This is a genomic window from Parasutterella muris (assembly GCF_943193095.1).
Taxonomy (GTDB): domain Bacteria; phylum Pseudomonadota; class Gammaproteobacteria; order Burkholderiales; family Burkholderiaceae_F; genus Parasutterella; species Parasutterella muris.
This window is the reverse complement of sequence record NZ_CALPCV010000002.1, coordinates 1-57,671: the sequence shown is the minus strand read 5'-3', so window position 1 is coordinate 57,671 and position 57,671 is coordinate 1. Positions and strand designations below refer to the sequence as shown.

Annotated in this window: 42 protein-coding genes, 2 tRNA genes, 1 other RNA gene and 1 pseudogene (1 of these 46 running past the window's edge); 19 read left to right on the top strand and 27 right to left on the bottom strand. The window is 50.0% G+C overall.

Annotation, left to right across the window (positions count from 1 at the left end):
- The 4 genes from rho to NFR90_RS01205 form a co-directional block, all read left to right on the top strand.
- Positions 1 to 468: the end of a transcription termination factor Rho gene (rho, locus tag NFR90_RS01220; protein ID WP_160334441.1), read on the top strand. The gene continues 789 nt to the left of window position 1, outside the view; 468 of the gene's 1,257 nt are visible here — the last part of the coding sequence; its start codon lies off the left edge, out of view; its stop codon occupies positions 466 to 468.
- Positions 469 to 662: 194 nt separating this feature from the next.
- On the top strand, positions 663 to 956 hold the full coding sequence (locus NFR90_RS01215) for a type B 50S ribosomal protein L31 (protein WP_160334442.1): 294 nt from the start codon (positions 663 to 665) through the stop codon (positions 954 to 956).
- A gap of 132 nt (positions 957 to 1,088) precedes the next feature.
- Entirely contained in the window at positions 1,089 to 2,822 is a 1,734-nt protein-coding gene (locus NFR90_RS01210) for an ArnT family glycosyltransferase (protein ID WP_160334443.1), read from the top strand.
- An 11-nt stretch (positions 2,823 to 2,833) separates the two neighbouring features.
- Positions 2,834 to 4,225 carry an MATE family efflux transporter gene (locus NFR90_RS01205; RefSeq protein ID WP_160334444.1) on the top strand — a complete coding sequence of 464 codons (1,392 nt, stop codon included), beginning with the start codon at positions 2,834 to 2,836 and terminating at the stop codon, positions 4,223 to 4,225.
- Between the two features lie 34 nt (positions 4,226 to 4,259).
- Here NFR90_RS01205 and NFR90_RS01200 read toward each other — a convergent pair whose 3' ends face one another.
- Positions 4,260 to 4,583, bottom strand: a complete 324-nt coding sequence (locus NFR90_RS01200) for an FMN-binding protein (RefSeq protein WP_160334445.1) — start codon at positions 4,581 to 4,583, stop codon at positions 4,260 to 4,262.
- Between the two features lie 150 nt (positions 4,584 to 4,733).
- Here NFR90_RS01200 and NFR90_RS01195 point away from each other — a divergent pair, with 150 nt between their 5' ends.
- Complete coding sequence (locus NFR90_RS01195; protein WP_251449937.1) at positions 4,734 to 7,277, top strand: molybdopterin-dependent oxidoreductase; 2,544 nt, start codon at positions 4,734 to 4,736, stop codon at positions 7,275 to 7,277.
- A gap of 67 nt (positions 7,278 to 7,344) precedes the next feature.
- Here NFR90_RS01195 and htpX read toward each other — a convergent pair whose 3' ends face one another.
- From htpX to gyrA, 11 genes and pseudogenes are all read right to left on the bottom strand, one after another.
- Positions 7,345 to 8,235 carry a protease HtpX gene (gene htpX / locus NFR90_RS01190; RefSeq protein WP_160334446.1) on the bottom strand — a complete coding sequence of 297 codons (891 nt, stop codon included), beginning with the start codon at positions 8,233 to 8,235 and terminating at the stop codon, positions 7,345 to 7,347.
- A gap of 138 nt (positions 8,236 to 8,373) precedes the next feature.
- Positions 8,374 to 9,366, bottom strand: coding sequence for a tetratricopeptide repeat protein (locus tag NFR90_RS01185; protein ID WP_251449935.1), 993 nt, complete (start codon positions 9,364 to 9,366; stop codon positions 8,374 to 8,376).
- Between the two features lie 165 nt (positions 9,367 to 9,531).
- Positions 9,532 to 9,831: pseudogene (locus NFR90_RS01180) on the bottom strand (integration host factor subunit beta); the annotation flags it as partial.
- Positions 9,832 to 9,851: 20 nt separating this feature from the next.
- On the bottom strand, positions 9,852 to 11,549 hold the full coding sequence (gene rpsA / locus NFR90_RS01175) for a 30S ribosomal protein S1 (protein WP_160334448.1): 1,698 nt from the start codon (positions 11,547 to 11,549) through the stop codon (positions 9,852 to 9,854).
- Between the two features lie 91 nt (positions 11,550 to 11,640).
- Positions 11,641 to 12,297 carry a (d)CMP kinase gene (gene cmk / locus NFR90_RS01170; RefSeq protein WP_251449933.1) on the bottom strand — a complete coding sequence of 219 codons (657 nt, stop codon included), beginning with the start codon at positions 12,295 to 12,297 and terminating at the stop codon, positions 11,641 to 11,643.
- 2 nt (positions 12,298 to 12,299) lie between these two features.
- Complete coding sequence (aroA, locus tag NFR90_RS01165; RefSeq protein WP_251449931.1) at positions 12,300 to 13,595, bottom strand: 3-phosphoshikimate 1-carboxyvinyltransferase; 1,296 nt, start codon at positions 13,593 to 13,595, stop codon at positions 12,300 to 12,302.
- A gap of 20 nt (positions 13,596 to 13,615) precedes the next feature.
- Positions 13,616 to 14,479: a prephenate dehydrogenase gene (locus NFR90_RS01160; RefSeq protein ID WP_371873822.1), complete on the bottom strand. Its 864-nt coding sequence runs from the start codon at positions 14,477 to 14,479 to the stop codon at positions 13,616 to 13,618.
- A gap of 2 nt (positions 14,480 to 14,481) precedes the next feature.
- Positions 14,482 to 15,603 carry a histidinol-phosphate transaminase gene (gene hisC / locus NFR90_RS01155; protein ID WP_160334452.1) on the bottom strand — a complete coding sequence of 374 codons (1,122 nt, stop codon included), beginning with the start codon at positions 15,601 to 15,603 and terminating at the stop codon, positions 14,482 to 14,484.
- On the bottom strand, positions 15,600 to 16,721 hold the full coding sequence (gene pheA, locus NFR90_RS01150) for a prephenate dehydratase (RefSeq protein ID WP_160334453.1): 1,122 nt from the start codon (positions 16,719 to 16,721) through the stop codon (positions 15,600 to 15,602). The genes hisC and pheA overlap by 4 nt, the downstream gene beginning before the upstream one ends.
- Before the next feature lie 14 nt (positions 16,722 to 16,735).
- Entirely contained in the window at positions 16,736 to 17,803 is a 1,068-nt protein-coding gene (gene serC, locus NFR90_RS01145) for a 3-phosphoserine/phosphohydroxythreonine transaminase (RefSeq protein ID WP_160334454.1), read from the bottom strand.
- Positions 17,787 to 20,579 carry a DNA gyrase subunit A gene (gene gyrA / locus NFR90_RS01140; protein ID WP_160334455.1) on the bottom strand — a complete coding sequence of 931 codons (2,793 nt, stop codon included), beginning with the start codon at positions 20,577 to 20,579 and terminating at the stop codon, positions 17,787 to 17,789. The genes serC and gyrA overlap by 17 nt, the downstream gene beginning before the upstream one ends.
- Positions 20,580 to 20,722: 143 nt before the next feature.
- On the opposite strand from gyrA, the gene NFR90_RS01135 reads away from it, so the two are divergent.
- The 6 genes from NFR90_RS01135 (at position 20,723) to ssrA (ending at position 28,303) form a co-directional block, all read left to right on the top strand.
- The gene (locus NFR90_RS01135; protein ID WP_160334456.1) at positions 20,723 to 21,037 is read left to right on the top strand and encodes a HigA family addiction module antitoxin; all 315 of its coding nucleotides are present in this window, start codon (positions 20,723 to 20,725) and stop codon (positions 21,035 to 21,037) included.
- Complete coding sequence (locus tag NFR90_RS01130) at positions 21,027 to 22,367, top strand: amidohydrolase family protein (RefSeq protein ID WP_251449922.1); 1,341 nt, start codon at positions 21,027 to 21,029, stop codon at positions 22,365 to 22,367. Before NFR90_RS01135 ends, NFR90_RS01130 begins: the two co-directional genes overlap by 11 nt.
- Positions 22,368 to 22,462: 95 nt before the next feature.
- Positions 22,463 to 23,098 carry an OmpA family protein gene (locus NFR90_RS01125; protein ID WP_237178686.1) on the top strand — a complete coding sequence of 212 codons (636 nt, stop codon included), beginning with the start codon at positions 22,463 to 22,465 and terminating at the stop codon, positions 23,096 to 23,098.
- 14 nt (positions 23,099 to 23,112) lie between these two features.
- Positions 23,113 to 23,796: an HAD family hydrolase gene (locus NFR90_RS01120; protein WP_308645409.1), complete on the top strand. Its 684-nt coding sequence runs from the start codon at positions 23,113 to 23,115 to the stop codon at positions 23,794 to 23,796.
- 65 nt (positions 23,797 to 23,861) lie between these two features.
- The gene (locus tag NFR90_RS01115) at positions 23,862 to 27,899 is read left to right on the top strand and encodes a DUF748 domain-containing protein (protein ID WP_251449920.1); all 4,038 of its coding nucleotides are present in this window, start codon (positions 23,862 to 23,864) and stop codon (positions 27,897 to 27,899) included.
- 38 nt (positions 27,900 to 27,937) lie between these two features.
- Positions 27,938 to 28,303: a transfer-messenger RNA gene (gene ssrA / locus NFR90_RS01110) on the top strand.
- A 1,801-nt stretch (positions 28,304 to 30,104) separates the two neighbouring features.
- On the opposite strand, the gene fic is transcribed toward ssrA, so the two are convergent.
- From fic to cysK, 3 genes are all read right to left on the bottom strand, one after another.
- Complete coding sequence (fic, locus tag NFR90_RS01105) at positions 30,105 to 30,641, bottom strand: protein adenylyltransferase Fic (protein ID WP_160336276.1); 537 nt, start codon at positions 30,639 to 30,641, stop codon at positions 30,105 to 30,107.
- Positions 30,638 to 30,805: a hypothetical protein gene (locus NFR90_RS01100; RefSeq protein ID WP_160336277.1), complete on the bottom strand. Its 168-nt coding sequence runs from the start codon at positions 30,803 to 30,805 to the stop codon at positions 30,638 to 30,640. The genes fic and NFR90_RS01100 overlap by 4 nt, the downstream gene beginning before the upstream one ends.
- Positions 30,806 to 31,192: 387 nt before the next feature.
- Entirely contained in the window at positions 31,193 to 32,116 is a 924-nt protein-coding gene (gene cysK, locus NFR90_RS01095) for a cysteine synthase A (protein ID WP_251449918.1), read from the bottom strand.
- A gap of 449 nt (positions 32,117 to 32,565) precedes the next feature.
- Here cysK and NFR90_RS01090 point away from each other — a divergent pair, with 449 nt between their 5' ends.
- A complete protein-coding gene (locus tag NFR90_RS01090; protein WP_160336279.1) occupies positions 32,566 to 33,135 on the top strand; it encodes a DUF3251 domain-containing protein in 570 nt (189 codons plus the stop codon).
- Between the two features lie 183 nt (positions 33,136 to 33,318).
- Complete coding sequence (locus NFR90_RS01085; RefSeq protein WP_251449916.1) at positions 33,319 to 34,275, top strand: AEC family transporter; 957 nt, start codon at positions 33,319 to 33,321, stop codon at positions 34,273 to 34,275.
- On the opposite strand, the gene NFR90_RS01080 is transcribed toward NFR90_RS01085, so the two are convergent.
- The 3 genes from NFR90_RS01080 to NFR90_RS01070 all read right to left on the bottom strand — a co-directional run bounded on the left by NFR90_RS01080 (position 34,272) and on the right by NFR90_RS01070 (position 39,287).
- Positions 34,272 to 35,558, bottom strand: a complete 1,287-nt coding sequence (locus tag NFR90_RS01080) for an MFS transporter (RefSeq protein ID WP_251449914.1) — start codon at positions 35,556 to 35,558, stop codon at positions 34,272 to 34,274. The two genes, NFR90_RS01085 and NFR90_RS01080, sit on opposite strands and share 4 nt — an antisense overlap.
- Positions 35,559 to 35,580: 22 nt before the next feature.
- Positions 35,581 to 36,780 carry a M20 metallopeptidase family protein gene (locus tag NFR90_RS01075; RefSeq protein WP_251449912.1) on the bottom strand — a complete coding sequence of 400 codons (1,200 nt, stop codon included), beginning with the start codon at positions 36,778 to 36,780 and terminating at the stop codon, positions 35,581 to 35,583.
- A 356-nt stretch (positions 36,781 to 37,136) separates the two neighbouring features.
- Positions 37,137 to 39,287 (bottom strand): Dam family site-specific DNA-(adenine-N6)-methyltransferase, encoded by a 2,151-nt coding sequence (locus tag NFR90_RS01070; RefSeq protein ID WP_251449910.1) that lies wholly within the window; start codon positions 39,285 to 39,287, stop codon positions 37,137 to 37,139.
- Positions 39,288 to 39,361: 74 nt separating this feature from the next.
- On the opposite strand from NFR90_RS01070, the gene NFR90_RS01065 reads away from it, so the two are divergent.
- Positions 39,362 to 41,095, top strand: a complete 1,734-nt coding sequence (locus NFR90_RS01065) for an AlwI family type II restriction endonuclease (protein WP_251449908.1) — start codon at positions 39,362 to 39,364, stop codon at positions 41,093 to 41,095.
- 78 nt (positions 41,096 to 41,173) lie between these two features.
- Here NFR90_RS01065 and NFR90_RS01060 read toward each other — a convergent pair whose 3' ends face one another.
- Positions 41,174 to 42,334, bottom strand: a complete 1,161-nt coding sequence (locus NFR90_RS01060) for a M20 metallopeptidase family protein (protein WP_371873837.1) — start codon at positions 42,332 to 42,334, stop codon at positions 41,174 to 41,176.
- An 86-nt stretch (positions 42,335 to 42,420) separates the two neighbouring features.
- Positions 42,421 to 43,491, bottom strand: a complete 1,071-nt coding sequence (locus tag NFR90_RS01055) for a substrate-binding domain-containing protein (RefSeq protein WP_160336388.1) — start codon at positions 43,489 to 43,491, stop codon at positions 42,421 to 42,423.
- Between the two features lie 205 nt (positions 43,492 to 43,696).
- Here NFR90_RS01055 and NFR90_RS01050 point away from each other — a divergent pair, with 205 nt between their 5' ends.
- On the top strand, positions 43,697 to 44,872 hold the full coding sequence (locus NFR90_RS01050) for an alpha-hydroxy-acid oxidizing protein (protein WP_251449906.1): 1,176 nt from the start codon (positions 43,697 to 43,699) through the stop codon (positions 44,870 to 44,872).
- 158 nt (positions 44,873 to 45,030) lie between these two features.
- On the top strand, positions 45,031 to 46,707 hold the full coding sequence (locus tag NFR90_RS01045; RefSeq protein ID WP_251449904.1) for an IS1634 family transposase: 1,677 nt from the start codon (positions 45,031 to 45,033) through the stop codon (positions 46,705 to 46,707).
- A gap of 144 nt (positions 46,708 to 46,851) precedes the next feature.
- Here the strand turns inward: NFR90_RS01045 and NFR90_RS01040 are convergent, their stop codons facing one another.
- The 3 genes from NFR90_RS01040 to msbA all read right to left on the bottom strand — a co-directional run bounded on the left by NFR90_RS01040 (position 46,852) and on the right by msbA (position 51,571).
- A complete protein-coding gene (locus tag NFR90_RS01040; RefSeq protein WP_160335642.1) occupies positions 46,852 to 47,898 on the bottom strand; it encodes an alpha/beta hydrolase in 1,047 nt (348 codons plus the stop codon).
- A gap of 209 nt (positions 47,899 to 48,107) precedes the next feature.
- Positions 48,108 to 49,631, bottom strand: coding sequence for an SLC13 family permease (locus tag NFR90_RS01035; RefSeq protein ID WP_202074592.1), 1,524 nt, complete (start codon positions 49,629 to 49,631; stop codon positions 48,108 to 48,110).
- A gap of 167 nt (positions 49,632 to 49,798) precedes the next feature.
- Positions 49,799 to 51,571, bottom strand: coding sequence for a lipid A export permease/ATP-binding protein MsbA (gene msbA, locus NFR90_RS01030; RefSeq protein WP_160335641.1), 1,773 nt, complete (start codon positions 51,569 to 51,571; stop codon positions 49,799 to 49,801).
- 91 nt (positions 51,572 to 51,662) lie between these two features.
- On the opposite strand from msbA, the gene NFR90_RS01025 reads away from it, so the two are divergent.
- From NFR90_RS01025 to dcuC, 3 genes are all read left to right on the top strand, one after another.
- Positions 51,663 to 52,604 carry a glycosyltransferase family 9 protein gene (locus NFR90_RS01025; protein WP_160335640.1) on the top strand — a complete coding sequence of 314 codons (942 nt, stop codon included), beginning with the start codon at positions 51,663 to 51,665 and terminating at the stop codon, positions 52,602 to 52,604.
- A 45-nt stretch (positions 52,605 to 52,649) separates the two neighbouring features.
- Positions 52,650 to 53,582 carry a DMT family transporter gene (locus tag NFR90_RS01020; RefSeq protein WP_251449902.1) on the top strand — a complete coding sequence of 311 codons (933 nt, stop codon included), beginning with the start codon at positions 52,650 to 52,652 and terminating at the stop codon, positions 53,580 to 53,582.
- A gap of 142 nt (positions 53,583 to 53,724) precedes the next feature.
- Positions 53,725 to 55,104 (top strand): C4-dicarboxylate transporter DcuC, encoded by a 1,380-nt coding sequence (gene dcuC / locus NFR90_RS01015; RefSeq protein WP_251449900.1) that lies wholly within the window; start codon positions 53,725 to 53,727, stop codon positions 55,102 to 55,104.
- Between the two features lie 166 nt (positions 55,105 to 55,270).
- On the opposite strand, the gene NFR90_RS01010 is transcribed toward dcuC, so the two are convergent.
- The 4 genes from NFR90_RS01010 to NFR90_RS00995 all read right to left on the bottom strand — a co-directional run bounded on the left by NFR90_RS01010 (position 55,271) and on the right by NFR90_RS00995 (position 57,671).
- Positions 55,271 to 56,047 carry a dienelactone hydrolase family protein gene (locus NFR90_RS01010; RefSeq protein WP_251449898.1) on the bottom strand — a complete coding sequence of 259 codons (777 nt, stop codon included), beginning with the start codon at positions 56,045 to 56,047 and terminating at the stop codon, positions 55,271 to 55,273.
- Positions 56,048 to 56,184: 137 nt separating this feature from the next.
- Positions 56,185 to 57,093, bottom strand: a complete 909-nt coding sequence (locus NFR90_RS01005; protein WP_251449896.1) for an AraC family transcriptional regulator — start codon at positions 57,091 to 57,093, stop codon at positions 56,185 to 56,187.
- A 390-nt stretch (positions 57,094 to 57,483) separates the two neighbouring features.
- Positions 57,484 to 57,559: transfer RNA gene (locus NFR90_RS01000), tRNA-Glu, on the bottom strand.
- A gap of 36 nt (positions 57,560 to 57,595) precedes the next feature.
- Positions 57,596 to 57,671, bottom strand: a tRNA-Ala gene (locus NFR90_RS00995).

Here is a 57,671-nt window from a genome sequence, read left to right as displayed (position 1 = left end):
CTTGACTCCATTACACGTTTGGCCCGCGCCTACAACACCGTTGTTCCTGCCTCCGGCAAAGTCCTGACAGGCGGTGTGGACTCCAATGCGCTTCAGCGCCCGAAACGCATCCTCGGCGCCGCGCGTAATCTTGAAGAAGGCGGCTCACTCACCATTATCGGTACAGCTCTCGTCGAAACGGGCAGCCGTATGGACGACGTCATCTATGAAGAATTCAAAGGCACCGGCAACATGGAAATCCATCTTGACCGCCGTCTTGCTGAAAAACGTGTCTACCCGGCCATCAACGTGGCCAAGAGCGGCACACGACGCGAAGATCTGCTGCTTGATCCGAAGACACTTCAGATGATTTGGGTCCTGAGAAAATTCCTCTACGACATGGACGAAATCCAGGCGATGGAATTCCTCCTCGACAAGATGAAACCCACGAAGAACAACGCAGAATTCTTCGAAATGATGAGACGCTAACCGTCCCTGGACATCAGCCGGCTTCAGAAGAAGCCGGTTTCTTCTTAATCTATCCGTTTGCTTTCAAACGATTTTTAGGGCATAATGTCGCCCTTGTTTTAACTTAGGCACGTTCCGACATGCCTGACATAAGACCTGCACCGGCAGGCAGTCACGCAAGGTTGGTGGCGACCGACAATTTTTTTGGAACTTTCATGAAACAGAATATTCATCCGCAGTATCGTGAAGTCGCCTTCACCGATATGTCCATCGGTAAGACCTTCATCATCCGCTCTACCGCAGAAGCTCGTGACACCATCGAAATCGACGGCGTTACCTATCCGCAGGTTAAGCTTGATACATCCAGCGAATCCCATCCTTTCTACACTGGCGCCCAGACACGTATCGTCGAAGCCGGCCGTGTTGAAAAATTCCGTCAGAAGTTTGCTGCCAAGTCTGCTGCCCTCAAGGCAAGCGCAGAAGCCGCTAAAGCAGCTAAGGCTAAGTAATAGCAAATATTCGACAGCAGCGCTTGCGAATTCAAACGTAAGCGCTTGTAATGAGTGGGCAGCGATAAGCTGCCCTTCTTTTTATCGTTAGAATTTAGTCGTTATTTATCCATTCTCATACAAAGGTTTGATGTGATTACAACAAATTCATCTCCGGCCTCCGTCAATGAGTCGGAGGCACGCAAACTCCCCCGCTGGCTTCTTTTCGCGGTTCTTATCGCCTTTGTATTGCCGCTGTTCTTCTCCTCAGACGTTTGGAGCGGCCGCTCACTTTCCTCGTTCGGTGTCGCCTGGAACATGGCGAACGGCTCTTTCTCCGACTGGCTGATGCCGAATATTAATGACGTTCCGGTAGCTGACGCCGGCCCTCTTTCCTATTGGCTTGAAGCGATCAGCATCCTCTTATTCGGCCGCATCTTCGGCGATGTCGCCGCTTATCACATCGCGGCCGGTCTGTGGTTTGCGATTACCACCGCTTCCATCTGGTACACAGCCTATTCTCTGGCGAGCCGAGACGAAGCACTTCCGCTTAAATTTGTATTTGCCTCTGAAGTTCACCAAAGGGACTACGCAAGAGCGTTAGCCGATATCGCGGTACTGATGACAGTCGGAACCTACGGTCTGATCGCGGCCTTCCACGAGTTATCCGTGGTCACAGCGGTTCTCGCGTTTTCCTCTTTCGTACTTTTCTGCGTCGTTATTTCGCTGCGTTATCTTTGGACGGGTTCCATTCTCGCAGGACTTTCGCTCGGCGCTATCGCGCTTTGCAGCAGCCCCGGCGTCGGTCTGTGGTGTGCGCTTGCAGCATGGGTCGCAATTATCTGCACTCCGGATTACACCAGCCGCACCAAGCGTACGATCGTTACGCTCGCGTCCGCCTTTTCGACCGCCATGATATGGCCGGCTCTGGTATTCCTCGCCTATCCCGCCGAGGGCTATCACTGGTTCGGGTCCTGGCTTGGTCTCAGCACCAGTGCGTTTGCTCCGCTTGCGCTCACGGATTATCCCTGGCTGATCAAAAACCTGATCTGGCTGACGTTCCCGCTTTGGCCCTTGGCGATTTGGGGTGTGTACTCCTGGCGCAATCAGATTCATCAGGCTCCTGTAGCCATTCCGCTTTCCTTCTTCCTGGTCGCGCTCTGCTCGGTCCTCTTTACAGGAACGGAAGCCAACAGCACGATCCTCTGCATTGTGCCTTCGCTCGCTATTTTGGCTGCTTTCGGCATTGTGAGCCTCAAACATTCGGAAGAAAACGTACTGGATACCTATGCCATCGTCGTCTACACACTGGCGATCGGCGCTGTGTGGTTCTACTTCTATGCGTGGACTCAGGGAGAACCTGAGAAGATGGCCTACTCTCTGACTCGTCTGGCGCCCAACATTACCGAACACGGAACAAGCGGTATTCTGCTGATTCTTGCCCTTGTGATGACTGTCGCCTGGCTTGCGCTGGTTTTCTGGCGCTTATTCCGTCGTCCCATCTATATTTGGCGCGGAGCTCTTTTGAACGGAGCCGGCCTTACTGCCGTCTGGGTTATTGTCATGAGTCTCTTTGTCAGCCTGATTGACGGCGCAAGCTCCATGCAGCCAATTGCTGACAGCGCCGCTAAGGCACTCGCAGCCGAAGGCGCAAAAAGCGGAACTGTCGCGCAGTACAACCTTACCAAGAGCGATATCGCCGCATTCAACTATTGGGGCGGCATTTCCTTTAACGAGGAAGAACAGCCCGAATGGGTTGTTGCAAGCGTAAACGCTGATTCTGAAGAAGCCCCAGAGTCGCTCTCAGACTACCGAGCGGTCAAAGTCATTGAAGGCAGACCGAGAAGCGGTAAGCAGTTCCTTATTCTTCAGAAAGTCGCAGACTGAGGCCGGAGGGTATGACAACACGAGTTTTGCCGCGGCTGCAGCCGCCGGACACGAGCTACTGGTCAATCCTGAGGCTGTCTTTGCCAATTTGGATTTCCAACTTGGCGATTGTAGGCGGCGCCACAATTGACACACTGATGACCGGCCACTTAGGAGCACAGGACCTTGCCGGCGTAGCCATCGGCCTGGCCGTTACGGTTTCCGTATTTATTGCGCTGGTTGGTGTCATGCAGGGCTTATCTCCGATTGCAGGACATCATTTCGGAGCCGCAAACCATAAACGAATCGGCTATGAGCTTCATCAGACCATTTGGCTCGCTATGTGTCTCTCGGTCATTGCGATCGCGCTGATGACATATACGCCGCTTTGGATGACTCTCACCAATGCTCAAGGGCGCGTCGCCGAAGTCGCTTCAAGCTTTTTGATCATCAACGCCATCGGACTTCCTGCAGCGATGTGCGGCAGAGCCTACATGGCGCTTAACGCCGCGGTCTCTCGCCCGAAAGTGGCGATGTGGATTGCACTTCTGATGCTGCTGTTTAAGATCCCGACAAACTACGCGTTTATTTTCGGCTGGTGGATCATTCCGGGATTCGGAGGCGCAGGATGCGCGATTTCTTCGACCATTAATGCGTTTCTCAGCTGCACGCTTTATTGGGCCATTTGGCACTATGACAGCTTCTACGCAAAGATGCGTCAGGAAAGAATCTGCAAACCGGACCTCAAGGCGCTTGCCAATCTGCTGCGGCTCGGTATTCCGATCGGGCTTTCTTCCTTCTTTGAAGTGACGTCTTTCACGTTCATGACGATTTTCATTTCTCGTCTTGGCGCAGATATCGTTTCAGCGCACCAGATCGTGTCCAACCTCAGTTCACTCTTTTACATGGCGCCTCTCGCTATCGGTGTCACAAGCTCGGTGCTGGTTGCGCAGTCGATCGGAGCAAACAGTCCTCAGAATGCGCGTCTAGCCACCAAGAGAACATTGAAATTTGCTATCTGTCTGGCGGTCTGCGTCGCTCTGTTGCTGTACTTCTTCAAGTATTTCTTCCTCGGTCTCTATACCAAGGATCAGGAAGTCATCGCTGTTGCAGCCTCCCTGATTGCGTTCTGCTCGATTTACCACGTATTTGACGCCATTAACTGTGTCGGAAGCTTTGCAATGCGCGGCTATCGAATTACAGTACTGCCGATGGTGCTCTACGGCGTCTTCCTGTGGGGCTTCGGTTTGGGATTTGGAAGCATTCTGGCGTTTACCGATTATCTGACACCGGAGCCGCTCGGGGCTGCGGGCTACTGGTCTGCGATCACGGGAGGTCTGATTCTTTCAGGTTCTATTGTCGGCATCTTCGCGGTCCGTGTGGCCAAAAAGAAGGAGCTTGGTCAGCCGGTTTGGATCCGCTAAAAAAGTTAAGGAGGCCCAAGAGCCTCCTTTATTTTTACTGCGCTTTGGAAAGCGCGTCTTTTACCGCCTGTTTGATTCCGTGAGAAGATTCCGTCGCTCCGCCCACATCCGCGACGTCAGGCGTATTGTTTTTGACCATCGCTGCGGGAAGCTCCGCGGCAGGTCCTGCCATAATTGCGTCCGTATCGGAGTGTCTCAGAATTTTGACATCAGAGATTTTTCCGTCTTTTACCACAACGCTGACTTTCGTTCTTCCACCTTTGCCGTTTCCAACACCGACATAGGTTCCATCTTTATAAGCCGCTGATGCGGATGCGGCAAAACACAGAAGCGCTGCGGCACAAAGGCTCTTTCTCATATATCACCCAATATATTGAAAAATAAATAAAAAAATAAGAAAAAGACAATTCAGAAAACTACTATATATCCAGTCTAATCGAAAATCATTATCATTTAGATCGGACCGTGAAGTCCTTTAATCTTAACCCAAAGATCATAGGAGAAATGCATGACGAAATTCTCCCGTCGTACATTCATTGCCGCATCCATGGCAACAGGGGTCGGAGCCGCCACATCCCACGCGGCCGAACCGACTGCACCGACACAAAATAACGCCGCCAACTATCCGGCCGCCACAGGAAGCGCTGCCCAGTATGCAGCAAATCCGCAGCCGCTGCCCGATCTTGCGCTGACAGAAACATTCAGTCTTGGAAAATCACCGATTAATGAAGGATCGTGCATTACCGCCTGCCGCTGGGGGCTTGTGCGTCCTCAGGTCAGAGGCGGCAAAATGGTCGCTCTGCTGCCCTTCGAGTACGACTACGCGCCCACTCCGAACATGAACAGCCTCTGCGAGCTACCCTACTCTCCGAGCCGCATTCGTTTCCCGATGGTTCGAGAAAGTTATCTTAAAAACGGCCCCGCCTCCCGCGATAAGCGCGGAAACGATCGTTGGGTCCGCGTCACTTGGGATCAGGCTTTGGATCTTGTTGCCAAAGAGATGAAGCGCGTTTACAAGGATTACGGTCCTAGCTCAATGTTCGGCCGCTCCTACGGCTGGATGTCTACCGGCAAGATCAATGCTGCAATCAACCTGCAGCAGCGTCTACTGAATCTCTGCGGCGGTTTTATCGGCTGCATCAACAGCTACTCGACCGCTGCTATCGGCCGCATTCTTCCTTATGTTATCGGTGTTGCCGATCCCCGCTCTACAAGCTGGGACAATGTACTCAAGAACAGCAAATGCGTCGTGCTCTGGGGGTGTGACCCGCTCGTCACCAATGACATTGACTGGCTGACTACGCTTCATAACGGCGCAGGCTACTTCCGTGCGCTTAAAGAATCCGGCATCAAAACCATTGACATCAATCCGATCCGCACCGATACCGGCGAATACCTCGGCAGCGAATGGATCGCTCCGGTTCCGGGCACTGACTGCGCCCTGATGCTCGGTATGATTTACGAACTGGAAAAGAGCGGTAAAGCGGATAAGGAATTCCTGAAGAAATACACTTCCGGCTACGATAAATTCCTCGACTACGTGCTCGGCAAGAGCGACAACACTCCGAAGACTCCTGAATGGGCAGCCAAGATCACCGGCGTTCCTGCTGAGAAGATCGTTTCACTGGCGCATGAGCTGCAGGAAAACCGCACCATGATCATGATGGGCTGGGGCATTCAGCGCATCCAATTCGGCGAACAGCCGCACTGGATGGGCTTTACGCTTGCAAGCGTACTTGGTCAGATCGGTCTGCCCGGCGGCGGCATCGGAACCAACTATCAGTACTCCAACGGCGGCTCGCCGGTGGCCTACGGTCCGTTCCTTGGCGGTATCTCGGGCGCGGTTAAGCCGGTTCTTCCCTTTAACCAGAATTGGAAAGGAAGCAAAGTCATTCCGGTTGCCCGATTTGTTGAATGCTTCCTGCACCCGGGCAAGACTATCGACTTTAACGGCACTAAGGTCACATATCCGGAAGTGAAAATGGTTATGTGGGCAGGCGGCAATCCGTTTGCGCATCAGCCTCAGACCAATAAGCTTGCCGAAGCCTGGAAGAAACCTGAAACCGTTGTGGTCACAGACAACGTCTGGACCGCTACTGCACGTCATGCGGACATCGTGCTGCCCGCAACCACGCAGTTTGAACACAACGACATCACCAACATCGGTACCTACTCCAATGATGGTCTTGTCGCGATGCAGCAGGCGATTGAACCGCAGTGGGAATCCAAACCCGACTATTGGATCTTCTCTCAGCTTGCTAAACGCATGGGATGCGAACAGCAGTTCACAGAAGGTCTTGACGAAATGGGATGGATTAAACGTGTCTACGAGGAATCCCGTCAGCTTGGAACCAAGATGGGTGTAGCGCTCCCGAGTTTTGAAGACTTCTGGAAGAAAGGCTACTTCCTCTATGACGTGAAACCGGCCGACAGAGACTTCGTCGCCTTTGCCGACTTCAGAGCGGATCCTGAAACAAACGACCTCTCAACGGAAAGCGGCAAGATTCAGATCTTCAGCCCGAAGATCCACTCTTACGGCTACAAAGACTGCTTAGGTCATCCGAGTTATCTCGAACCGACGGAATGCCTTAATACTCCGAACCGCAAGTATCCGCTTGCCTATATGGCCTGCAAGAGCCGCTATCGTATGCACAGCCAGCTTGACGGCGCTGTCGGCCATTACTTTGCGGATATCAGAGGCCGTGAACCGCTCTGGATTCATCCGGATAACGCTTCTGCCCGAGGCATTAAGAACGGTGACATCGTCATGGTCAAAAACGACCGAGGCGCGGCTCTGGCCGGCGCCTATGTCACGGATCGAGTCCGCAAGGATGCTGTCGTTCTGCATCACGGCGCATGGTACGCACCGAAGAAGATGAAAGACGGTACTCTGCTCGATATCCACGGCAACTCCAATACGCTGAGTATGGACGTTCCGACATCAAACCTCGCCTGCGGCAATATCGCCTCCTCCGGCTTGGTTGACGTTGTTAAATACACAGGAGAGCTTCCCTCAGTCTATGTCTGGGAAGAGCCGGAATACACGGAATAATCCGTAACTGAAAAGCACAACGGCCGCTTACGCGGCCGTTGTCTTATCTGCTGATTTAGTACAGGGATCAGCGCATTTCACGAAGCGCTGCGATACGAGCTTCAATCGGCGGATGGCTCGCTAAGAGTTCACCGATGTTGCCCATGATGCCGAAGCCTTTAACTGCAGCCGGAAGCTCCTCGGTCGGAACACCGCCGAGTCTGGCAAGCGCATTGATCATCGGAGCAGAAGAACCCATGATCTGAGCAGCACCCGCATCAGCACGGAATTCGCGGTGACGAGAGAAGGCAGCCACAACCATCGCAGCAAGGAATCCAAGCACGATATCCAGGACAAGCGAAGTCACGTAATAGCCGATGCCGGGAGCGTCGTCTTCGTTGCGCAGAACGCCGCGGTCAACAAAGTTACCGATCACTCGGGAAAGGAAGACTACGAATGTGTTGGTCACGCCCTGAATCAGAGTCATAGTGACCATGTCGCCGTTTGCAACGTGCGCGATTTCGTGTGCAAGCACGGCTTCGACTTCTTCTTTATTCATGCTCGAAAGAAGACCGGTGGAAACCGCAACCATGGCAGAATTTTTTGTCGGACCGGTCGCAAAGGCGTTTGCTTCGCCTTCGTAAATACCGACTTCCGGCATCGGGATACCGGCTTTCTGAGAATGTGAATGCACAGTATTGACCAGCCAGGCTTCAAGCTTGTTGGCCGGATTTTGGACATCGATCATCTGAACGCCCATAGTGCGTTTAGCGATCATTTTGCTCATCAGAAGAGAAATGATGGAGCCGCTGAAGCCAACAATGGCGGCAAAGACAAGAAGCGTGCCTAAGTTCTGGCCTGCGCCTGCAACATTGGCGAAATTAATTCCGAACACAGCTGAAACGATGTTCAGGACAACGCCAAGTACGACGAGAACAGCTAAGTTGGTCAGAAGGAAAAAGCCTATTCTTTTTAACATATCTACTGATCAATCCTCGGTTAAAAAAGGTTATGTTTATCCCACTATTATCGGGTACTGAGAGGAATTTTTGTCATAAAAAAGAATGATAAATTGTTTCCAATTTTGCTCTTTTTTAAAAAATCCCCCCGCAGGCGCCTATTTCTTTTCCAAGTCCATCGTATCCCATGCTCCGCAAGCCGGGCAACGCCATAAATAACTGTGGGTTCTAAAGCCGCATTCTTTGCACTTAAATTCGGAAAGTCCGGTCGGAATAAGTGGATTCTTTCCGGCAGCAGCCTGCCGCTTCAAGGTTTGTTCAACCGCGCTGATGAGCGCAGAAATCGCGTTGGCAGCCGGCCCCTGTGCCGGCACGGCTTTAAGCATTGAGACAGCATCTTCGCCTTTACCCGCTTTTACGATCATAAAGGCGGCCAAATTCAAGATTGCAGGATCCTTTTGAGCGGCCTGAAGCACATATCCAACCGCTTCCTGCATTTTGCCCTGAAGTGCGAGCGTCGGGAAGATCTTAACTGCGACGAGACTCTCAAGATTAGGAGAATCTTTGACCGCTTCCTGCCAGGCCTTAACTGCCGCGTCGGTCTCACCCTTAGCCTTCAGAATATCGCCCCGCAGGATTCGCGCGCGAACACTTGTCGGTTCCGCTTTTAACGCTTCAAGGACATTTTTTTCCGCTTCTTCGGGTTTCTTTAACTTCAGACTGATGGCGGCAAGTTCACAGTAAAACTGTGCAATACGGGATTGATACTGCTCTTTTGTAATTTTTTGAAGCTCTTCAGCCTTAGTGACCGCCTTATTCCAATCCTTCGTCATTTCATAAAGCTTGAGAAGCTGTTTATCGGCCTCGATACGAAGCTCTTCCGTTTGATCGGCGAGTTCTTCATAAGCAGCCTCCGCTCGATCAAACATTCCCGCTTTCAGAAAATCAATCGCCAGTTCTTTCAGCGCATCGATGCGAACCTGAAGAGGGATATTCTTATCAGCGCTTAACTGCTGATGCAGACCTATCGCATCGGAGAATTTGCCCAGTCCGCGCAGCTGCGCGGCTTCATCCAAAACTTTTTGCGGATCATTGACCGTATTTTCAGTTGTCATAACTTTACGCACTCTGTCTAATAATCTATCTGTCATTGTGCTCCACGAGGGAGCTTTCACTGTCCTGCCATTGTAATTCTCATTACCTCGCTGAGCGCTAATGATGTTTATATCGGGACAAAGAACAAAATATTCGGCAAAAAAAGGCCCGGCTTATTCAGCCGGGCCGGGCGCTTTATTGAAATCGCTTACTCATTACTCTTCAGTAACAGAGTTATCCACTCGTTCACGCATTTCCTTGCCTGCTTTGAAGTGAGGCACGATTTTTGCGGGAACTTCAACGGTCGCACCGCTTTTCGGATTACGACCGATACGAGGCGGTCTGTAATTCAACGAGAAACTTCCGAACCCGCGGATTTCGATCCTACTGCCCTGCGCAAGAGCTGCAGTCATGGCGTTGAGGATGGAGTTAACTGCATCATCAACATCCCTGACCGTCAGACGATTGGCAATAACCATGGGGTCGTTTGCCAACAGTGCGATGAGTTCAGATTTGGTCATTTCTTAAAGCTCTCTGGTAATTATTTAGACTGATCCAGTTTTGCTCTGAGAAGAGCGCCGAGATTAGTCGTACCAGAGTTGGATTCATCGCTGCCGATCTTAGCCATCGCTTCACGCGTTTCAGCCTGGTCCTTAGCACGGACGGAGAGCTGGATGGAGCGGTTCTTACGATCGATATTAACGATGGCGGCGGTGACTTCATCGCCTTCCTTAAGAACGTTTCTGGCGTCTTCAACACGATCTGTGCCGATTTCGCTGGCGCGCAGATAGCCTTCAGTGTCGTTGCCGAGGTCAATAACAGCACCCTTGGCGTCAACGCTCTTGACAGTACCTGTCACAACAGTGCCCTTTTCGTGAGCAGAGCAGAAGTTGGTGAACGGGTCGCCGCTCATCTGCTTAACACCGAGGGAGATGCGTTCGCGTTCAACATCGATGGTGAGAACCATAGCTTCGAGTTCTTCGCCCTTCTTGTACTTGCGAACAGCTTCCTCACCGGGTTCTGTCCAGGAGAGGTCAGAGAGGTGAACAAGACCATCGATACCGCCTTCGAGGCCGATGAAGACACCGAAGTCAGTGATGGACTTGATCTGGCCCTTGACGATGTCGCCCTTCTGATGAGAAGCAGCGAATTCTTCCCAAGGATTCGGCTTGCACTGTTTCATACCGAGAGAGATACGACGGCGTTCTTCGTCGATCTCGAGAACCATGACTTCAACTTCGTCGCCGAGAGCAACAACTTTCTTCGGATCGACGTTCTTGTTTGTCCAATCCATTTCGGAAACGTGGACAAGACCTTCGATACCGGATTCGATCTCAACGAAAGCACCGTAGTCAGTGATGTTGGTGACTTTGCCGAAGAGACGTGTACCCTGCGGGTAGCGGCGGGCGATACCGATCCAGGGATCTTCGCCAAGCTGCTTGATACCGAGAGAAACACGATTCTTTTCCTGGTCGAACTTGAGAACCTTGGCTGTGATTTCCTGGCCCTGTTCAAGAACTTCGCTCGGATGACGTACGCGGCGCCATGCGAGGTCGGTGATGTGCAGAAGACCGTCGATACCGCCGAGGTCAACGAATGCACCGTAGTCAGTGATGTTCTTAACGATGCCCTTAACAACAGCGCCTTCCTTGAGTGTTTCAAGGAGTTTGGCTCTTTCTTCGCCCATAGAGGCTTCGACAACCGCGCGGCGGGAAAGAACAACGTTGTTGCGCTTACGATCAAGCTTGATAACCTTGAATTCAAGGGTCTTGCCTTCGTAGGGTGTGGTGTCCTTAACGGGACGTGTATCAACGAGGGAACCCGGCAGGAATGCGCGGATGCCGTTGGTCATCACTGTCAGGCCGCCCTTAACTTTGCCTGTAACGGTACCGGTAACCAGCTCGCCGGATTCGAGGGCTTTTTCAAGGTTGAGCCAGGCGGCAAGGCGCTTAGCTTTGTCGCGGGACAGGATGGTGTCGCCGTAGCCGTTTTCGAGGTTTTCGATAGCGACGGAAACGAAGTCACCTACCTTGACGTCAACTTCGCCGCGGTCATTCTTGAATTCTTCAACAGGAATGAAGGCTTCGCTCTTCAGGCCTGCGTTAACAACAACGTAGTTGTAATCAACGCGGACAACTTCTGCAGGGATGACTTCGCCCTGTTTCATTTCCTGCTTAGCGATACTCTGCTCGAATAACTCAGCAAAACTTTCGGTAGGTTTGGTTGTAGTGTTGGTCATGAATGTAAATGGTTTGCTTTATCGAAATAAAGCGGTTAAAAATTCCCATCGGCCACCATGGACGATAGGGGCATCAAAATTAAAGGGCTTTTTAGGGCCTAATCTCCCGATACCATGAGAGAACTTTATCTATGGTTTCCTGAAGCGTAAGTTCAGAGGAATCCAATATCCTCGCGCCTTCCGCCGGCTTGAGCGGTGCTACCGCGCGCTCAGTGTCGCGTCGGTCTCTCTCCTTCAAGTCAGAAACAAGGTCGTCGATTTTACTATCAATTCCTTTTTCTTTCAACTGGTTATAACGTCTCTTTGCACGAGATTCGGCCGAAGCTGTAAGAAAAATTTTAAGACAGGCATCCGGGAACACCACTGCGCCCATATCCCTGCCGTCAGCCACAAGCCCCGGCTCCTGCGCGCAGCGTCTCTGTAGCTGAAAAAGCGCGTCCCGAACCGTAGGATAGGCCGCGATTTGACTCGCGTTTAATCCCGCTTCTTCAGTACGGATAACATCTGTCACATCTTCGTCGTTCAGATAAATTCTGCCGTCCTTAAAAAGCGGGTTCATATTTTCTGCGACTTTCGTCACGGCAGCCTGATCGTCAAGCGATACACCTTCTTTCACGCAGGCTGTCCCCGCCAGTCGGTAAAGCGCGCCGCTGTCCAGAACATGAAAACCTAAAACTTTGGCGACACCAGCCGAAACGCTGCCTTTGCCCGAAGCGACCGGTCCGTCAATCGCGATAATATCTGCCATTCTTAATTCTCCACCACTGTTGAAAGGCGAGTGAAATAATCCGGAAAAGTTTTTGCGACGCACTTCGGATCATTAATAAATACAGGAACACCGGCCGCCGCGATCAGGGACATGCACATTGCCATGCGATGGTCTTTGTAAGTGTCAAACGTCGCGCTCTGCAGTTTCTCCGGCGGTGTAATACGAATCCAATCCTCGCCGCTTTCCACCTTGCAGCCGACTTTGCTCAGCTCTTTTTCCATCGCGGCGATACGGTCGGTTTCCTTAACCCGCCAGCTGCCGATTCCTCTGAGCGTCGTTTCGCCGTCGCACATCGGCGCAATAGCCGCAAGCGTCATTGCCGCATCCGGAATGGTTCTCACATCCGCGTCAATCCCGTGGAGTTTTTTCGCATAAGGATTCGGTGCGGTTTTGATCCAATTTTCACCGCGGGTAACCGATGCGCCCATCTTTGCCAGATACTCCACAAAAGCAGCGTCTCCCTGAACGCTGTCCTGTCCGACCCCTTCCACTTTGAGAGGTCCGACAAGAGCGCCAAGCGCGAGGAAATACGATGCGCTCGAAGCATCTGCTTCCACTTCAAAAACGCTCGGCGATTTGTAGCGCGCACGAGGAACAAGGAAGTCTTTCTCCGTTGTTTTTACCGTCACACCGAATTTCTCCATGAGACGACACGTCAGCGAGACGTACGGCGAGCTGATCAGTTCGCCGTCTACGCGTATCCTCAGGCCTTCCTCCGGCGCAAGCAGAGGCGCAGCCATCAGAAGTCCTGAGAGGAACTGACTGGAGACATCTCCGCGAATGTGCGCGAGGTTTCCTCGAATGTGAAACGCCGGTTCGATTTTGATCGGTGGAAAACCTGCTTCGTTTAAATATGAAATTTTCGCTCCAAGTGCGTTGAGCGCTTCAACCAAATGCGCGATCGGACGCTCACGCATGCGGGCAACCCCGTCAAGCGTGTATTCCCCGCCGCTGAAAGCGAGCGAAGAGGCTAAAGGACGCATAGCGGTTCCCGCGTTGCCGAGAAAGAGATCGGCTTTTTTAACCGGGAATGCTCCGCCGCAGCCCGTCACCTTAACGATCGTGCCGTCTTCATTCTGCTCAAATCCGACTCCGAGCCCGCGCAGTGCGCCAAGCATCATTTCGGTATCTTCCGCCACCAAAAGGTTTCGCACCTCAGTGACGCCGTCGGATAAAGCCGACAGGAGAAGCGCCCGGTTGGAAATACTTTTAGAACCCGGAAGACTCACCGAGCCTCTAACCGCTGAAATCGGACTGACTCTGAGACATTCATTCATAAATAGAATCCTTTTTACTGCTATTTGCCGGGGAAAACCAGTCCGCGGCGATTACGCATCGCGTTCTCAAACACGCGTTCAATGGCCTGAGCGTCGCCCTCATCAATATATTTCTGGAGCGCGTCAAGCTCTTTGCGATAGCTGCGGAGCTCCTCGGAAATCGCGTCGCGGTTGCTGATGCAGATATCGCGCCACATCACAGGTGAGCTCGCCGCGATTCTGGTGAAGTCTCTAAATCCCGCACCCGCCATTTTCAATTTGACGTGCGCGGAAGGCTCCTTCGCGATCATGTCAACAAGCGCATAAGCAAGCACATGCGGAAGGTGGCTGACGGACGCAAAAATTCTGTCATGCTCCTCGGGCGTCATCTCCTGAACTTTGGAGCCCGCTTTTTTCCAGTTCTCCGTAATCAGTTCGACAACCTTCGGATCCATACCCTCGGCAGGCGTGGAGATCACAACCTTATTCAGAAAGAGATCGGGATCGGCGTACTCGACGCCCGGCATCTCGCCGCCCGCGATCGGATGCGCGGGCGCATACTGATTGAATTTATCTCCGAGCCCCTTGCGCGCGGCCGCAATGACCGAGCCGCGGGTGGAACCGACATCAGTGACCACCGCGCCCTTTTTAAGGTACTTGCCGATTTCGGCAAAAACGCTTTCCATCGCCTTGACAGGCACGGACACGACGATAATATCGGATTTCTCAACCGCCTCGCGAAGGGAGAGGGTACATTCGTCAGCGACCTTTTTCTCAAGCGCGGTTTTCAGGTTCTCTTCATTGATATCAAAGGCGATTACATGATCGACAAGACCCGCCTTTTTCCAGCTCAGGGCTACGGATCCGCCGATCAGTCCGCAGCCCAATACAGACATTGTTGCCAAAGCTACTCTCCGAACTTGTTCAGACCTTCCTTGAGAACCTCGAGGAATCTCTCGTTCTGCTCGGGTGTTCCGACCGTGACGCGAACCCATTCAGGAAGGTCATAAGAGCGCATACGGCGCACGATAATGCCCTTCTTCAGCAGATAATCGACAATCTCATCGGCATGGCTGCCGATGCGGACTGTGATGAAATTCGCATGAAGCCCCATATAAGGCAGTTCAAGCTGATCGAACGCTTCGGTCAGGAATTTAATGCCCTCTTTGTTAACTTCGAGCGTCTTCTTCACAAAATCCTGATCCTTGAGCGCGGCAAGAGCGGCGATCTGAGATAGATCATTCACGTTAAAGGGATGACGCACGCGGTTGAGCAGAGAAAGAAGCTCGGGCTGCGCAATACCGTACCCAACGCGGGCGCCCGCCAGCCCGTATGCCTTGGAGAAAGTTCTTGCGATCATCACGTTGGGGTGTCTGCGGACCATTTCGACAGAATCGCACTGAAGCGCAGGCTCTAAAAATTCCACATACGCCTCGTCAAAGAGCACCATAACATTCGGCGGAACCTGATCCAGGAACTGCAGGATGTCGTCCTCGGCCAAATACGTTCCGGTCGGATTATTCGGATTGGTCAGGAAAATCAGGCGGGTTCTCGAGTCAATCGCGTCAAGCATCGCCTGCAGATCCGCGTTGTAGTCGTCTGTTGCCGGCACTTCAATCGTTTCAGCACCGCAAAGACGCGCCACCATCGGATAAAGCGAGAAGGAGTACTGCGGATAAATCGCAGTTGTGCCGACGGAGAGCACCGTCTGTGCCGCCAGTCCGAGAAGCTCGCTCGAGCCGCTTCCGATCACAACCCAATCCTGAGGCACGCCGTACTTCTCGGCAATCGCCTTCTGCAGATGGTAGGAGTCCGCGTCCGGGTAACGGTTCAGGCTGAAGACCGCCTTAGAGACCGCTTCCTTAACCTTGTCGCTCATGCCGTTCGGGTTTTCGTTGGCGACCAGCATGATAATATCTTCCGGCTTCAGGCCGAGATCCGCAGCAACGTCCTCAATCGGCTTGCTCGCCTTGTATTTATCCAGTTCCTGAACCCAGAGCGGGGTTTGGATTGTTTGTTCTTCGCTCATAACTTTGTTCCTTTGTCTTCTGATCCGCTTTCTTCATTGGCAATCGGATAAGAGCCTAAATTCTTAAATGAAGCGCAGCTGCTGCGGAAATCATCCAGTGCGCTGCGTACCTTGGGATCATCGCAATGACCTTCAATATCCACGTAGAAGAAATATTCCCATGAACCGCGTTTGGCCGGGCGCGACTCAAAGCGCGTCATTGAAACGCCGTGGTCATAGAGCGGCTTGAGCGCCTGAAAGAGCGCTCCGGCTTTATGCGGTACGGAAATAATCAGGGATGTTTTGTCTTTTCCCGGCGCCTTAGAGGGTGACGTTCCTTCTTTACCGAGCACCACAAATCTCGTGCGGTTGGTGGACTGATCCTGAATGCTCGGATAAGCAATCTTCAGTCCGTAATGCTCAGCAGCCGCTTCGCCTGCGATCGCGGCGGATTCCGGATCCAAAGAAGCGAGACGAGCCGCTTCGCCGTTGCTTGCCGCGGGGACCCGCTCAAGCTGCGGATAGTGGCGGTTCAGCCAGCTCACGCACTGTCCGAGCGACTGTGGATGGGAGTAAACGCGCTTGACGCCGTCCATACAGCCGGACGTTGTCAGAAGATTATGGTTGATCGGGATTGAGGTCTCCGCAATGATCGTCAGATTCGTGAGCTGAAGGCAGTCCATCGAGCGATTGACCGCGCCCTCAGTCGAGTTTTCGATCGGGACGATACCGTAGTCGGCGCTGCCCGCTTCCACCGCATGAAACACATCATCAATGCGTTCACAGGCAATGCCGTCCACACCCGCTCCGAACTGACGAAGCATCGCAAGCTCGCTGAACGTGCCCTGAGGCCCGAGGTAAGCGACGCGCGCCTTATGTTCCAGCGCGCGGCAGGCGCTCATAATCTCTTTAAATATGCTGCTGATGCCCTTTTCCGTCATAGCGCCTTTGCTCTGCGCCCAAACTTTGCGCAGCACTTCGGCCTCCCGGTCGGGACGATAAACGGGCGCATTAGTGCTTCCCTTAACCGCACCGACCTTCTTTACAACTTCAGCTCTTCGATTCAGAAGCTCAACGATCTGAGCGTCGATTTCATCGATTTGAGCGCGAAGGGGTTTTAGCTCTTCATCAATGTTCATTCTGAGTCTTCTCCTTAGCTGTGAGCTTCGGCAAATTTCTTCATATAGTCGGCAAGCACTTCCACCGCCTCGATACTGACGGCGTTGTACAGAGAAGCTCTCATGCCGCCGAGAATTCTGTGCCCTTTAATATTGGCAAGACGCTTCTCATAGGCCTGACGTACGAATTCGTCATTTAGTGACTCGTCTTTGAGGTTGAAGACGACATTCATGCGTGAACGGGAAATCTTCTCCACGTTGTTGTAATAAAAGCCCTCGGACTGATCGATCAGATCGTAAAGGATCTGACTCTTAATGACAGAGCGGCGCTGCATTTCCTTGACACCGCCCTGATCGAGCAGCCAGCGCGCGACCAGATTGGCGATGTAGATCGCAAAGGTGGGCGGCGTGTTGTACATTGATTCGCTCTTTGCGTAGGTTTCGTAGTCGAGCATCGTCGGTGTCGAGGGATCGGCTCTTCCGAGCAGATCTCTGCGCGCGATGACGACGGTGAGCCCCGCCGGTCCGAAGTTCTTCTGAGCGCCCGCGAAGATAAGACCGAACTTGCGGACATCGACCGGCTGACTAAGAAAGTCGCTTGACATGTCCGCAATCAGGGGCACAGACACTTCGGGCGTATACCAGTAGCGGATACCGTTAACCGTTTCATTAGAGCAGTAGTACAGGTAGGAAGCGTTCTCCGTCAGCTTGATTTCGTCCTGACGCGGCGCTCTGAGATCGACGCAGGCCGCTTCGGCCGCTTCTCCGATCTTCTGAGCTTCCTTAAAGGCCTTCTTGCTCCAGACCCCGTTCACCGCATAATTGCCGCAGCCGCCCACGGAGAAGTTCATGGGGACCATAGCGAACTCTAAGTGACCGCCGCCCTGAAGGAACATGACTTCGTATTCATCAGGGATGCCGTAAAGCTCACGCAGCAGAGAGACTGTTTCACGGTAGATACCAATGAAGTCTTTGCTGCGGTGGCTCATTTCGAGGATGGACAGACCTAAGCCGTGCCAATCCGTCATTTCCGCTGCCGCCTGCTCAAGCACGCTGAGCGGCATGGCCGAAGGGCCGGCGGCAAAGTTATAAATTCTCGTCATCTTTTTCTTCCTCGATGATTTCGCGGTCTTTCTCTTCGATCTCTTTTTCTTCTGCCGCTGTTTCGGAAATGACTTCGGCCTCTACGGCGTTTTCATCCGAAGCGGCATCTCCGTCATCGTTCTCCGTCACGCGTTCCAGGCCGACCAGATGAACGTCGGAAGCCATAGAAATCAGTGTGACGCCCTGAGTGTTGCGCGACATCACGCGAATTTCGCTGACGCGTGTTCTCACGAGTTTGCCCTCGGAGGTAAGAAGAATGATTTCATCTTCATCCTTGACGAGGAGCGCTGCGACCACCTTGCCGTTGCGTTCCGACGTCTGGATAGAGATCATGCCCTTAGTGCCGCGGCCGTGGCGGGTGTAGTCCGCAATCGGAGTACGTTTGCCGTAACCGTTTTCGGTAGCGGTAAGGACTGTCATGTCATCGTCGCCCGCGACCAGCATCGCGATCAGTTTCTGTCCGAACTCAAGACGCATACCGCGGACACCGGTTGCAGCGCGGCCCATGCTGCGGACTTCGTCTTCGGCAAAGCGTACCGCCTTGCCGTCGTCGCTGAAGAGCATCACATCGTGCCTGCCGTCAGTGACAGCCGCGCCGATCAGCACGTCGTCTTCAAGCAGGTTGATGGCGATAATGCCCGCCCTGCGCTGATTTCTAAAGTCGCCGATCGGAGTCTTCTTAACGGTACCCGAGGCGGTTGCCATAAAGATGTACCAGTCTTTGTCGTAGTCCTCGTCGGAGATCGGAAGGACAACCGTGACTTTTTCGTCCTCCACGAGTTCAAGGAGGTTAACGATCGGTCTGCCTTTGGAAGCCGAAGAGCCTTCCGGAACATCCCAGACGTTAAGCCAGTACATGCGGCCTTTATTCGTGAAGCAGAGCAGCACGTCATGGGTAGTCGCCACAAAGAGCTGGTTAATCAGATCGCCCTCGCGCATCTGAGCCGCTTTCTTACCCTGTCCGCCGCGTTTCTGAGCGCGGTACTCGGTCGAAGCCTGGCTCTTGATGTAGCCGGTATCGGTCATGGTGACCACCATTTCGCGAAGCGGAATCAGATCTTTCGTCTTAACACCTTCGGCAAACGGAACGATCTCTGTCAGACGTTCGTCGCCGTACTGAGCCTGAATATCTCTCAGACTCTGGGCAATGATCTGTGTCACGCGCTCGGGTTTTCTCAGAATATCGTTGAGATCGACAATCTGATCAGCAAGTGCCTGATAGTCGCCGCGAATCTTGTCCTGCTCGAGACCGGTCAGGCTCTGCAGGCGCATCTGAAGAATATTTCTTGCCTGAAGCGAGCTCAGTCGATAAGTCTTTTGATCGGTGAGACCAAGATTGAGATCCTCGCCCTTCGGACGCATTTCGCTCTTATCCATCTGAGCTCGTTCAATCAGCTGAGCGGCAATTTCAGCCGGCCACTCGCGCGCGAGCAGACGAGCCTCGGCTTCCTGGCCGTTGGCTGATGTCTTGATGATCTCAATGAATTCATCGAGGTTGGCGAGCGCGACCGCCTGGCCTTCCACCAAATAGATCTTGGAAATCGCCTTATCGAGCTGGAAGCGTGTCCGGCGGTTCACCACTTCTCTTCTGAAGAAGAGGAATTCCTGAATAATTTCCTTGATATTGAGCAGTTTCGGCTGACCGTTCACCAGAGCGACCAAGTTAATGCCGAAGGAATCCTGAAGCTGCGTGTTCTTATAAAGCTGATTGAGAACAACGTTGGCGTTGGCGCCGCGTTTGAGCTCGATAACGCCGCGCATACCGGTTTTATCGGATTCGTCGCGAACGTAGGAAATACCTTCGATTTTCTTTTCACTGCCGAGCTGAGAAATCTTCTCCAGCAGCAGGCGCTTATTCACCTGATAAGGGATTTCGTCGATGATGATGGATTCACGGTTGCCGTTATCCCATTCTTCAATATGCGTTTTGGCGCGAAGCACCGCTTTGCCTTTACCGGTTCTGTAGGCTTCGTGCACATCGGCAAGACCGTAAAGAATACCGCCTGTGGGGAAGTCCGGCGCGGGAAGAACCTTGATGATCTCATCAATCGTCGCATCCGGATGCTCAAGCATCAGCAGACACGCGTTGACTGTTTCAGAGAGGTTGTGCGGCGGAATATTGGTCGCCATACCGACCGCGATACCGGCCGATCCGTTGACCAGCAGCTCCGGAAGCAGCGTCGGGAGAACCGTCGGCTCTTTTTCGCTACCGTCGTAGTTCGGTACAAAATCAACAGCGTCCTCTTCGAGACCGACAAGCATTTCAGAAGAAATCTTTGCCAAACGAACTTCGGTGTAACGCATCGCCGCAGCGCCGTCACCGTCGATTGAGCCGAAGTTGCCCTGCCCGTCAACCAGCGGATAGCGCATGGAGAAACTCTGCGCCATACGAACGATCGTTTCGTAGGCGGCGGAGTCGCCGTGCGGATGGTATTTACCGAGCACGTCTCCGACGACGCGAGCGGATTTCTTATGCGCGCTGTTGTAAGTGTTGTTCAGCTCATGCATCGCGAACAGCACACGGCGGTGTACCGGTTTCAGGCCGTCTCGCACGTCCGGAAGCGCGCGACCCATGATGACGCTCATCGCGTAATCCAGGTAAGAGCGGCGCATTTCCTCTTCAAGCGAAACGCGTTCCGCTTTATTAACCTGCTCACGAATCAGCGCCCAATCGGGTTCGCCTCTGCGGTCGGTCTTGCGGCCGCGGGGACGGCGCTTGCCTTCTTCGCCTTCCGGCTTTTCTTTTGTGTCTTCGTTCTGATCGTTGTCAGCCATCTGTAAATCCTTTTATGACATCAAAAATTAACCTGTCAATTTTACGTGACGAAACGCCAAATAATGCCGAAAACGATGCTAAAACTTATTTTGATCGATTTTTATGTGATATTGTAAGACGATACTATCGTATTACGTTACTAATGATTGATTTATCTTCCATTCATCCCGGGACGATTTTAAAAACAGTGTTTTTAGAGCCGCTCGGCATCACGCCTTATCGACTTGCCAAAGACATCGGCGTGCCGCAGACGCGCATCAGTCAGATACTTGCGGAAAAACGAAGCGTGAGCGCGGACACGGCGCTGCGCCTGTCGCGCTATTTCGGATTAGACGATAATTTCTTTTTAGTGGCTCAGGCCTCCTACGAGCTGAGCAGGACGCGTCCTCTCATCGAGGATGAACTTAGACACATTAAGCCGTTCAACCCAGCAGCCGAGACAAACGATGAAAGCTGACAAAATTCTTATTCCTCGCTGGATAATTCCGGTCGTGCCCCGAGGCGCAGTTCTTGAAGGACATTTTCTGGCGATCCGGGACGGTCGGATTTTAGCGATCGCTCCGATCTCGGAATTAGCGGATTTTGAAGCTGACGAAATTGAGCAGCTTGAAAACTGCGCTCTGATGCCCGGCTTAATTAATTGTCATACGCACGCTTCGATGAATCTGCTTCGCTGCGTCGGGCCCGATCTGACCACTCCGCAGTGGCTAACCGAGTGCATTTGGCCGATTGAAGGCAAACTGATGAGTCCGGAATTTGTTTATCAGGGTGCGCTTTTAGGCGGAGCGGAAATGATTCACGGCGGCACGACCATGTGCCACGACATGTATTTTTACGGCGCTGAAGCCGCAAGAGGCCTAAGGGAAAACGGGCTTCGCGTTGTCGAAGGCGCGTTTGTGATCGGCTTTCCGTCCAAAGAGTACAGCGGAGAGGCGCAGTGTCTTCAGGGCGCGGAAAAGCTCTTTGCGTCAGCCGCCGACGATGATCTTCTCAGTATTAATTTAGCGCCGCACGCGCCCTACTCTGTTTCCAAAGAAGCGCTTCAGGCATCGATGCAGCTTGCGCAAACGCTTGACACCACATGGCAGATTCATCTGTCGGAGACCGATGAAGAGCGCGAAAACGCCATCAAAGCGTTCGGATGCTCACCGGTGGAATACTTATCTCGGATCGGCTGCTTAAATGAGAGCACGGCAGCGGTTCACTGCGTAAGTCTTTCAGATCGTGATATTGAGATTTTGAGCAAATCAGGTGCAAGCGTTATCCATTGTCCGGTAAGCAATATGCGGCTTGGATGCGGCGCGAGCCCGGTCGCCAAACTGCTTGAAGCGGGCGTCAATACGGCGCTTGGCACAGACGGAGCCGCCAGCGCGTGCACGTTAAGCATGTTTGAGCAGATGCGCACAGCCGGGATGATTGCCAAAGGATTTTCCAAGGATCCGTGCGCGCTGAATGTAAATCAAATTATCGAAATGGCAACAATAAACGGGGCCAAAGCGCTAAAATCTGATGAGCGGGTCGGCTCTCTCGAGATCGGGAAGGATGCCGACCTAATTGCCATTGACTTGTCACGGTTTGTAACCGTGCCCGTTTTGGATGTTTTATCCTGCCTTGTTTACGCGGTTGAAGCACAATGCGTATATCAGGTTTGGGTTAAAGGCGGATATGTTGTGAAAAAACAACATAAATCCGCACAAAAATCTGATCTCGGCGAGTTACTGACAAAAAGTGACTTAATGTCGTGGCAGAATAGGGTGTGTGAGATACTACAGGACGGCTCTCGATGACGTTCCGGTGGTAAGCACTCGGAACGCATTACGGCCGTTTCCTGAAAATGCCGTATCATATTGTGTGGTTTTATCTGCATCAAAAGAGGAAAATGATGAATACAAAGACAAAATTGGGACTGCTCGTTGCTTCTGTTGCAATGGCCGCTTCCGGAGCTGTTTGCGCAGCTGTTGCCCCTGCCAACCCCTATGTTCAGGCAGCCGGACAAACTCTTATGACTAACTTCGGTCTGTGCGTCCGCACAGGCTACTGGACTCCGGCTCTTGCCGAAGCTCAGGGCGCTCTTGGCCAGAACTGCCAGTGCGACACTGACATCATCAAATGCGAAGCCGGCGCTGAAAGAATTACTCTTTCCGCTGACACACTGTTCGCTTTTGACAAAGCCGTTCTGAAACCCGAAGGCGTTGCCAAACTGACAGAACTCACAAGCCGCATGTCCGGCCTGACACTCGACGTCGTCATGATCGACGGCTATGCTGACCGTATCGGCGGTGCTGCATACAACCAGAAACTGTCTCAGCGCCGTGCTGACGCTGTTAAGACATTCCTTGCCGAACACGGTGTTCCTGCCGCTCGCATCCACGCTGAAGGCAAAGGCCAGGCTGACCCTGTCGTCAACTGCCCGAACCCGTCCGCCAAGGGCGAAATCAAGACATTCAAACAGCTTGTTGAATGCCTGCAGCCGAACCGTCGTGCCGTTATCGAAGTTAAGGGCACACGCAACAAGTAATTGCTAATTCACTTGTGAAAAAGGGGCCTTTAGGCCCCTTTATTTTTGTCATGACACCTCAGACCTATCTTTTTGACCTAGACGGTACCCTGCTTGACTCCGCGCCTGATCTTGCCGCGGCGGCCAACCATCTCAGAGAAGTTCGGCATCTTGAGCCGCTTCCCTTTGAAGTGCTTCGCAAGACCGCTTCGAGCGGCGCGCGCGGGCTTCTCGGCGCGGCCTTCGGCATCAAACCGGAAGATCCCGGCTATAAAGCGCTCGCAAACGAATTTCTGGACTACTACCAGGAACATATGACGGACCACGCAGAGCTTTTTGCGGGCATTCTCGAGCTCATCAATTCGATTGAGGCAAAGGGCTTTACCTGGGGCATCGTCACCAATAAGCACGCTCGTTTTGTGCTGCCACTGATTGAGCATCTCAAACTTACGCCCGGCGCGGTAGTCTGCGGCGACACGCTCAGTGTGAGCAAACCGCATCCGGAGCCGATCATTCACGCGCTTCGTCTTCTTCAGAAACCGGCCGAATCTGCGGTATATGTCGGAGACGACCTGAGAGACATTCAGGCTGCGAATTCCGCTCATGTATTTTCCATTGCCGCTCAATGGGGCTATCTCGGCTCCCCCGTTGGTGTCGAGGAGTGGAAAGCGGATGCTATCGTGCGCAATCCGAGTCAAATCTTGGAAATTAACATCTAGCGTCATTCATACTTCTAACTAGCAAGATTCTGCGTGTTGATTTTTTATCACGAGGGATAAGAAGTATGAGTAAAAAGATTTGGATTACGACCGGCGTGGTCGCGGCTCTGGCGACTGTCTACACAGCAGGCGGTTTTTGGGGCGTTCCTTCGGGCATACAGTGGGCTATTAAGAAGTATGCAGAGCCGTTTACCGACCGCAAAATCACGCTTGACGAGGTCAAATTCAATCCTTTTACACTGCAGCTGACCGCCAACGGCCTGAGGATCCAAAAAGAAGGAGAACCGCAGGCCTTTATGGCGCTGAAGTCCCTTGACACAAAGCTCAACTGGAAATCGCTCGTCAAATTCTCTCCGATTGTGGATCATGTCACGCTCGACGGTTTTGAAGCCAACATCATCCGCACGGGCCTTGACACTTTTAATTTCAGCGACATCATCAACAAGATCGCCAAAATGCCCTCAGACAAAGATGAGGACAAGAAAAAGGATGATGATCCGGTCAGATTTGAAATTGATAATGTTTCTCTGATCAATTCCTCCATCACGCTCGATGACAAGTTCAGAGATAAGGTCGACAAATTCACCGACATCAACTTAGTGGTTCCTCTGATTTCTAATTTCAAGACCGAGTTGGACAACCCGACGCAGCCGAAGCTTCAGTTCAACTTTAACGGCGAGCCCTTCTCGATTAACGCTTCAAGCGAACTCTTTGTTCCCTCGCTCAAGACCGGTGTCGACTTCACTCTCAGAGGACTCAACCTTGAGAACGCCGCTTCTTTTAATCCGATACCGCTGAACGCGAAGGTCACATCCGGCACGATGGATGCCGCCTTGAATCTCGACTTTGCCAAGACTGTCGATCAGCAGGAAGGCTATCTGAGACTCAGAGGCACATTAAAGATTCTGAACCTTTCGATTCAGGATGATCTTGACGCCAACGGCTATCAGATCGCGAACTTCCGTGAAATCAACATCAATCTGAAAGAGTTCTCTCTATTCAGGCAGATTCTTGAGCTTGGCGAAGTACAGTTTCAGGAACCGAAATTTGAAATTATCCGTACGGCCAAAGGCATTAATGCGGCTGAGCTTGCCACTCATATTCTGAAAGACGCAAAACCCGAAGAAAGCGCCGGAGCTGCCAACTCTGAAGCCGTCAGCGCGGAAAAGGCTCCTGAGGCAAAACCGACAGCTGCGGGCAAGGAAGTAAAACCCGAAGCCGCTAAGTCGGAAGAAACCAAGGCAGAACCGACAGAAAACAATGCGGCCGCACCGACTGAGACACCGCCGGAGACAGCGCAGACGAAACCTCCGAAGCCTGAGGAAAAAGCTAAAGAAGCTTTGCCTGAGAAGGCTTCAGAAAGCTCGACAGAAATGACACCTCAGAAGGAAGCGGCTCTGAATATGCTGATGCGTTCGGCTCACGCTGCCGAATCAACACCTGAGGCACCCACTGCCGGCGCGGAATCGAGCAAGACAGCAGAAACCTCCGAATCCGGCAGTACTGGTGCAGGAGCCGTTCCGACTGAAGCTCCCACGCCGAATGAAATCGAGCCCAAGAGTGAGGAAGCTCAGTCAGACGTAAATCATGATAAACCATCCATCGCGGACAAAGGACCTAACGCGCAGGAGGACCCCGGCTGGAAGTGGAGTGTTGAGAAAGCGAGCATTCGCGGAGGCACGGTCCATTTCTCTGACAAGACGAACGGCTTTGATCATGACGTCACAAACATCAACGCTTCAGTGGCTTCGCTGAACGCGCAGCCCGGAAACAAGAGCGACATCAAGGCTTCTCTTGATGTGCTTGAGGGCAGCATTACCGCCGAAGGTACGCTTGATTTAACGCCTCTTGATCTTGAGCTGAATCTCGGTACAAAAGATCTTTCCGTTCCGAAGCTCTCGCCCTACATTCAGGAGTTCTCCGCCGCCAAGATCGCAGGCGGTAAATTCTCGAGTAGCGGCAAGTTCAGCCTGAGCATGAATGAAGAGCTGAAGTTCAATTACAGCGGTGAGGCAGGTCTGAGCGGAGCTGTGATTCATGAGCCGAACGGCTCTCAAGCGCTTTCCGTCGCGAGTGCCGAAGTCAAAGGCATCGACGTTTCCGGCCTTTCGCCGATCAACGTCAAGATTGCTGATATCAATATCGCAAGTCCGAACGTCAAGGTTATTCGTGAAAAAGACAATTCAATCAACTTAATGACGCTTGCCGAGCCGGGCAGAAAGCCTTCCGCCTCTGCTGCTGCGGTGAAACCGGCGCCAGCCAAAGCCTCTTCGTCTTCATCAGCTCCGCTTAGCTGGCAGATCGGCAGGATCAGCCTGAGCGGAGGCTCTGTCGACTTTACCGATGCAACGAACGGATTCCACAAAGTCATCTCCGCGATCAACGCCTCGGCCGGTCCGATCAGTAACAATTTATCTGCGCAGACCGCGGTCAGCGCGAACATGAACATTATCGGCGGGCATATCGGCGCGAGCGGAAATCTGGTGATCAGCCCGTTCAAGACCAGTTTGGACGTCACTACGAGCGCGCTGTCCATTGCCGATCTGACGCCCTATATCTCTCAGTATTCCGGCGCCCACGTGACCAAAGGCACCTTCTCCAACAAGGGCAAAGTCACGCTTTCCACCGCAGCTGATCCGATCAGCTTCAGCTACAACGGTTCAGGCGACGTAAGCAATCTTAACGTCACGACGGCAAAGGGTGAACCGGCCGCATCGCTTACCAAGCTCAGTGCTTCCGGCGTCAGCATCAGCGGCCTTTCTCCGCTTCAAATCAACATTAATTCGCTGACGGCGTCTAATCCGAGCGTCACGATTGTCAGAGCGAAGAACGGCGCAATCAATCTTGCCTCTTTAGCGGATCCGGGCGGAAAAGCGGCGCCTGCTTCCAAACCCGCAGAAAAACCCGCCAAGAAAACCGGCAAAAAGGCTAAGTTCTCTTCGCCCACTGCCGATCTGCCCGCAATGACCATTAGCAAAGTGGTTCTGAGCGGCGGTCGCGTTCGCTTTACAGATAATTCCGTCTCACCGGTATTTAACATTACCGCCAACAAGATCGACGGCAGCATGACCGGTTTCTCGACAGCGAAGAACTCGAAAGCGAACGTTGACGTACATGGTTCGCTAAACGGAACCCCGATGACTCTGAAAGGCACGGTAAATCCGTTTGCATCCAATCTGACCGTCGCGATGCGGGGCTCCGTACAGTCGCTGTCGCTTCCCACCTTCTCTCCGTTCTCTGCGGAATTTACCGGTTACCCGATTGTCCGGGGGCAGATTACCTACAACGGTTCCCTTGATGTTCACAAAGATGAAGTGAAATCAGAGAACAACATGGTCATCAACAAACTGGAATTCGGCAATGAGATACCGAATGCCAAGAACACGATGCCTGTCGGGCTGGCAGTTTCCCTGCTCCAGGACAGAAGCGGTCAGATTGACTTGAACATTCCGGTAAGCGGATCTCTGAATGATCCGGAGTTCTCGATTGGCGGAATCATTGTCAAAGTCATTGCCAACTTGATTACCAAAGCGGTGACTGCGCCGTTCGCTCTGATTGGTTCGATGTTTGGCGGCGGTGACGCAGACCTTCATAATCTCGCCTTTGACGCCGGCACAGCCAAACTGAGTCCGAAGACGGTTGACGCATTGAAGGTTGTGGCCAAAGCGATGAGTGAGCGCCCGGGCATCAAGATTCAAATCATGGGTATCGCCGATGACAAGCAGGACACTCAGGGGCTGAAGGAGAGCCTGCTGATGCGTTCGATGCGCTATGCCATTTATCGGGATTCGACTGCCGCAACAGACATGAAGCAGCTTACGCCGGTGCAGATTAGTCAAGCAATTAAAGCGCTTTACAGCGAATCGGAAATTCCGGACAAGCCAAAGCTTACGGACGTACAGCAGATGCATCAGTTCCTGCTGGAGCATCAGCGTGTTGCGACCGCGGATTATGTATCGCTTGCGCAGAGGCGCGCGGATGCGGTCAGGAACTATCTGATCAATGTTGAGAAGATCAATCCGGATCGTTTGTTTATCGTTTCTCCGCAGGATCAAAAAGGCGACACAAAGGTTCCCGGGGTCGCTTTGGGTCTTCAAAATTGATAAGGCGATGAATTTTATGTAAAATGAAAGATTCCTGTGGGGGCGACATGGTTTCGACAGGGGCAATGAGGTAATTGGACGCGTGCCGAGGTGTAGTTTCCTCGCTAAACCACTTACAAAAATATAAACGCCAACGATGAGCGTTTCGCTCTCGCCGCCTAAGTCCGGTGAGACGCTGCAACCGGTTTGCTCTTAGACCGGGTCGGGAAACCGACAGCAGCGACATAGCATAAGAGCTAGTCTTCGATGGAGTTGTGACGTCGGAGGCGAAACAAAGCAACTGGCCGGCAACTGGCATCGCTAGTTTGCAGGGTTGTCGGTAAGATCTAAATGAATTAGATACGCACGTAGAGGCTGTTGCTGATAGCTTTTGGACGCGAGTTCGATTCTCGCCGCCTCCACCATTTTAAATTCCCAGAACGTCGGAGGATGACTGGGATTTTTATTTAAATCATACAGTTAGCTTCTTCAACTGAAGCTGTGCATTTTAGATATCCGGCAAACCTTCAGCCTGCTGCCGTCATTACTTAGGAAAATTCTGCGGAAGCGTCCTCTAAACCCTTTCCGAATGAGTTGGAAGATTTTATTTTGTCATTGCAGCTATTGGAATAATTCCGGACTAAGACTAAAACTCTTTCGCTTTGCTTTCCGAATTCGAGCATCCGCTTTCTCGGGCATGATCAGAAGCGGCTTCACTGCGCCGGAGATTATCGTTTTTGTCATTTCCTAACTCACGAGCAATGTCATTCTGATCGAAAAAGAACCCCGAACATTCACTCAAAAGCACGTAGCCTTTTTTCGAAGCTACATCAGTGTCTAAGACGCCCTATGAAAGATGGGTTGTAACGCTTGAATCGTCATCGAAGAGACCACTATTTTTTACTTGAGAATACCCTCGATATTCGGAAAGCAGTTTCTGAGAGTTTTGCTAAAATGCCCCTATCCTCATCGGTTTTCGCATGGCCGTGACGGAATTGGACGGTTTCGCTATGGTCACCCGCTCAATCTATGAAGCAAAAACCAAAGCAAACGGCCCGGAAGTACCAATTCCGAGCCGCTCAAATGGAAGATTGTCATGCGATTAAAAACATCTTCTGCTCTGATTATATCAAAGGTACTTAAGCGATGGTTGCCTAAAGTGATCGTTGCACTGGTACTGCTGATGTGGTCGCGGTAAGAGCGCCTGAGTAAAAGGCCCCGTTAGTTTTCGCTGGCGGGGCCTAGGTGTTTCTGACCGAATATCCTCGCTACATCACGGTTGCGAGCGGCGGCATTAGGAGACGGATCAACGTCTGAAATAGGCTTGGCAATCGAAGCGATCTCTGCCGTTGAGCCAGAAATTGGCTCCTCAAGCGCCGTTGGAACGTCAAAAACATCTGCCTCTCAGGAATTCAATTTCTCCGCAAATCGTTCTGCTCAGGTTTTTGGGGCCTCTGACACCGTGCAACCGCAGTCGTTGCACGCCTTGATTTTAGTGCGAGCGCTTTAATACGCCCTGACCAAAACAAGCGCCCGCATTGAGGCGGGTTGAACGGCTTTATATACAGCGGAGCTTCTGGACGCATCAAATGAAATGCCAGATGGTTCATCTGTTTTCCCTGTAGTTTGGCTCACCGCTAGTTGAGTACCATTATTGAAGTGGTACAAGGCCCCAGAAATATCTGGCGTCCGAATCGTTGGATAAACATGAGAATAGCTTCCGAGGATATTCGGAAATTTGTAAAAGCAGAGAACTAAGCTACAATTTCGGGACCATGAAAGGGAATGACCGTCATCCGAAGTCCTCACCCTCGAAACCTATGCCAATCCCTTAATTTCAGGGATTATCAAAGGATTACGGCGTATGCCGTAGAGGGCCCCGAAAGGGATCGGATAAAACAAAACCCGGGTGGGACCGGACTTTGTTGAATCTTAACTTCTTATGAGGTACCGAGATGGCTACGACATTTCTAACCTCGTGGGAGATTATCGCACATAACACGATTATCTGGACAGGCGTATTCACGCCTAAGACCAAGCGGCATTCATTGCATTTATCTTCATCAACAAAATATTCTCAATACGGTCGGCTATTGTCAATTTTTAATCTTTCAGCATCTTACGTAAGACCATTGCGCTTGAAAAACAAGTCAAACATATTTCCCGAAAGACCTTTGAAAAATTGACTGCATTGAGCACTTAAGGCGCAGCCTTCTTCTCTCCGTTTTACGGTTCTTCGTAGTAGTAGGACTGTTCGATGCCTTTAAAAATCATTTCTCTGTTATCAACATCTTCTGTCAACGCCTGCTGAAGCAAGAATCTTAATTCCAAATCATTAATCGGACTTCTTTCCATTGCCTGAAGATAAAGTGTTTTATCAACCTTTTGCCAGTCAACAACTTTTCCCAAACGCTTTTTCAAAATTTGATCAAGCCATATGCGGGTTGAGCGACCATTTCCCTCCATAAAAGGATGAGCAACATTCATTTCTACGTATTTGGAAATGATCTCTTCAAAAGAGCTCTCCGGCATTAGTTCAATCTTTGCAAGAGCCTCCACAAGATAAAGTGCATTTGCGAACCTAAAGCCACCTTTAGAAATATTTTGCTGTCTAACCTCTCCTGCGAAATCGTATAGCCCGTCAAATAAGTACTTATGGATCTGCCGGAGTCCTTTGAAAGAGCCAATTTCAAATTTATTTATGGCGCCGGATGCAAACAATTCTTTTGCCTTCTCAAGGCTTTTCCTATCTAAATTCCTCATTGAATCACTCCTGTTTTATGATAGGCAGCGCTTTGAACCATTGCCGGACAAGCCTTTTTTAGCAGTTCCTTTGCTTCTGATGCGATTTTTCTTGCTTCTTCGGCACACGTGTATAAGGCAACTATTGCTCTCTGCACCTCGATCGGAGGCAGCGGGATTTTCACACGGCACATGTCCTCCCATTCAAAAAACTCATGCGCGGCTCCCTTTGAGTGATAACGGGAATATCCGTCGAATTCGCTACGCTTAAACCAAAGTAAAAACGGCCGAGGATTCGCACTACAAGGCCGCTTTAACGTACAGATAAAATGCACAAATTCAAATCTGTCGACACTAGTGTACGGCATTTAATCCGATTTATCATTAAATTGATTGTCGGGTTAATTTTATTGCTGATGTGCTAGTCGCGTGAGTAAAGAACCCCAAAGCGAAAGCAGCGGAGCTCGCGTGTTTTTGGTCCGAATATCCTTAGTGAACTTGATTCATATGCGAGCGACGGTTCCAGCTCATTCCGCCATGGACAGGTGCCGTTTCATTAATCAGAATTGTTTTTAAGCAAACAACTCTGTGGACAAATACCTGTCTCCGGTATCCGGGAGCAAAACGACAATATTTTTGCCTTTGTTTTCGAGGCGTTTAGCCAGTTCGATGCCGCCAGCGAGCGCCGCGCCGGAAGAGATTCCGACAAGGAAGCCCTCCTCTCTTGCGATACCGCGAGCCGCCTCATATGCGGCTTCCGCGCTGATCGGCATCACTTCGTCCAAAATCTCCATGTCAAGGTTCTTAGGAATGAAGCCTGCCCCGATACCCTGAATCTTGTGCGGACCGGCCGCTTTACCACTGATCACCGCTGAGGTATCCGGCTCAACTCCGACGATCCTGACAGCAGGATTCTTCGACTTGAGGAAACTGCCCACGCCGGAGATTGTGCCGCCAGTACCGACTCCGGCAACAAAAATATCCACCTTACCCTCGGTGTCAGCCCAGATTTCCGGACCCGTCGTTTTAAAGTGCGCCTGAGGATTAACAGGGTTGGAGAACTGAGAAGGAATAAAGCTGTTTGGATTTTCTTTTGCCAGCTCTTCAGCCTTCGCGATTGCGCCTTTCATGCCCTGCTTACCGTCCGTGAGAACAATTTCAGCGCCATAAGCCTGAAGAAGTTTTCTTCTTTCAATGCTCATAGTTTCCGGCATGGTCAGAATAATTTTCATACCTCTTGAAGCGGCTGCGGCAGCCAGACCGATGCCGGTATTGCCGCTTGTGGGTTCAATAATCACGGTATTCTTCTTGACTTTGCCTTCGGCTTCTGCAGTGTCAAGCATTGCGAAAGCGACGCGATCTTTGACGGAACCCGCGGGATTAAAGTACTCAAGTTTGGCAAGCAGGTTTGCGCCTAAGCCGCGGTTTGCGCTGAAACGGTTAAGCTGAACAAGCGGAGTGCCGCCGATTAATTCACTTACAGATTGATAAATCATTTTGGTACCTCGAGAATTTCGGTCAGCTGACAGGGATAGAACCTTGCCGAGCCGAGTTAATAGAAAATGAATTTTTGAAACGAAAAGGGAGAAATGAAAAGACGAGTGCTGATGACAGGGGTGATTAACAGCACATGCGACAGGAACACAGACAACACAAGGCACTGCAGAATGCCCTGCGTTCAAAAGAAATCGTCTGTGCTCTCATTTGAATCTGTCCTTTGAAATAGATCGCTCGGTTCTGTCACGAACCTCGCATCAGTAAAAATTATAGGAATCGATTGCGAAAAAAACGAGTTCGGAAAGATTATTTCTCAGTGGATAAATTTTCAATGCTCACTTTGGGGTAACTCCGTAAGCTTGACAACCTATACCCCTCTTTTCCCACTACCATTAGGGATACTACTTACATTTGTTTCACTTTACGGCGTTGCTGTTATGGAGTTGTCATGTTTTTAAAGCCGTTTGTTATTTTCGCTGTCGGCGTTATCACTTTTGTTGCTGCTGAAGTCTTCGCTTATGCTCAGCCCGCGACGGCCGAACCAACCGCTCCCGCAGTTTCGCTCTCAAGTCGTGTGAAATCTCTGACTGAGACGGTTCAGACGCTCGAAAAGCGAATTCAGAACCTTGAAAATCAGACCATCTACAATTCCGCCGCCTTGATTCCGGGTGACACAAAACTGCAGAGCATTCGTTCGGGAAGCGCCGTCTTTCTGATGTCCATTGACAAGCCGCAGGCCACTGCCGACGGAAGCGAATTTACACTGACCGTTGTCAACCCTCAGGCCATTACCTATACGAACATTAACTTTGACATCCGCATCTTCGGAAAGGATGCCAACGGGAATCCTCAGGCCTATAAGACAGCGCACCTTCTTTCGCGCATCACGCCCGCTTTTGACGCCGGAACAAGCAACAAATTTAAGTTCGCGGTAAAAGGCGTTAAGCCGGACAACTTCGCTGCCGCTTACGTTGCCACCGTCACGTTCGGCTCAGTCGCCGCCTCCAGCGCAGAATAGTCTTCCGTTTCAAAAGACCCGAGCCAGAGATATTTTGGTTCGGGTCTTTTTATGTCGGCTTCTAAAACGCTGCTGTTAAATATGCCCAATTCGACGGGCATTTTTTATATTTTTCTCCGGAGAATGACAATAAAAGCATTCGGCTCTGCCGCACAAGAAGTCTAAAGTTATCTCGGAGCAGCAATGATCTACAACATTCTTTTTAATGATGTCATTCCTATTTTTGTGGTGATGGCGCTTGGGTATGCCGGCGCCAAATGTCACTCATTCACTCCGGATCAGACTCAGGGGCTCAATAAAGTCGTCCTGAACTTCGCGCTTCCTGCAGCGCTCTTCGCGTCGATTACACGAGCAAGCAGAGACATGATTTTTGATGACCTCAAGCTCACGGTTATCTCGGTGCTTGGCGTCACTGTTCTTTTTCTTGTCGCGTTCTTTATTTGCTGGAAAGTCTGGCGCCACACTATCTCAGAGGCCGCTGTCTGCGCATTAATCGCAGGTTCTCCCTCCATCGGGTTCTTAGGATTTGCCGTTCTTGATCCGATTTACGGCGCCACTACAGCGACAGGGCTCGTCATCGCAATCGTCGCCATTGTCGTCAACGCCGTTACGATCCCGATCGGCTTCTATCTGCTGAATCTCGGACTTCCTAAAAGCGAAACCGGCGGCGGAAGCCTTGGAGCCATTATCAACGCGGTCAAGCAGCCGGTTGTTTGGTCTCCGGTGCTTGCCGTCGTACTGGTCTTATGCGGTCTAAAACTTCCCGAAGCGTTTTATCCCTCATTTGAACTCATCGCGAAAGCCAACTCGGGCGTCGCGGTTTTTGCGGCGGGCCTTGCGCTTGCCACTGTGCCGTTCGGCATCAGCGCTGAGATTATCTGGAACACGGTCTTCAGACTCTTTCTTTCTCCGCTCGCCATTTGCATCGCAGGAGCGCTCTGGGGTATGGAAACCGAAAGTCTATCCATGCTGGTCATGGCCTGCTGCATGCCGCCCGCATTCTCCGGCATCATCATTAGCAGCCGATACAACATTTATGTCAAGGACGGCGCTTCTTCGCTCGCGCTCAGCACATTAGCCTTCGCGGCCGCAGCGCCCTTCTGGGTTTGGGCGACCCCGAAAATCGCAGGCCTGCTCTAAGACTTAGGTTTCTGAGAAACAGGAATATCTCCGCTCTGCTCCTCAGTGACCGTTATGTCTTCAAGCTCCTTGTTAAATTCGAGCTCTTCTCCTTTGGAAGGTTTCTTTGCGCCGCGCGTCACCAGATAGTAAAGCGGCAGACCGACGGCGCAGGCCGCTGCGGTAATGCCGAACACACCGTCATAACCAAACGTCGGAACAAGATAACCGGAAAGGTACGGAGCGGCTCCGATTCCTAAGTCAAAGAAAATGAAGAAGCTGCTGGTCGCCTGCGCGTAACGCTCTCGCGGCACCATTGCGACCGCCGAGGCGTTTCCGATTGAAGTGATATTGCCAAAATCCAGACCGCACAGCGCGCCGGCGACTAACACTCCGATCGAGCTCGGGAGCGCCCAAAGGATCACAAGTCCGAGGATAAGGCTGATGATCGCGGGATAAAACACGATCGCAGGACCGTGAAGGTCATACATTTTGCCGGTCATCGGGCGCGTCAGCAGAATCGCCGCGGCATACACCAGAAAGAAAAACGAGGCGGCGGCTTCCACATGGAAGACGTGCGAGTAAGGTGCCATAAATGCCTGAATATTGCCCCAAGCCAGACAGAATATCGCGCACACCAGACAGAACGGGATCAAACGAACATCGATGAAGTCCGAGAGTTCGATTTTCTTCTTTGTCTGAGCCTTGGGTTTCTCATTGACCCGAACCAAGAGCCAAAGAGCGAGACTGACCGCCGAAAGCGCGATGGACACCCAGAAAATTCCCGTGTATCCGATTTTGCCGACGAACGCGATCCCGATAAAGGGGCCGGAGCAGATGGCGAGCGCCGTACTCATCGAGTAGTACGAAATACCGCGGCCCTGAAACGCCTTAGGCGTAATCACCGCAACCAAGGTACCCGCTACTGTACCGATAATACCGATTACCGCTCCGCTCAAAAATCGGACGATGAGAAGCATCCAAGTCGAAGATACCGCCAGGTAAGCGAGATTGGATACGAAATACAGCGCTAAGCCCGCGAACAGAAGCTGCTTATAGCCGACCGAATTCACAATCCTTCCGGAAAAAAAGCGCCCGACCAGGCATCCGATCACCACAATGCCGGTGAGAAGACCGGCATACGCAAGGGAACAATTAAAAGCAGAAACCGCAAATTGCGTGTTGACGACAAAGATCGCATAATAGCCCGTCATCCCCAAAAAGTTGATGAGCGCGATCGCGACAAAGGTTCTTGAGAAAATCGCTTTAAGTACAGAAGAACCTGTCTGTGGCTGAGTTGTCATTTTTATTTTGGATCCAAGAAATTTACTGTCGATCGGCTAAGCTCGACAAGGCCAGATAAGCAAAGAGCGCTCCTGCTTCCGTAATGATTCGATCATTGAAGTCATAGTGCGGGCTGTGCAGCGCCGCCTGATGCTCCTTGTCTCTGACACCGATAAAGAAGAAACAGCCCGGAACTACCTTTTGATATGCGCTGAAGTCTTCGCTGATCATATAGGGCTCCGTTAAGCGCAGTGTGCGCTCACTTCCAAACATGCGGGCGGCCGCGCGTTCAGCAAAATCCGTCAGTTCGGCGTCATTGTCGACCGCACCTACCAGTCTGATGTAACGCGCCTCAGCCTCGAGTCCAAACGCCTTGGCGATGCCTACTGAGCGGGTTTTGATTTCGTGTTCGATCAGATCTCTAACCGACTCTTCGAAAGTGCGTGTTGTTCCGAGCAGATGAACCGTTTCCGGAATAATGTTGTATGTGTTCGGGTTCCCGGCTGTAAAGGAGCAGACGGAGACAACTGCGGATTTAAACGGATCGAGTGTCCTTGAGACCAAAGTCTGAAGCGCGATAAAGATTTCGGCTGCTGCCGGAAGCGGATCTTTGCCGAGGTTGGGGCGAGCGCCATGGGTGCCTACACCTTTCACATCGATTTCAAAACGATCACAGGCCGCCATTGTCGGTCCGGCCCTAAATCCGATCATGCCTAAATCCAGAAGCGGTTCGTTGTGCGCGCCGTATATTTCTTTGACATCGTATTTTTTGAATACTCCGGACTGCACGACACTGCCCGCGCCGTTCACGCTTTCTTCAGCTGCCTGGAAGATACAGAGGATATTGCCTGCAAAGTCTCTGTGTCTGCTGAGGTAAAGAATCGCCGCGAGCAGCCACGTTTGATGACCGTCATGTCCGCAGGAATGCGCCTTCCCATTTTCTGATGCCCACAGACAGCCGCTCTGCTCGGTAATATTGAGCGCGTCGATATCGGCCCGAAGGGCGATTGTTTTACCGGGCTTGCTGCCTCGGATCAAAAGAAAACCGCTGCCGGAAGATGACGCCGTATCCAAACCCTCGATTCCGTTTTCTTTGAGAAATTCCGCGATCTTCGCAAGCGTTAAAGACGTATCAAATCCGACTTCGGGTTCTCTATGGACCCGTCTTCTAAAGTCGATTAAACGCTTTTCGTATTGTTTAATCTCATCGATGATGTCCTGAGGGTTCAGGTACTGCTGCATAAAAAACTCCTCTATTTCGATTTCTGAATCGTTTCTATTCGCGTTTTGACGCCTTGTCGCAGACAATGACCGCAGATTCCAACCCTCTACAGACACGTTTGAAAAATAGCGGCGGTCAGCGGAAGCGGGCCGAGATCCGACGTTTCGCAGAATGGGAATTCAAGAAGCACCATTTAGCGCTGCGTCTTCAGCCGACTTATGAATATAAGTGCGTATTTTATTCTTTAGGACTCAGAAAAATCATAAGTTTTAAGCTGTGTTCAGTTTACGGGGTTCACTCAGTTAAACTTTAATTTGGTTTAACATCATCAAGTAGTCAGCCGATTTCAGAAAACGATACATAGAGAAAAATCAGACTAGCGGGCTACGAATACAAATTCTTTCGCGTTGTTTTTATTGTCCCCTGTTTTATGACCTTGATTTCCGCAAGAGTATTTATGATCAATTTCAAATATTGAAACGTCCTTCTCTTGTTTCTCAAACATTTCCTTTATCTCTTCTTTTGTTGGAAGACTATTTGAAGAATAGGATAAAATTATAATTTTCTCTTTATGTTTTGCAATAAGGGACTCAAAGGCCGTATAGACTGAGACTTTGTTTGAAAATGGAGTTGGATACGAGCGAAATTTTTTGGTTTTTGTATGTTGCTGAATCTCGACACCGTTCCAGTCTCTAGCTAGGCCTTCTAAAAAATGGTATCGCCGCACGTATTCATTATCCGAGAATCTAGAACAGTAAGGAGGATCCATATACACGAGATCTGCATCCTTGCTGAAATGCATAGCATCCTCACAAAATGCCCTATTTTCGCAACCGTTATCAAAAACGGCTTGGTTGAATATTTTGACGCCTTCAAGAAAATGTTCAAAGATTGATTTGCGTAAATCTAATCTTCCGTCATCGTACCTGAATCCAGTAAAAGTAAATATCCCTCTCGGCCTTTTCTTTAAAGCCGCTCTAATTAAAGAACTTTTTGCAATTGCATATTCAAATTCGTTTTTGAGCATTGCAATATTGGTTCGCAAAATATCTATCTGTTTATTATCTTCATCTGAAAAATATAAGCCCTTAAAATTCTCAGATATAAAATTATCTGACAATATAGGTGGTACGAGAAGTTGTAAAGCCTTTTCATCAGGTAAAAGAATATTTGAATTTTCTACTATGGCCTTTGCCTGCAACTGATTCATAACCATGTAGTCATTCGATAAAACCTTCTTCCCAAGACTTTTGAGCAGATATCCAACCGAAGAGCTTCCGCAAAAAAGATCTATCGCGGAATTAAAGCTAAGCTCTTGAAATATTGAAGCCAGATTAGGAACAAGCTTACTTTTAGAGCCCATATATCTTGACGAAGGAAATAATGCTATCTGCTCCTCCCATGGCAAAAGGGACCGATTTGTTATTTTTTCAATGGAACATTTTTTTTCATTGATTGGGAAAATAATAGAATCCTCCCCTTTCCTTGTTTCACTTGTCTTGGATATGTATCTCTTGGTCTGAACAACTTCTTTACCAAACTCTTTGTATAAGTCAAATACAAGGGGAGCTGTAGAGTTAGTTAAAAGTACATGAACTCCATTCTCACTAAGTCTTTCAGCTAAAGTTGCAAGGCGTTGTTGATCTTCCAGAGTAAAAGTTTCCTTGGTATATCGATTAAAATCAGCAAACTTCGATACAGGCAAATAAGGAGGATCAAAAAAAACAAAATCTTTCGGCCTAGCGAATTCTTGAACTACTTCTTGGAAATCACCCTCAAGGATTGTTGCCCTTTTTAGCAAATTTGAAGCGTGGATTAGATTAGTTTCATCAATGAAAGAAGTACGTTTGTACGAACCGTAAGGTGTATTAAATTGACCTTGTCGGTTAACTCTGTAAAGGCCATTGAAGCAGGTTTTGTTTAGATAAATAGTTCTAGCAGCGGCTTCAATAGGATCTAAATTTTCAACTTTTTGAGATCTAACCTCATAGTAAAAATCCCTCTCATTTTTAAAATTGCTGAGCATTTTTATCAGTTGAATTGGACTTTTTGCGATTACCCTGTAAAGATTAATGAGTTCAACATTTGAATCAGAAATAATCGCTTTCTTAGGTGAAAGATGAAAGAATAGCGCCCCCCCTCCAATAAAAGGTTCTATATAAGTACCGAAATCTGAGGGTACATGTTTAATAAGGAAAGGAAGTAACTGAGTTTTTCCGCCCGCCCATTTCAGAATTGGTTTAATTCCGGTGTCGGCAGAATCAGGCGTAGACGTCTCTGTCTTTTTTATCTCACCGGGTTTTACCTTCATGCAAGTTGGTTTATATTGAACTAATCTCTCAAGGATTAAGGGGTCGGAAAGACGAGCTTCTTTTAAAAGGATTGAAAGAACTGCCATTGTTTCGGGAACCGTGCCTTTTGAACTATAGTTGCAAATGGAAGCGGGATTCATATTGAGCAGTTCTGCAAGACTTTTAAAAGTGAAGCCTGATACAGCTATATTTTCACGAAATTCTTTGTACTTCATACGGGATTCCTTTTTTATAACTATAACATCTAATAGACCTATTAGGCACTTTATGAAAATGCTAGGGAGTGAAAGTGACAAAAAAGACAATTGCATGGCAAATCGGAAATACAACGATTAGAAATCCCTACAGGATCAAAGACGGCCTTATTGCTTTGAAAGAAAGCGGTCTCGCAAATGTCAAGGCAGGTGCAGAGTGGGATAAGTGTTTCCGTGACGAATTAATTAGACACGGGCTCTTAAATGCAAGTGATCATTCCGATGAAACTTACAGCGCGGGGAGAAAATGGCGGTCTGCATTTGAGAAACTCGGATTTATCTTTCCGAGGCCTCCAAAAGATAAGTCCTCAATAGGAAACTTTCGAAGCCTATCACCACAAGGGATTAAACTAGCTAAGGCTTCTCTATCCATTGAAGTCGAGGAGTTATTCACACGAGCTTTGAGTGCTCCAGTCTTTAACTGCCCGGATGGCAAACAAACATTCTCTCCTCTATTCTGGGTAATATCAATCTTAAATGGGCTAGAAGAAAGGGAGGCTGAGACACACCTTACTTTCAGTGAGTTTAAAAATATCGTTCAAACCTCTTCCCCTGATAAGTACAAGGTTGATTTTGTAGTCCAAAAACTAATAGAGAGTAGAAACAATTCCGCTGCTGAGAATAGGATTGTGGACGAGTTCCGCGGAGACAGTATCAGTGCAGAGACAATTCGTACTCTAAGCGATTATGCGGATATGAATTTGAGATACCTCAAAACAACAGGTCTTTTCGTAAATTATTCACATGGGATTGCACCAAATCCTCTGAAAGCCAGCATTTTTAAAGAATTTAAGAAAGAAAAGATCTTCTTTAAAGATGATGATTGGGAAAATAAGAAAGAAAAGATCTTCTTTAAAGATGATGATTGGGAAAATAAAAAAGATCAATGTGTTGGTTTCCCAATGTTTTTCGATGACGCGCTTGAAGCCAGAGAAGTTTATCTTTCTCAATTAAAGCAGGCAAAAGCCGAAGGTGTGGAATACGATGCCTCCTTTGATTTACAAATCGCTGACGCAGCTCAAATTAAAGAAGAATATAACAGTCTCTACTTAAAATGTTTCGAACATAGGGAAAGAAAATTTGCCAGCCAGCAAGCTGGGCAATGGCAAGAGATTTCTCGGTATATGGATATATTGAATTTAGGGAAAAAAGTTAAAAGAAAATCAGAGGACGATGAACAGCTTTCAATACCCACCGATATGAAACCAGCATATTTTGAATGGGTTATTTGGCGTTCTTTACTTGCCATAGACAGTCTAAAAAATTCGCCGGATGAAGTTAGAAAATTTAATGTCGATGCGAATTATTATCCTATTTTTACAGCTCCTGGAGGTACGCCTGACCTAGTTGCTATGTTTGAAGATTATCAACTTGTAGTAGAGGTAACCTTATCAGAAAACAGCAGACAGGAGGCTATGGAGGGAGAACCGGTAAGAAGACATGTCGCGGATGCCTGTAAACTTAGTAAGAAACCAACCTTTGGACTTTTTATTGCAAGAAAAATCCACACAAATACTGCGGAGACCTTTAGACATGGCCTGTGGTACTACGATAATGATGACTTAACTGAATTACAGATTGTTCCTGTTTGTCTTTCTGAGTTTAGAGATTGGTTTGTATGGCTATTTCAAAACAATGTTCAAGATAAGGCAGGACAACTGCGCTTATTTTTAGAAGACTGTTTAAGAAACAAATCGCAATTTACCGCTCCAGAGTGGAAAACCGCAGTTAAGGAGGCAATCAGAAGACGTATTCTTTTAAGAAAATGAACAACAGATTAAAGGTTTCACATGAATACCCATAGTCTTTATTTGTCGCACGGCCTTCCATGACATATTTAATGAAATTTACTGTCGATCGGCTAAGCTCGACAAGGCCAGATAAGCAAAGAGCGCTCCTGCTTCCGTAATGATTCGATCATTGAAGTCATAGTGCGGGCTGTGCAGCGCCGCCTGATGCTCCTTGTCTCTGACACCGATAAAGAAGAAACAGCCCGGAACTACCTTTTGATATGCGCTGAAGTCTTCGCTGATCATATAGGGCTCCGTTAAGCGCAGTGTGCGCTCACTTCCAAACATGCGGGCGGCCGCGCGTTCAGCAAAATCCGTCAGTTCGGCGTCATTGTCGACCGCACCTACCAGTCTGATGTAACGCGCCTCAGCCTCGAGTCCAAACGCCTTGGCGATGCCTACTGAGCGGGTTTTGATTTCGTGTTCGATCAGATCTCTAACCGACTCTTCGAAAGTGCGTGTTGTTCCGAGCAGATGAACCGTTTCCGGAATAATGTTGTATGTGTTCGGGTTCCCGGCTGTAAAGGAGCAGACGGAGACAACTGCGGATTTAAACGGATCGAGTGTCCTTGAGACCAAAGTCTGAAGCGCGATAAAGATTTCGGCTGCTGCCGGAAGCGGATCTTTGCCGAGGTTGGGGCGAGCGCCATGGGTGCCTACACCTTTCACATCGATTTCAAAACGATCACAGGCCGCCATTGTCGGTCCGGCCCTAAATCCGATCATGCCTAAATCCAGAAGCGGTTCGTTGTGCGCGCCGTATATTTCTTTGACATCGTATTTTTTGAATACTCCGGACTGCACGACACTGCCCGCGCCGTTCACGCTTTCTTCAGCTGCCTGGAAGATACAGAGGATATTGCCTGCAAAGTCTCTGTGTCTGCTGAGGTAAAGAATCGCCGCGAGCAGCCACGTTTGATGACCGTCATGTCCGCAGGAATGCGCCTTCCCATTTTCTGATGCCCACAGACAGCCGCTCTGCTCGGTAATATTGAGCGCGTCGATATCGGCCCGAAGGGCGATTGTTTTACCGGGCTTGCTGCCTCGGATCAAAAGAAAACCGCTGCCGGAAGATGACGCCGTATCCAAACCCTCGATTCCGTTTTCTTTGAGAAATTCCGCGATCTTCGCAAGCGTTAAAGACGTATCAAATCCGACTTCGGGTTCTCTATGGACCCGTCTTCTAAAGTCGATTAAACGCTTTTCGTATTGTTTAATCTCATCGATGATGTCCTGAGGATTCAGGTACTGCTACATAAAAGACTCCTCTGTTTCGATTTTTGAATCCGTTCTGTTCTCGTGCTTCAGGTCGATGAAAACACATCGCTTACGCGCATGATCTCTCCGCATGAAGAAAAGTCATACCCGGGAAGATCGTCCCAACTGATTGTCTTTAAATACTCCACAAATGCCTCTCCTTTCTTTGATTGGAGAAATGAGAGCCGAGCGGCTAAAAAATAGCTTTCTTTAACAAGCGGAATAAAATCCAGGCCATGCTGCTCCGCTATTTTTTCGGTACAAATGCCCGCATCCACCTTGCCTGAAGCAATATTCACCGCGGTCAGAGGCGCAGATGCGGAAATATTGTCATAACCGTCGATTTCCTCCGGCTTCACACCGCAGGCAGTAAGCTGCTCGTCAAAAATCAGCCGAGTTCCGGTACCGACCGCTCGATTCATAAAGCGCGCGTGCTTGAGCTGAAGATCAAGTACCGAATAGATCTTGAGCGGGTTGCCCGCCGCGGTGGCAATTCCCTGAAGGCGCGAAGCAAAGAAAATCAGTCTGTTTTTTTCTTCATCCAGAAGAGGCAGGAACAATTTAGCTGCCGAGCCCCCTCTTGCAGAAGCCTTCGGAAAATTAAAACCTGCGAGATCGCATTTACCTTCCGCTAGCAATTTGAGACCGGCCTGACTCGAGCTAAAGGAGACCTCCAGCTCAAAGGTGTTGGGATGCGGAATTCGTCTCAGTTTATCGAGAGCTATATCTGCGCATCCGTCAATTCGGATCGGATCCCAGCTATCCTTCAGCGCCCGGGAAAACGTCTGGGAGATGCCGGCCTTCAGATCCAGGATTTGTTCCAAATATCTTGCCTGAATTTCCTTGTTCGCCCAAAGAAGTCTCTCCGCATATTCGGTGAGCTCTCCGTTTTTTCCTCTTCCTCTTACTAAGAGTTCGGCTCCGAGTTCTTTTTCCCAGCGATTGAGTTCGTTCCAAAGATGACGATACGAAAACTTCAGCAGTTTGGCCGCACCGGAAAGAGAACCGGAACTTTTTACCGCGTCAAGCATATCGATCAGACTGTTCCTCAAAGGCAGACGCCCGCTGTCGGGTTCAGCGCCGAATGAAAACTCCAGATGCACGTTCAGTTTCTTCATTTAGCGTTCCATTTTTCCCGAGATATGAATACAAGTGCCTATTTTATTCCAGTACTGATTCAGAAAAATCAAGACTCCTATAAATCACATACCCAATTCCAGCGAATCAACCTAGTGTAAATATTAAGTTTTGTCTTATTATGAACTACTGTTCATATTTAAAATTAATGAAATAATTGCATTGCTCACACCAAGGAGAGATGATATGGAACATAAAACAATTCAATTTTCCAGAAGAAACCTTCTGGGATCCGCGGCCGCACTTGCCGGCACCTCCCTCACCGGCATTTCCGCCGCTCAGGCTGCCGAAAGCGCAGAGGCACAGAAGATCCGTCCGCTCACCGGCAAGATGACCTATGAAGAAGTCCGCAACCGTGCTCGTCAGATGATGATGCCGCGCTGCTACGTCTGTCCGGAGTGCAACGGCCGAGGCCCCTGTATCGGTCAGGTTCCCGGATTCGGCGGCATGGGCGCAAGCCGCGGTTTCCAGGCCAACTACGACTCTCTCGCAGCCGTTCAGCTCAACTCTCGAGTGGTACACGACGTACACGTCCCGGACACCAGCATTGATTTCTTCGGCACCAAGATCTCTATGCCGGTCATTGCTGCGCCGACAGGCGGTACCACTTATAACATGGGCGGCAAACTGACAGAAGCCGAGTTTGTTAACGCCATCTGCGGCGGCTGCAATAAAGCCGGCACACTCGGCGCTGTCGCTGACGGTATCGGTGACCCGCTTGACGTCTATGAAAAGCGTCTTCAAACACTGAAAAAAAACGGCTACAAAGCCATCGTCGGCTTGAAGCCGAGACTGCAGAAGGACATTATGGAAAGAATGCGTTTGGCTGAACAGGCCGGCATTATTGCGCTGACGGTTGACCTCGACAGCGCGGGAAGAGCCGCAAGAGCGACTAAGGGCCAGACAGTCGAGCCCAAGACACCTGAACAGCTGAAAGAACTCGTCAAAGCGTCCAAACTTCCGCTCATCTTCAAAGGCATTATGACGCCCGATGAAGCTGAACTCTGTGTCAATGCAGGCGCTGCCGGCATCGTCGTATCCAACCATGGCGGCCGCACACTTGCAGACACCCCGGGAACAGCCGCGGTTCTTCCTCAGATCGCCGATAAGGTCAACGGCAGATGCTTCATTATGGTTGACGGCACACTCGCTCGCGGCACTGACATCGAGAAATATCTCGGCTTAGGCGCCAACTGCACACTGGCAGGAAGACACTTTGTCCGCGCCGCACACGGCGGTCTTGACGATGGTGTCGCTCTCTTTGCCAACCGGCTGAGAGACGAACTGGCCGTCGCAATGGTTCTGACCGGAGCCCAGACAGTGAAAGATATCAACCGCAATATGGTTGTGATTCCTCATTAATTAACCGACTGCTTCCTATCCTGAATTCCCAAAAACTAGATCATAAATATTACTAGTAGTTACACACAGTGCCCAAATTGCCCGTAAACCGGGCATTGGGCATTATTTTTAACTGATTTAATAGATTATAATTATATAATCTACCTGGAGGGATTCATATGCTTGCGAAGACCATTGAGCATGTCATCAAGGTAAATATCAAGGGCAAGGACTATCTGTACCAATTTCAGAATGCTTGGGATCCGATCAAACAGCGTTCTTATAGCAAACACCGAATTACCCTTGGGCGCCTGATTGACGGCAAGGTGGAATTGGGAAGGAAATTTCTTCGAGACAATCCTCAATACAAGGATGTTGAACTAACTTTTACCGATAACAAACTCTGTCCGGTTGGTATTGCAGAAGTCAGTCTTCCGGTGGCACAAATTGTTTTGAACCGGTCGGAAGCACTCAATGCCGGAGCCAGCTATGTATTAGAGCAAATTGCCAAGCAATCGGGAATAACTAAAGCCTTAAAGGTCGTCTTTCCTGAGCATTGGAAAGAGTTACTATCCTTAGCGATATTCTTAGTTATCCATCCTGACGCCACTGTCTCCAACTACGATGTAATAGCGCAAAACTCTCTCTATCCGACTGCCGCTATACCCTCTCAAAGAATCTCCGAAATATTTGAATCCATCGATTATCAACCCTCTGTCGAGCAATATCTGAAGCTGCGTCTTGCCTCCAATAAAGCATTGGACAAGAACAGTTACTGGGCATTTGATACCACTTCAGTGTCTTCTTTCTCACAAACAATTCATAAGGTTACCTATGGGCATAACAAAGAAGACCCTGACATGGCCATGCTAAAGCTGGCGCTGCTGATCGATGAGAAGACAGCCGAGCCGCTTTACTACAAGGTGCTGGACGGTTCTATTGCTGATGTTGTTTTATTGAAGAACCTGTTTATCCAGCTGGCTAAACTTGATGCGGAAGATGTCAACCTGGTGTTGGATAGAGGGTTCTGCTCTGAACATAATCTGCAAATTATGTTCCGCAATCACGTAGGCTTTGTCTGTGGACTTCGTTCAGAGCTAAAAATTGTTGAGCAAACTTTTAAGGAGGTGGCCGGATCACTCAGACTATGCTTGCCGGCAGCATTTAAAAACAGTGTTAACTGCTTTTGTGCAACGCGCGAAATTCAATGGTATTCCAACACAAGAAAATATGGCGCCGAACAGGACAAGTTGTTTATCCATGTCTATTACAGCAAAGAAAGAGAAGCTGACTATGTCATGAATATGACTCAATTAGTCGAAAGTTTTAAGTTGCGTCTGAAAAATGGGAAAGTGCCTAACTCTCCGTATTTCAGGCAATTCTTCAAACGCGGAAAAGATGACGACGGCAAGGTCAAATATGATTTTAATGTTCCGGCTTGGGCTCAGTTCTGCCAGAGTTGTGGTTTCTTCTTTCTTGGTTCTGACAGAATTTCCTTACCGGATGAAGCTCTAAACATTTACCGTCAAAAGGACACCGTCGAAAAAGCGTTTAATAACTACAAAGATAGATGCGGCGGCAGAAGATTGAGGTGTTTGCAGAGAGCTTTAGATGGAAAGGTCTTTGTCACGTATTTAGCTCTGAGTTTAAGACTGATGCTGCATAAGCGGATGCAGGACGCCAACATTGACCCTGAGCAAGCTCCACGCCTGATAAGTGAACTTAATGCATTAACCGTCTATAAGTTCGCTCCTGAGGGCCAAGTCACATATCTCTGGCACGAGATCCCAAAGCGTTACAAGGAACTTATGCAGAAGTTGAAAATAAAAATCCCCGCCCCGATTTTTGTAATCTAGGAGCGGGAATTCAGGTCCTATCACGAAGGCTTTGTTTCCATTGAGACGAGGCCTTCGTTTTGTCAGCTTCAGCTTTCTCCTCAAGAAACAATAAAAAAAGAGGCCGTAAAACGGCCTCTTGATCTTTTATTTCAAATTGTTATTTTATTTTTTTAAATATTTGCCAAAAAACTCTTTCAGTTTTCCGGCTTCCTGATCAACATATTTCGGAACATAGTACGTTTCAATATGCTGAGCGCCAGGGATCAAATAAACCTCTTTTTCCTTTGTCCCGGTTGCCTTCTTGAATGCGTCATCTGTCATATAGCGAGTATCGGAGACATCACCCGCAATCATGAGAAGCGGCTGATGAATCATTGCCATGTGATCGTCCACATCCCAGTTCATCAGATCCATTAGGCTGCTGGTTGTATAAAGGAATGTGGAATTCGGATGGGCATGTGTTCTGAAATAATAAAAGAAGCCGTCCCGATAAAGCGCAAACGGGAGTTTCTTTGCCTGTTCATCGGTAAGGTCCATTTGACCGGAGTAACGAATATCGCCGACTTTTTCCAATGTTCTGGCTTCTGCCGCCTGAGCAAGACGCTGCTGAACCGAGTCAAGCTGAGAATCCTGAAAGCCGTTTCTACGAACTCGACCGGAATTAAACATACTAATCGTCGCAACAGCCTTGATTCGAGGATCTTTCTGAGCAGCAGCCAGAGTATAGCCGCCACCGCAAATACCCAACGCTCCAATTTCAGCCGCATTCACTCCCGGATATGTTCTAATGTAATCGACCATTCCGTTAATATCTTCGATTCGGTTAGCCGGCTTATCGGTGTGACGAAGTTCCCCTCCACTTGCTCCCTGATAGCGAGCATCGGCGGCGATTGTAATATAACCCATAGAAGCGAGCCTCTCAGCAAATAGGCCTGCCACCTGTTCTTTCACTCCGCCGTTTGGATGAGCAACCACAACAGCAGGATAAGATTTACCTGGTTCATAGCTAGGCGGTGTATAGACATTCGCTTCTACACGAATACCGTCAACCGTATAAGAGACCGGGTGAATATTCACTGCCCCAGCGACATTCTTTGTGATTGCGTTTGCATAAACCAGACCGTAAGGATTCGCATCCGCTACGGCCGCACTTACATTAGTTGTCATAACTGCACTTGCCATTAGAACCGCACAAAGTAGTTTTTTCATGCTTCGTACTCATACTTAGTAATAACAAACCCGTTTTAAGTAATTTAAGACTTTCAGCGGGAACCTGTAATTCAACAGTTGTCATCATAGAATTAGCCAAGGCGTGTCCGTTATGAGATTTTCTCCAAGTTTTGCCTATTCCTATAAGCAAAAAACAGCCGTGTCTTCTAGGGAAGAACACAGCTGTTTCCGTTTTTCAATGACAGAACTCAATTAGTCAGGCTCAGAACTCCTCCAAGCACCATACAGACTCCGGCAATCACGAATATAGAAATAACGTTCAGCCAGAAGCCGGCTTTGATCATATCGCCAATCTGAATGTGACCTGTTCCGAAGATAATCGCGTTCGGAGGTGTCGCAACCGGCATCATGAAAGCGGCAGAGGCGCCAAGTGTCGTCACTAGCAGAACCTGCTCAACAGGAATGCCAAGTACGGGAGCCGCCGCGGCTAGAAGCGGAAGCATGGTCGCAGCAAGCGCTGTATTGGAAGTGAATTCCGTCGCAAAAATAACCAGCGCAGCCACACCGATAACAACTGCCACAGGAGGAAGGCCGGTAAAGGAAGCGGCCTGAGCGGCAATTAGCTGAGCCGAACCGGTTGCCTGAATGGTCGCAGCCATCGTAAGGCCGCCGCCAAAGAGCAGAAGCACATCCCAGGGAATACTGTCGCAGTGCTTCCAGTCCAGAGCGCGCTCGCCTCTTTTGAAGTCCACCGGGATACAGAAGAGCGAGATACCGGCAGCCATCGCAATAATCGCGTCGCTAACCTGCTTGAAGGGACGAACGCCGTCAATCGTGAACGAGCGGATCTGAGCGCCGAAGCACCAGAGAATCACAGTCACAACAAAGACAATCAGAACAACAGTTTCACCTTTGGAAAGTTTGCCCAGAGAAATCAGTTCTTCTTTAATCCATTCCTTTCCGCCTTCAATTTTCTTGATCTGTTCACGGAAAAGCACCTTGGTTAAAAGAAGCCAGCTTAAAGGCATCAGGATCAGGACAACCGGCATACCGACCTTCATCCAGTCGAAAATCGATATATCAATGCCGTAGGTTTGCTGCACGAAACGGACAAAGATACCGTTCGGAGGCGAACCGATAATGGTGCCCATACCGCCGATCGAGGCGCCGTACGCTACAGCCAGCAACACACAGATGCCGAAATTTCTTTCTCCTTTAGTAATTGTGGGAGAGGACGAGCTTTGACGAACAACAGACATGACCGCCATTGCGATCGGCACCATCATGGCGGCGGTCGCCGTGTTGGACACCCACATGGAAATGAAACCCGTAGCGACCATCATGCCGGCAATAATTGCGCCGGGCGATGTGCCGACAATCTGCAGCGTCTTGAGCGCGATACGCTTATCGAGCCCCCAGCGCTGGATGCCGGCTGCAAGCAGGAAGCCGCCTAAGAACAGGTAGATTGTGTCGGAAGCATACGGAACGAGTGTTTTAGCGAGCGTATTTACGTCGCATAAGGGATACAGCACAATCGGAAGCAGTGCAGTAACGGCAATCGGAACGGTCTCTGTAAACCACCAGAGCGCCATCCATAACAGAATAGCAAGACAGGCTTTAGCCGCATGTGTAATGGCGACTGTTTGGCCTGAACCGTTCACATAAGAATCCGGCAGTACCAGATAGAGCAAAAGAGCGAGCAATGGCGCAAGGAAAAGCGCGACAGTTTTCGATAATTTCGAAAACGTTCCCATCTGTGTCGGTGTTTCCATAAAAAATCCCAGAAAAAGATGATTAACGGTGTTTTTCTTTTAAAACAGAGTTTATTTAATCATAATTTTTAGGAATTTCTTGGCTTTATAGAATAATTTTTTCAGTAAGAGAAATTAAAATTTCGTATCATGAGAACGCATACTCATTTTACGCTCTCACGAATGGGTTATTTCCCCTCTGAATGATGCTTATCGACCTGCTTGCTGAACTGAATCTTATACAGATGCGCATAAGGTCCGTCCTTCTGCAGTAGTTCAAAATGAGTACCGGTTTCCACAATCGCGCCCTGATCGAGAACAACAATGCAGTCGGCATCCACAATAGTTGAGAGACGATGCGCAACAACAAAGCTGGTTCTGCCGCTTCTCAGCTTATCGAGAGAGGCTTGAATATATTTCTCACTTTCGGTGTCGAGCGCGCTCGTTGCCTCATCAAGAAGAAGAATCGGCGCGTTCTTAAGCAGAGCCCGCGCGATAGAAACGCGCTGACGCTGTCCGCCCGAGAGCTTCGCGCCGGACTCGCCGATGCGGGTATTGATGCCTTCGGGAAGACTTTGAATCAAGGGAAGCAGATAAGCCGCTTCAGCAGCCTTCATAATTTCCTCTTCCGAGACCTCTCTGCCCGCACCGAATGCGATATTGGCAGCGATTGTGTCGTCAAAAAGCATGACTTCCTGCGTGACAATCGCAATCTGTTCGCGAATACTTGCAAGCGTCAGCTCATTCTGCGGGATATCGTCCATGAGGATTTCTCCCGAGGCAGGAATCATGAAGCGGGGAATCATATTAATGATGGTGCTTTTACCCGCGCCGGATGCGCCGACCAATGCCACCATTGAGCCTGCTTCAACCTTCAGGCTGAAATCTTTGAGAGAAGGCTCAAGCGCCTGAGGATATTTGTAGCAGACATTTCTAAATTCGACTTTGCCCTTAGCTCTTCCAAGTATTTTTGTGCCCGGATCTTTTTCCAGAGGGACATCGATCATTTGGAAAAGACTTTCCGCGGCCGCTGCCATTCTCGCGATCGTTCCGTTGAGATTCGCGAGTTTACGGATCGCGGGCATCATCAGCAGCATCGCTGAAATATAAGTTACGAATTCAGACAGAGAAAGCGTTCCGTGCTGCGCCTGAACCAGGGCAACGAAAACCACGACGGAGACTCCGCACATAGAAACGAGCTGGGTGAGTGGGGTGCCCAGCCCCTTAACAACCTGCTGACGCATCGTCAGGCCCTGCAGACGACGATTGACGTGCCCAAAGCGTTCGGCCTCGAACTTATATGCGTCATAAACCTTGATAAGACGCTCGGATTTATAAGTCTCGCCAAGCACGTTGAGCATGGCGCCGAAAGTCACTTGACTGTCGCTGGTGAGTTTTTTCAGTTTTTTACTGACGGTTCTGAGAATAACGACTAAGAAGGGCGCGACCACCAAAGTCACCGCGGTCAGCTGCCAGTTATGCCACAAAAGCACACACATCAGCGCAATGACCTGCAAAGAGTCTCGCACCAAAACAGTAAGAACTTCTGAGGCACTCGAGAGCGCCTGGGAGGCTTCATTGACAAATCTTGAAACCACTCTTCCGGACTGCTCCTGCTGCACGGTTTCTTCCGGCCAGCGGATCATGTTGTCAAACATGAGACCTCGAATCTGGACCAGAACCTTCTGTGACACCATCTGAAGCAGATACGAGCTACAGAACTGTCCGCCTCCGTGGAGCACCGAGATTCCGATCAACGCGATCGGCGCCCAGATCGCCACCAGACCGTTTTTCTGATAAAAGCCCAAATCCGTCAGTTTGCCCATGAGCAGCGCCATCAGTGACGATGTCGCCGCAGCAATAACCATTGCGATCAGAGCCAGAAAAATGTACCCTTTGTACGGCGGAAGATACGAAAAAAGTCGGTAAAGCGGTTCTTTATTTACGGGATTAACTTTCAAAGAAAACCTCTCTAGTTTCAGTTCGGAATAGTTTAATGTCTGTCTTGGCGTTAGACTACTTATCTTGGTTTCTTACTTTGCAACAGTTTATATGGCAATACTTTTTGTAAGACTGCCGAATCATATCGGCGACGCGGTCATGACGATGCCCGCCCTTAATTTGCTGGAAGCGGCCGGATTTCAGCTTTATCTGGTCGGCAAACCCTTTGTCGGGCAGCTGTTTGAAGGAACTAACCGAAGATTTGATCCGATTGAAGGGAACCTTCTGGACGACATTAAGCGCATTCGAGAGCTTGCTGCGACTGTCGAGCGTCCGAGAGGACTCCTGATGCCGAATTCCCTCGGCTCAGCCCTTCTTTTTAAGATGGCCGGCATCAGCTGTACAGGGCTCGCCACGGACGGCCGCAGCCTTTTACTGGAGCATGCGATTCCGGAGCCTCCGAGAATGCACGAAGTCGAACGCTTTTGGTATGTCGCCTATGAAGCGCTCAAGAGCTGGGGCATTAAGCCGCCCTACTCCAAGCTCACCAAACGCATCAATATGAAGCTTGCCAAACGCAATGAAGCCGGCGCGCGCAATCTGGCGCAGAAAATTCATCTTCCTTCGCGCTACGCGATTTTGGCGCCGATTGCCAAAGGACGTCACGAAGGCAAGGAAAAATATTGGAAGCATTTCAATGAACTCGTGAAGCCGCTGCGCGACCGCGGTATTGAACCCGTGGTCTTCCCGGCTGCCGACGAGGCGGAAGTTTCCCGCCTGGCGGCACCGGACGCGACTATTTACGAGCCCACGTCACTTGGCAACTTCGCAGCACTTTGTTCAAAAGCCGCAATCGTTATCGCCAACGACTCCGGAGTCAGTCACATTGCGGCAGCTGTCGGAGCGCCTCAGGTCACTATTGTCGGCGTAACCGACATTGACCGCACCAGTCCGTGGAACGATAAAAACATTATTGTCGGCAGAAAGGGCAGATGGCCTGAAGTCGATGAAGTTATTACCGCAATCGACGACTGCCTCAAAGCAAATCGATAAACTATAAGGACGGGAGAAATCGTATTTCCCGCCTTTTTTATACTTATGCTGCGACAGTCTTTATGGGCAATTGCTGCGGCGGCCTGTTTTTCGGCCATGGCCGCATGCGTAAAATTCTGCAACGGAACATTCGGTTCGCTCGAGCTGGTTTTTTACCGCTCAGCGTTCACGACTGTTTTTATCCTCTGCCTTTGCGTAGCGAAAGGCTGCTCGCTTAAAACTCAGTACCCATTTCTGCACTTAAAGCGCGATTTCTACGGTTTTGCCTCGGTTGCGATCTGGTTCTTTACTCTGGGAAAACTTCCTTTAGGCACCAATATCACGCTGACCTACTGCACGCCGCTCTTTTTAGCGGCTAACTTTATTATTTTGAGCCGCATCCAGAAACGTAGCGCACCGTGGGGCTCAATCGGCGCTATCGCACTAGGCTTTCTCGGAATTGTTCTTCTTGTGCGCCCAAACTTCTCCGAAAGCGAATTTATCGCCTGCCTGCTATGTCTTTCGGTTGCGCTGATTGACTTATTCGGCTACTGGCAGCTGAGATTTTTAGGCCGTGTCAAGGAGCCGTCTCAGCGCGTGGTGTTTTATTTCGCTTTCACAAGCATGATTGGCGCCGCGCTCGGGGTGCTCCTCTTTACGGACGGTTTCCACAAACCGACCTTGGACAACTGTATTCCCCTTGCCTTAATGGGACTCTTCGCAACCGGCGGCATGCTTGCAGCTACCCGGGCATGGATGGGCGGAAATATGCTTCTTGCCGCCTGTCTCGGTTTCTCCGCTATTCCTTTCTCGGAGCTCATCGGCATCGTCCTGTTCGGCAATATACCGTCTCTGCTGTCCATCCTTGGCATGATATGCGTCTGCATTGCCGGAATGTTCGCGACGGTCTTTACCAAAAGAGAAGAGAAACTGCTTAATGAAGCGGCCGAGAAATCCGCTTCAGCTCAATCCGAAAAAAAGTTTCAGCCCAATAATTGAGCACTTTTTTGCGGAAACCTTCAGCTGCAGCCGATTTAATTCGTTCGTTTCCAGAAAAATCGAAAAAAATAACTTCTAAAGGCTATTGGGCAGATATAATTATTAACAATTTAATAATCCTAAATATCCCAAAGGAGCCTTTATGCAATCTCTTACGCTGATTTTGTCAGCCGTTATTGTTGTGCTCACCGGCTGGGCGATTATTAAAAAGTTCCAAGTTAATATGGTTCTTTTCCTTGCCAGTCTTCTGCTCAACGTTTTGGCTGTTATGAACGGTGCAACGAACTTCCTTCCGAAGAACGCTGCCGCAACCGGTTTACTCGGTTTCGATTTCTTCGAATTATTCCGCGCGATCTGCCGCACACAGATTGCCGGCGTCGGTTTCATCATTCTGGTCTCCGGCGGTTTCGCTGCATACATGCAGGCTGTCGGCGCTTCCGACCGCTTCGTCACAGTCTGCGCAAAGCCGATTCAACTTCTTAAGAATCCGTACCTGATCCTGGGTCTCGTGTTCATTGTCGGCCACTGCCTCGGTCTCGTGATCACTTCGGCCGCTGGTCTTGCCATGCTTTTGATCGTGACGGTTTATCCGCTCATCATCAGCGTCGGCTGTTCTCCTCTTGCCGCAGCCGCGGTTGTCGCGAGCGTCCTCTGCGTCGGTTACGCGCCTGCCTCCGGTGTCGCGGTTATGGCTGCCGAATTGGTGCACCTTGACCCGGTTGAATACCTTGTCTCTTATCAGCTTGTTATGGCCGCTCCGGTCGTTCTCGTTATGGCAATCACACACGTGATTGTTCAGAGATACTTCGACAAGAAAGACAATGTTCACGGCGAGGTTGCCGACATCGCTGAGCTTGAAGCCAAGAGAAAAGAAATCGAGAAGACTCCTCTGATTTACGCAGCAATGCCGGTTCTTCCTCTGGTTCTTCTGCTGATCTTCAACAAGATGGTTTACAAGACCATTACGATGAACGTTGCCACAGCGATGTTCCTCTCTTGGTTCGTCTGTTTCCTTGTTGACCTTGTTGTCCGTCGCAAAGCCAAAGAATCCTTCGATCTTTCGTTTGCAATGTTCAAAGGCATGGGCAGTATCCTGACAAGTACTGTCGGTCTTATCTTCGTTGCCGCCTTCTTTGCTAAAGGTCTGCAGCAGGTCGGCCTTATTACTTACCTCATCGATATCGCTAAGAACTGCGGTCTCGGTGTTACAGGTACCGGTGTTGTGCTTTCCGCGATCATCGGTGTCGTGACAGTCCTTACCGGTTCCGGTGTTGCCGCCTTCACCAGCTTGGCCCACGTCATCCCGGATGTCGCTCAGCACCTCAACTCCAACGGTATCGCCATCATGCTGATGATGCACACTGCTTCTGAAATGCTCCGCGCTCTCTCTCCGGTCGCAGGCGTCATCATTATCGTGTCCGGCTTCGCAAAGGTCAGTCCGTTTGCCATTATCAAGAGAACGGCAATCCCCTGCGTTGTCGGCTACCTCACCATGCTGATCATTGTCTCTGTGCTCTTCTAAACACTTGACATTAGTCTGCCAAGACCGCCTCAAAAGAGGCGGTTTTTTATTGCGCTTTTGTTTTAACGAAGGTCAACTCACTTTGAGGGTCATCCGCAGCGCAAAAATAGAAATGCCTCCCGGACTTATCTTCCGAGGAGGCACAGAATTCAGGTTTTAGTGAGTGTTAGCTTCTCAGGACCCGAGTCAGGAACGCGGCTGCCGCATCTCTTGCAGCGGGCAGATTGAAGAGTGTGTGCGGCGCACCGGGCAACAGCACAATCTGCGCGTTCGGATTGCTCGCAAGCACTTTGCCCGCATGCCCCAAAGCGCTGGGATTATCGAGGTAGCTATTGACCTGACTGAAGAATTTATCCGTTGCACTCATGACATTGAGCACCGGAAGCGTATCCGGAAGGTATGAGTTATGAGAGGCAACGTGATAATTGTCTTCGCAGGACCAGGAGAAGATCATGCGGCCCTTTTCTGCGATCATGCCTTCTTCCGGTTTGTAGCGTGCCGCAGTGACACCGCCTTCGCTGGTTCCTGCAATGATCACTCGTCCGTCGCACCAGGGAACGTTTTTAAGTTCGCGCATTGCGTAATTGAGTTCAGCCAAACGCATGCCGTGAACATCCTCATAGTCAGCGGCCGGAACAGGAGAAGAATAGATCAGACGATCTTTTGTCTGCATAGAATCGGGAATCACAACCGCGACGCGCAGCGCATCGGCAAGCCAATAAGCAAACGTTTTAATCTGCGCATTGACGCCGGAGCTTCCGTGCATAAAGACAACGGTCGGGTGCGATGCGGTTTCATTTGCGAACTCGTTCAGCAGACCGACTTTGGGCGCGCCGCCTGCTTCCGGAAGCACCACGTAAGCATTGACAAAAGTCTCACGAAGCGTCGCTTCGGTATGTTTTCTGACGCTTCCCTGAAGCGAGCCGGTATATTCAATAGTCATGACTTCTCCTTGATCGGTTGGTTATTTGCATATCCTTCTTATTTTATTCGTTAGGCAGTGGCAGCAGACGAAAAACAAGCGGAAACTTTCTTAATTTCAATGATTCAAATCTTTCATTCCGCTTCGGGTGCGTCTGACTAAACAGCAATATCTCTGGCCGGAGATTTGCCAAAAAGCCGCTTATATTCTCGACAGAACTGCTGAACACTCTGGTAACCGACTTCAAAGGCTGCGGCAGTAGCAGAGTAGTTCTGATAAAGCATCAGACGTCTGGCCTCATGGAGTCTCAGTCTTTTCTGGTACTGGAGCGGCGACTGAGAAGTCACCGCCTTAAAGTGCGCATGGAAAGTGGACGGAGCCATAAAGGACATTTCTGCCAGTGTTTGAATACGAAGAGGTTCTTTGTAGTGTTCTTTGATCCACTGCACGACCCTTGCGATTCGCTGATTCGGCATGTCTTGAATACAGAGCGCTCTCAGATTGGCGCATTGACCGTCTGTCAGTGCGTAGTAATGAATTTCTCGAAGGACGGATGGCAGAAGCATCTGCATATGCTGCGGGTTGTCCGATAGTCGGATCAGTCTTTCGAACGCATTGACAATTTCCGCAGAAGGCTTGGCGACACAGAAGGCATTGGGCTCCGAATCACAGGTCGGCAGGCTGTCGGGCATTTTCTCCATTAATTCAGAAAGCAGCTGAGGATCCAATTTAAGCGAGACAGAAATAAACGGTTCTTCTTTGCAGGCTCCTTCAATCCTAAAGGACGTCGGAATTTCAACCGATGTAACAATCATCGTGTCGCCGCCGTAGGAATATCTGAGTGAACCGATATCAATAACCTTGTACCCCTGAACAATAATGGCGACCGAAAGAGTGTAAAAGCAGTTTTTATCGATCGTATCTTCTGTGATCACGTGAAGATTGAGGTCCGGAACCTTGCGCCAACCCTCGTCATGTTTTTGCCATTTATCTTCAATCAGTGTCTTAAGTTCTTCGCAGAGTGTTTTTGCGGCCTGACGGCCTTTTTCGCTTTTTCTGCTCTGCATACACCTTTTCCTTGTGTCGATAAGAAAATCACATGACGTCTGAAGCGCAATTTACGCCTCAGCCCAAATTTAAATGTACTCGATCACAAAAAAGACAAAAAGAAATGATCCTCTTGACATATTGCCCGATCCTATGACCGTTCAATAATAACGATTAAAAGGTACGCCCAATATTCCGAAGATTTGACGGAAGTTCAACCCGTTTATATTGTCAAAAATTGGCGCACTCGGGAAAATAGGATGTAGGAAACTTCTGCGCGTGACCCTGATCACGAACCAAGGAGAATCCCGGAGAGAAAAAAAACGATTCCGCGCCTGACAGAGGTACGAAGAAAAAACAAACCGCAGAAACAGCAAAGCCGCCCAACCGGCGGCTTTGAAAATAAATGGTGGCGTCCTCACGGGGATTCGAACCCCGGTACCGACCGTGAAAGGGTCGTGTCCTAGGCCTCTAGACGATGAGGACAATTGCTTTCCGGCTTGCGCCGAATTGCTTGAAACTTGGTGGAGGTAAGCGGGATCGAACCGCTGACCTCTTGCATGCCATGCAAGCGCTCTCCCAGCTGAGCTATACCCCC

Bases quoted from the DNA above. Each gene is read 5' to 3' on its own strand.
- NFR90_RS01195 (WP_251449937.1), top strand. From the start codon at position 4,734: ATGACGAAATTCTCCCGTCGTACATTCATTGCCGCATCCATGGCAACA.
- serC (WP_160334454.1), bottom strand. From the start codon at position 17,803: ATGACGAGAATTTATAACTTTGCCGCCGGCCCTTCGGCCATGCCGCTC.
- NFR90_RS01115 (WP_251449920.1), top strand. From the start codon at position 23,862: ATGAGTAAAAAGATTTGGATTACGACCGGCGTGGTCGCGGCTCTGGCG.
- NFR90_RS01020 (WP_251449902.1), top strand. From the start codon at position 52,650: ATGCTGCGACAGTCTTTATGGGCAATTGCTGCGGCGGCCTGTTTTTCG.
- rpsA (WP_160334448.1), bottom strand. From the start codon at position 11,549: ATGACCAACACTACAACCAAACCTACCGAAAGTTTTGCTGAGTTATTC.
- pheA (WP_160334453.1), bottom strand. From the start codon at position 16,721: ATGAACATTGATGAAGAGCTAAAACCCCTTCGCGCTCAAATCGATGAA.
- NFR90_RS01090 (WP_160336279.1), top strand. From the start codon at position 32,566: ATGTTTTTAAAGCCGTTTGTTATTTTCGCTGTCGGCGTTATCACTTTT.
- dcuC (WP_251449900.1), top strand. From the start codon at position 53,725: ATGCAATCTCTTACGCTGATTTTGTCAGCCGTTATTGTTGTGCTCACC.
- NFR90_RS01055 (WP_160336388.1), bottom strand. From the start codon at position 43,491: ATGAAGAAACTGAACGTGCATCTGGAGTTTTCATTCGGCGCTGAACCC.
- fic (WP_160336276.1), bottom strand. From the start codon at position 30,641: ATGAGGAATTTAGATAGGAAAAGCCTTGAGAAGGCAAAAGAATTGTTT.
- NFR90_RS01130 (WP_251449922.1), top strand. From the start codon at position 21,027: ATGAAAGCTGACAAAATTCTTATTCCTCGCTGGATAATTCCGGTCGTG.
- NFR90_RS01200 (WP_160334445.1), bottom strand. From the start codon at position 4,583: ATGAGAAAGAGCCTTTGTGCCGCAGCGCTTCTGTGTTTTGCCGCATCC.
- NFR90_RS01075 (WP_251449912.1), bottom strand. From the start codon at position 36,780: ATGCAGCAGTACCTGAACCCTCAGGACATCATCGATGAGATTAAACAA.
- NFR90_RS01045 (WP_251449904.1), top strand. From the start codon at position 45,031: ATGCTTGCGAAGACCATTGAGCATGTCATCAAGGTAAATATCAAGGGC.
- hisC (WP_160334452.1), bottom strand. From the start codon at position 15,603: ATGAGCGAAGAACAAACAATCCAAACCCCGCTCTGGGTTCAGGAACTG.
- NFR90_RS01085 (WP_251449916.1), top strand. From the start codon at position 33,319: ATGATCTACAACATTCTTTTTAATGATGTCATTCCTATTTTTGTGGTG.
- gyrA (WP_160334455.1), bottom strand. From the start codon at position 20,579: ATGGCTGACAACGATCAGAACGAAGACACAAAAGAAAAGCCGGAAGGC.
- NFR90_RS01215 (WP_160334442.1), top strand. From the start codon at position 663: ATGAAACAGAATATTCATCCGCAGTATCGTGAAGTCGCCTTCACCGAT.
- NFR90_RS01080 (WP_251449914.1), bottom strand. From the start codon at position 35,558: ATGACAACTCAGCCACAGACAGGTTCTTCTGTACTTAAAGCGATTTTC.
- NFR90_RS01125 (WP_237178686.1), top strand. From the start codon at position 22,463: ATGAATACAAAGACAAAATTGGGACTGCTCGTTGCTTCTGTTGCAATG.
- NFR90_RS01025 (WP_160335640.1), top strand. From the start codon at position 51,663: ATGGCAATACTTTTTGTAAGACTGCCGAATCATATCGGCGACGCGGTC.
- NFR90_RS01050 (WP_251449906.1), top strand. From the start codon at position 43,697: ATGGAACATAAAACAATTCAATTTTCCAGAAGAAACCTTCTGGGATCC.
- NFR90_RS01040 (WP_160335642.1), bottom strand. From the start codon at position 47,898: ATGAAAAAACTACTTTGTGCGGTTCTAATGGCAAGTGCAGTTATGACA.
- NFR90_RS01005 (WP_251449896.1), bottom strand. From the start codon at position 57,093: ATGCAGAGCAGAAAAAGCGAAAAAGGCCGTCAGGCCGCAAAAACACTC.
- NFR90_RS01070 (WP_251449910.1), bottom strand. From the start codon at position 39,287: ATGAAGTACAAAGAATTTCGTGAAAATATAGCTGTATCAGGCTTCACT.
- cysK (WP_251449918.1), bottom strand. From the start codon at position 32,116: ATGATTTATCAATCTGTAAGTGAATTAATCGGCGGCACTCCGCTTGTT.
- aroA (WP_251449931.1), bottom strand. From the start codon at position 13,595: ATGAATGAATGTCTCAGAGTCAGTCCGATTTCAGCGGTTAGAGGCTCG.
- cmk (WP_251449933.1), bottom strand. From the start codon at position 12,297: ATGGCAGATATTATCGCGATTGACGGACCGGTCGCTTCGGGCAAAGGC.
- NFR90_RS01135 (WP_160334456.1), top strand. From the start codon at position 20,723: ATGATTGATTTATCTTCCATTCATCCCGGGACGATTTTAAAAACAGTG.
- NFR90_RS01035 (WP_202074592.1), bottom strand. From the start codon at position 49,631: ATGGAAACACCGACACAGATGGGAACGTTTTCGAAATTATCGAAAACT.
- NFR90_RS01185 (WP_251449935.1), bottom strand. From the start codon at position 9,366: ATGACAGATAGATTATTAGACAGAGTGCGTAAAGTTATGACAACTGAA.
- NFR90_RS01010 (WP_251449898.1), bottom strand. From the start codon at position 56,047: ATGACTATTGAATATACCGGCTCGCTTCAGGGAAGCGTCAGAAAACAT.
- NFR90_RS01205 (WP_160334444.1), top strand. From the start codon at position 2,834: ATGACAACACGAGTTTTGCCGCGGCTGCAGCCGCCGGACACGAGCTAC.
- htpX (WP_160334446.1), bottom strand. From the start codon at position 8,235: ATGTTAAAAAGAATAGGCTTTTTCCTTCTGACCAACTTAGCTGTTCTC.